The organism is Morganella morganii, assembly GCF_019242955.1.
In the GTDB taxonomy this organism is placed as follows: Bacteria; Pseudomonadota; Gammaproteobacteria; order Enterobacterales; family Enterobacteriaceae; genus Morganella; species Morganella sibonii.
The window spans coordinates 1,326,442-1,384,112 of record NZ_CP066129.1 but is presented as its reverse complement, the minus strand read 5'-3'; the positions used below and the strand labels follow the sequence as shown (position 1 = coordinate 1,384,112).

The window sequence follows — 57,671 nt, the reverse complement described above, 5'->3', positions numbered from 1 at the left end:
ATGATAATCAGAGAAGTACATTCAGACAGCAAAATCTGGGGTTTATTTTTCAGAATTTTAACCTAATTCCTGTATTAACAGCGTATGAAAATATTGAAATTCCGTTGATCCTCCGCCGTATGCCACCGGCACAACGCCGCCGTGAAGTAACACATATGCTGGAATGTATCGGAATGGACAGTAAATTAAATTCATTGCCCAACCAGCTTTCCGGCGGTCAGCGCCAGCGCGTGGCAATTGCGCGGGCACTGATTCATCAGCCGAAACTGGTTCTTGCCGATGAACCGACAGCAAACCTGGACAGTAAAACAAGCGAGTCAGTTTTGCAGTTACTGAGAACATTACAGACAGAATATAAAACATCCGTTGTTTTTTCCTCTCACGACCCGATGGTCATTGAGCAGGCCGATGATATTTTTCTGATCAGTGACGGAATAGTCACCTGCAAGCCGGGAGTCAGCGGCTGATGCAAACATTCAAACTTGCTTTGCGTAATCTTCTCCGTAACCGGCGGCGAACCTGTTCCACATTGTGTGCCATTATTATTGGTGCAATCAGTATTCTGTTATTCGGGGGCTATAATCATTCTATTGAATATAGCCTGAGAACGACCTTTGTCCGTGATATCGGTCATCTTCAGATTCAGCACAGAGATTATTTCAGTGAGGGAATGGCGAATCCTCAAAAATACAGTATTCATAATTATCAGGAAATTATTGATGCCATTTCCGCTGATCCTGAGTTAAGCAAAATGATTAACATCAGTGCGCCCATTCTTCTGATAAATGGTATTGCCAGTAATTATTCTGCCGGAACATCAAGACCTGTTTTAATATACGGAACAGAGTCTGACAGCCAGAAAATATTAGGTCAGTGGGATGAGTACCAATTAGGTAAAGGTATCAATATCCGTAATATTCCGGATAAATCAGTGCCGGATGCAGGATTAACAGGAAAGGGACTAAGCCGCCTGCTGAAACTGAATGAACCGGAAGATACCGTATCCGCAGATAACAGCCGGGAGAATAACGAAGCGGAATCACTGCCGGATGACCTCGCTCAGCTGGTACAGGATACCCGGTCAGAACGTAAACCGGATTCCGGAAAATATATCGAGTTACTGGCGGCATCCGCAGGCGGAGCCCCGAATATCGTGAGGATGAAAGTCACCGGTATTCAGCCGCAGGCAGCCCGTGAACTGGACGATAATTATGTGAATGTGCATTTAAATCAGGCACAGCAGCTTTTATACGGTAACGGCGACCACGGTGTGACAGCCATTGTTCTGCAACTGAACCATTCTGATCAGATGGATGAAGCCAGGGAACGATTACAGCAATTACCGGCACTCACATCTGCGGATGTACCGCTGGCCATACTCGACTTCATGCAGTTACAGCCGCTGTATAACCAGATTCTGGCTATGTTCGGAAAGTTATTCAATTTTCTGCTCGTCATTATTCTCTGTATTACGTTATTTACTATCGGAAATACCATGAGTATGGCGGTACTCGAAAGAACAACTGAAATCGGCACTCTGAGAGCCGTCGGGTTAAAACAGCGTGATATCCGGAATCTTTTTCTTAATGAAGGAATATTGCTGGGGGTTATCGGCTCAGTGGCGGGTGTGGCTTCTGCACTGCTCGTGGCTGCTGTTATCAATATTTCCGGCCTGACATGGCAGCCGCCGGGGGTTATAGCGCCTATTCCTGTCCGGATAAAAATATGGGGAGAATTCGTCATGATAGCCAGTGTGGTGGGAACACTGATGGTGGCCGCCGTCGTATCTTCCTGGTGGCCGTCACGGAGAGCCGCCAATGTCTCAATTGTTGAGGCATTACGATACATATAACCGCCATCATAAATCAGCTAACAGGACGTAACTAAAAATGACAGTTAAAAAAACATGGTTAATATCGCTGTGTGCGTTATGCATATTATCAGTGACAGCCCCGGCAATGGCTGAAATAAATGCTCAGGATATTTTGAAAAAAAGTGACGATGTCCGGAATCCGCCCCGCGCGTTCAGTCTGGTGACGACGCTGATCAGTTATAAAAACGGCCAGCAGCATGAAAAAAGTGAGCTGAAACTGTATTCACGTCCGGATGAAAACGGCGGACAGTATCACAGCTTATTACGTTTTATCAGCCCGCAGCGTGATGCCGGAAAATTAACATTAAAAAGCGGACGTGACCTGTGGATGTATGATCCTAACAGTAAGGCCAGTGTTCCTATTTCCCCGCAGCAGAGATTATTGGGTCAGGCCTCTAACGGTGATGTGGTGACGGCAAACTGGGCTGCGGATTATAGTGCGTCTCTGGTTGCGGAGGAAACCATCAAAGATGGTGATAAACAGGATCGTGACTGCTACCGTCTTCATTTAACGGCAACAAACCCGGACGCTGCTTATCCTGCCATGGAATTATGGGTAGATAAAACCAGCTTTAAAAGCCATAAAGCCGAATTTTACGCCTTAAACGGAAGTCTGCTGAAAACCACATATTATCGCCGTTATGATGCGGTATTAGACGGGGAAAGACCGACTGAAGCGGTGATTATTGACGGTATTAATTCACAGCTGGTGACCGTGATCCGCAACCAGCAATTTGAATGGAGTGATGTTCCTGCATCCTGGTTCCAGCGTGATTTTTTACCTCATATCCGGGATAACTGATTCATGCTGAACCGCTCTGCTTGCAGAATTGCCGGTATATTCTGCCTGGCCGGATATAGTCTGTTACGGACCAGTCCGGCCGCCGCCATGGAAGACTCCGTCCTTCAGGCACTGGAAATCGCTGACAATACGGTATTTGAGGAAGTCAAAAGCCATACACTGTCCATGGCGGCTGAAATAGCCGGAACCATCAATGAAGCAGGTAAAAATATTCAGCGCCTGTCACTGGATATGCGTCTGGATACCCCGGTCTTTTCAGATAAGGCCAGGGTTGTCGTATCCAACCGGACTGATGCCCGCTTTTATGGTGCACTGGGCCATAGCGGTAATGTAAATACGCTTCGTGAAGCCTATATCAGCTACAAAGCAGCCTCAGATACCATTGTGGAAACCGGTCGTATCAATACCCGCTACGGGGTTGCTCTGGGGTATAACCCGACTGATTTTCTGGGTAAAAACACCGTACGTTCTGTCGTTTCCGCTGATCCTGAAAGTCTGCGGACAAACAGACTGGGTAACGTCATGATACGCCTCCAGCAAGGCTGGGATAAAGCATCTGTCACCGCTATCATTGCCCCGAAACTGGGAGATAAGCCAAATAATGCCGCTTTCAGCCCGGACTGGGCCGCCGGTAACCCGCGGGATCGCTTGCTGTTATCCGCAAGCTACAAATTCGGGGAAAATTTTAATCCGCAGATTTTATATTTTCAGGAATCCGGACGCTCACCACAGTTCGGCCTGAATATTTCCCGCGTCCTCAGCCGCTCAACACTGGTATACGCCGAGTGGGCCGGCGGGCGGCAGCCGCTGACATGGCAAAATGCATTACCGGACGGTCAGCAGGAAGATAAATGGCGTAATCGCACAGCCGCCGGTATAACCTGGAGTTCTGACAGTAATCTGACACTGCGTCTGGAAGGACATTATGACGGCAGCGCAGATAATGAAAAGGCATCTCAAAAGCTCTCCCGCCTGCCTCCGGCGGCGATCGCACAATCCGGCCTGAGCGGTAATATGCAGGATGTGATGGCATCAAAACGATCGGTATTATTTCAGGCTTATCATAAAGATATCATTGACCAATATGATCTTAATCTGATCCTGCAACGGGATTTGCAGAAAAGTAAAAATATAGGTTTCGCTGAAGTCCGCCATCATATGGGACCGGCAGATGTCGCTTTGCAGTGGCAGAAAACCTATTCACTGAATGAAAAAAAAGGGTATGAAATCACGCCGGAACAGCGCTGGCAGTTATCACTCAACTATTATTTTTAACCCCCGGAACGGGTTCCGGGGCTTTAATCTGATAAGCCTTCATAAATCATCAATATTTTATCGCGGAAATTACAGAGATTCAGAAAGATGACAGCAGACTTCGGCAGAAGGATATTTTGCTGTAAGGCTTGATTTATCAGGGATTAAAAGACTCAGGGGGGATTACAGAAAGTGAAGATGGCGGAGGAGGAGAGATTCGAACTCTCGGACGGTTTCCCGTCGGCGGTTTTCAAGACCGCTGCCTTAAGCCGCTCGGCCACCCCTCCGCAATGACGAGCACTATAGTCTCCTCCCGGCGCCTTGTAAAGTCCCGGATAGTCCGAATGACGGAAATTTAGTCATTTCTCAATGTGTTAGCTGATTTTATCATCACAACCGCCGGTTTCTTTCTTCTGATGCTTGGGATACCCGCAGATTTTTGCTACATTTTCATTCTCATTTTCAGCAGGTTCAGATTATGTTTGTGTTTGAAGGGCGTGAAATCGCCACTGATCCCCACGGCTATTTACTCAATGTGCAGGACTGGCAGGAGTCGATGGTGCCGCTGCTGGCTGAACAGGAAGAGATTATCCTGACAGAACAGCACTGGGAAGTTATCCGCTTTGTGCGGGATTTTTATCTGGAATTTAATACCTCACCGGCTATCCGTATGCTGGTAAAAGCGATTACACAGAAGTATGGCGAGGAGCGCGGGAACAGCCGTTATCTGTACCGTCTGTTTCCGAAAGGCCCCGCCAAACAGGCAACAAAACTGGCCGGACTGCCGAAACCGGTGAAGTGTATCTGACAGCCGTTTATTCGTGGCGGACACGAAATACCGCAACTTCCCTGTAATCACAGGGGGTTGCGATAATATCCGTAACTTTCGCCCCCGGCGGCCCGCCTGCTTCCAGCCACGCGGTCATCGCGTCAAGCACACTTTCATCGCCATATGCTTCAATTTCCACGCTGCCGTCCTGACGGTTACGGACAAAACCGGTCACATCGTGGCGTTTTGCCCAATAAAACGTTTGATAGCGAAAACCCACGCCCTGAACGCGTCCGTATACGGCAAAATGTCGTCCTGTCTTCATGATATCGCTCCTTTTTCTGAAAATAGCACTATTTTAATCTGTATCGCTGTCCGCCGGTTGTAATTTTCCCTGCACCCCGATAACCTGAAATTGTCAGCTGTTGCTGATTGCAGTGATAGGAAACAACAATCTGTTAAGGGATTGAATCTGTCATCAGTACCCCCCATATTAGTAACAGAGCAAGTTTCTTCGGAGGTGATTATGATGATTTCAAGTAAGTTCGGTATCGGACAACAAGTCCGCCATAAGCTGCTTGGCTACCTGGGCGTGATTGTTGATATTGATGCTGAATACTCACTGGATCAGCCGGAAGAGGACGATATCGCATCCAATATGAACCTGCGCTCTGCGCCCTGGTACCACGTCGTGATGGAAGACGATAACGGTGAACCTATCCATAGCTATCTGGCAGAAGCCCAGATCACTTATGAGATGGATGAAGACCACCCTGATAACATCACTATGGATGAGCTGGCTGAGTCCATCCGCAACCAGTTACAGTCTCCCCGGTTGCGCAATTAATACACGAAGAGCCCCGCCACTCACATGCCGGGGCTTTATTTTTGCTTATTTTTCCAGCCCCAGACGCGGGATCTCAATTTTCGGACAACGATCCTCAACGAACAGCAGCCCGGCGTTTTCCGCCAGTGTTTTCGCCTCACTGCTGACGATTCCCTGCTGCAGCCACAGCACTTTTGCTTTCACCGCGATCGCTTCCTCTGCAATACCCGGCGCCGCATCTGCGTTACGGAAAACATCCACCATATCCACCGGTTCAGGAATATCAGCCAGCGTGGCATAGACCAGCTGACCAATCAGCGTTTTTCCCGCCAGTTTCGGATTCACCGGAATCACCCGGTATCCCTGTCCCAGCAGATATTCCATCACATGATAAACAGGGCGATCCGGTTTATCACTCGCACCGGCCACGGCAATTGTTTTTACCTGCTGAAGAATACCGGTCAGAAATGCGTCATTCATATAAGCCTCTTTTGTCATCCTGCACAACAATCTGAGTTATAGCATACTGAATTGAAAATCACCTGTTGGCGGAACCTTTTTTTTTCGCTTATGTTATTGAATAACATTTTATTCGCCGGAAAAGAGAGCGTTATGGAATCAACCACCCGAGTACTGACCAGGCATAAAAAAATCGCCCTTGTGGCACATGATCACTATAAATCCAAATTACTGGACTGGGTTAAGCGCAATCAGGCTAAATTAGAGAGCCACGAACTGTTCGCCACCGGAACGACCGGCAAGCTTATCAGCCGTGAAACGGGGCTTGAAATCACCGGTATGCTGAGCGGCCCGATGGGCGGGGATCAGCAGATAGGGTCAATGATTGCGGAAGGGAAAATTGATGTGCTGATTTTCTTCTGGGACCCGCTCAATGCGGTGCCGCATGATCCGGATGTAAAAGCCCTGCTGCGCCTGGCGACCGTCTGGAATATCCCGGTGGCGACCAATATGTCCACTGCCGATTTTATTATTCACTCGCCGGATTTCGATAATGATGTGGATATTGTTATTCCGGATTACAACCGCTATTTAAGTGAGCGGACTCAGTAACCGCGTGCTGCGGCGGTGAACCTTCCCCGCCGCATTTTCCCCGTTCAGGGCTTTTTCACCCGGCTGACACCCATATCCGCCAGTTCTTCTGCAAAACAGGACGGCGAGTCCTTGTCATACAGCAGCCAGACCTGTTTTTTCGCCCTCGTCAGTGCCACATACATCAGGCGGCGCTCCTCGGCGTGCATAAATTCCTCTTCCCGCGGCAGCAATCCCTGTTCAATCACCGATTCCCGGGCAGCTGCGGGGAAACCGTCCCGCTCATCCGTCAGCCCGGTAATAATGACATAATCCGCCTGCTGCCCTTTTGAAGCATGCATGGTCATAAAGCGGATAGTCAGATGCGGCCAGCGGGTTGCAGCCAGCGACAGAATGTCCGGTTTCAGATGGTGATAACGCGCCAGAATCAGGATCGTTTCCGCTTCTGTCACATAGCCGCTCATTTTATTCAGCAGTGCTTCCAGCTGGTTGTCCGGCAGTAACAAAACGGCTTTCTTGTCCCCTTTCATCAGGCTGTTGAGCGGTTTATTCAGCTGTTGCGGATTGCGCTGAATAAAGCCGTTGGCGATTTCACCGATACGGCTGTTAAACCGGTATGTGGTATCCAGCGCACACTGACCGCCATCACCGAAAACAGCACTGAAATCGGTGGTCAGCGTCAGTTCCGCACCACTGAAACGGTAAATTGCCTGCCAGTCATCACCGACAGCAAATAATGTGGTTTGCGGGTTCTGGGCCCGCAACGCGTGGATCAGTTTTGCCCGCAGCGGAGAGATATCCTGGAATTCATCCACCAGCACCGCTTTCCACGGCGAAATAAACCGCCCTTTCTCAATCAGATTCACCGCCTGATGAATAAGCCCGGAGAAGTCTGTCGCCCCCTCTTCTTTCAGAGCCGTTTTCCAGGCTTTTAAAAACGGAGCCATCAGTTTGATTTGTTTTGTGAATTCTGCAGCGATATCCGGCGGTGCGGATTCAATCATCACTTTCTGGCTGCCGCCGTTCATGCGCATCAGGCTCAGCCAGCGATCAATTCTCGGCACTATGCGGCGGCACAGAGTATCATCTTCCCAGTATTCGCCCTCATCCACCCGCCAGTTCATACTGCCGGTGATAAGTTCACGCCAGCCTTTTGCCTGCGCTTTTTTCTCACGGCACTGAGTCTGCCAGACCGATTTAATCAGTTCATGACGGGCAGCCGTATCGCTTTCCAGCTCACTGATCACCGGCGATTTATTGGATGCCTCGCGGATAATATGCAGCGCGAGAGCATGAAACGTTTTGCTGCGGATATCTTCCGTATGCAGACAGCGCTGAATACGCTCATTCATTTCATCCGCCGCCTGCCGCCCGAAAGCCAGCATCAGGATCTGTTCCGGCAACGCCTGCTGACGGCGCAGCAGCCAGCCCGCCCGCGCCACCAGCACCGATGTTTTGCCGCTCCCTGCTCCGGCCAGCACCAGCACGGACGGTTCACCGTTGACTACCGCCTCACTCTGCGAGGTATTCAGCGGGGAGGATTCAATATTGGCAAAGAAATCCGCATAGGTTTCGAGGCATTGTTCTGTCCATTCACGGTTGCGCTGACGGCGCTTTTCATCTGTATGAGTGAGCCAGTCCAGACAAAACTGATATGACGGCGCGCAGTTATCAAAACCGGTCAGACGGGCACGGGGCAGCGGCAGTGCCGCAAAGGTACGCAGAATACTGTCATGCAGTTTCTGACTTTCCGGCTGTGTCAGCCAGCGATCAGCCTGAATAACCGCGTTAATTTCACTGACCTGTTTATCCAGCACACCTGCGCTGACCACACTCATTTCGTCACTCCAGCGTGACCAGATATCAGTAACATACTGATAAAACGCCTGAGTTTCCTGCCATTGAGTACCATGCAGACGCACAACCTGCTCATCCGGCAGCTCAAACTCCAGTTCGCCCCAGACAATGCCGCGTTTACATTGGATATTGATTAACTCATTGAAAGGAATAACATACCGGTGTTTTGCCCCGCTGACTTCGATACCTGCGTTGAGTAACCGCACGCGGTTGTAAGGATGCCGGGCCAGTGTCTGCCCCATTTGTGTTGATTTTAATTCCATGTGTTCCGCACCGTTACAAGATTGAAATCAATATGTGATAAAACCAGATGTGGTAAAACGTATGCCAGCGCCATACCATTGCCATATTACAGTAAAGATGTCATTAGTTTACTGCCAAATTCCCGTTAAGGGTATTCTGACTCATTGAGGTTATTGTGCTTGCAGCGTTTTCCGGCTTCAGCCGGTATATTTATAACAGTAATTTTCTTTACTATTTCCGCATTCTGATTGCGCTGACCGGTACCACTCTGGTGCCGTGGCTGCTGCACATGCCGCCGAAAGTCACTATCGCCCTGACGCTCGGGATGGTGGCAGCCGCACTGACAGACCTCGATGACCGGCTTGCCGGACGCCTGCGTAATCTGTTTATCACGCTGATCTCTTTCTTTGTCGCCTCTGCGTCAATTGAACTGCTGTATGACCACCATCTCCTGTTTATGGCCGGGCTGGCCGTATCAACCAGCGGATTTATTCTGCTGGGAGCGCTCGGTCAGCGTTACGCCACCATTGCTTTCGGGGCACTGCTGATCGCCATTTACACGATGCTGGGTAAAAACCTGTTTGATGACTGGTATCAGCAACCGCTGTTACTGCTGACAGGGGCGGTCTGGTACAACCTGCTGACCCTGACCGGACATCTGTTTTTTCCTGTCCGCCCCCTTCAGGATAACCTTGCCCGCTATTATATGCAGCTCTCCGGTTATCTGGAGGCAAAAGCCAACCTGTTTGATCCGGATATCGAAGAGGATTACCAGCAATCTGTTTTTGAACTGGCTATGGCAAACAGTGCGCTGACCGACGCCATGCATCAGGCGAAAACCACGCTGTTCTCCCGCCTCAAAGGCGATCGTGGTCAGCGCAGTACCCGCCATGCACTTCATTATTACTTTGTCGCCCAGGATATTCATGAGCGGGCCAGTTCGTCCCATATTCAGTATCAGAATTTAAGTAACGAACTGCGCTACAGCGATATCATGTTCCGTTTCCAGCGGCTGATGACAATGCAGGGCCACGCCTGCGCTGCGGTGGCGCAGGCCATTTTACAGCGCCGGAAATATCATCATAATCCCCGCTTTGAACGGACATTCTCTTATCTGGAAAACTCCCTGAATTTGCTGGAACAGCAAAAACCCGGCAACAGCAGTGTCATGGCACTGCGCCATCTGCTGACCAACCTGCGCGGGGTCGATTCCCAGCTGAAAGGCCTGACTGCGGAGCAGACTCAGCTGCCGGCTGAAAAGATGCAGGAAGATGCGCGGCTGTCCAACGAAAACTTACAGGGGCTGCGTGATATCTGGGCACGTGTCCGGCAGAACCTGACACCGCGATCGGCCCTGTTCCGCCATGCCATCCGGATGTCACTGCTGCTGTGTGCCGGTTACGCTATCATTCTGACCTTTGATTTAACCCGCGGTTACTGGATTATGCTGACCAGTCTGTTTGTCTGCCAGCCTAACTACAGCGCCACACGACGCCGCCTGATGCTGCGTATCACCGGGACACTGGCAGGGATACTGATCGGCCTGCCGGTCATGTATTTTGTACCTTCTTATGAGGGACAGCTTATTCTGATGGTACTGTCCGGACTGATGTTCTTTGTGTTCCGTACCAGTCAGTATGCCCAGGCAACAATATTTATCACCCTGCTGGTGCTGTTCAGTTTCAACCTGCTGGGCGAGGGGTTTGATATCGCGATTCACCGCATTATTGATACCATAATCGGTTGCGGGCTCGCCTGGTTTGCGGTCAGTTATATCTGGCCGGACTGGAAATATCGTCAGCTCCCGCTGGTCATTGACCGTACCATGCAGGCAAACGGCCGCTATCTGGAACAAATACTGCAACAGTATTACAACGGCAAAAGTGACAGCCTGGAATACCGGGTTGCCCGCCGCGATGCGCATATCAGCGACGGGGAATTTGCCTCTGTTGTGGCCAATATATCCTCAGAGCCGAGCAGTTACCGCACATCACAGGATGAAGCATTCCGCCTGCTCTGCCTGAACCACACGCTGCTCAGTTATATTTCCGCTCTCGGTGCCCACCGGACCAAACTCACGGATGACACTATTCTGCGTCTGCTGAACGACGCCATCCGTTATATCGAGACTGCTCTGCAAAAAGGACACAGGGAAGAGTTGCAGGTTCAGGCGATTGCGGATGCACTGGCACAGCGTCTGGATAAATGTACCTGTGATAATCACAGTACCGAGCAACTGGTACTGGAGCAAATCCGTCTGTTACTCGGTCTGACACCGGACATTACCGGGCTTATCCGGCAGATAAATGACAAAGAACGTCCCCTGCCGCCGGCCGCCGGACGGTTCCGCCGCAAAAAAACCATTGCGGCGGATGATGCGCAAAACGGATAATCCCGGCCCGGGGACGGTAACATTCCCCGGGATGGCCATACCGGTTAATTCAGCCTGCCGTGCCAGTGGATAAGATCCTCACGCAGTGCCTTCGGCAATACCGCACTGTGACACCCCTCAATCGCCCCCGCGATAGCGAACAGTAATTTCAGCTCATTCTGCGGCCGGGCTTTGACCTTCAGGAAACTGGCTTTGGCCCCCAGCAGATAGAGGTCATCCACCCGGCGGATACCCGCCTGCCACAAGCGGCGTTCCAGGGCCCTGTCCACATTAGGCAGATCTTTAATCCGTGACGGCAACTGCTGCCGTGACTGTGCATGCGCCCTCGCATGCAGGTAGGTCTGGTAAAAAAGAAACTCACACTGCTGGGGGCGCTGCCATACCGCATCCGGTACACGGTAATAATTAATCCGCATCGGCAGGATCCGCTTGGGATAAGTGAACCGGTCACTCAGCTCCAGCCGGCAGAATAATTCCCGGGTGGCTTCTGTACTTTTCAGCCAGAGCTGACTGTTGGCTATCAGCGCGAAAGTGACCCGGTCGATGGATAATCCCATACACCCGAATTGTGATTTCAGACGTATCCGGCCGAACGGTTGTGTGCTGTGTTGAAGACGATCAAACTGAACATCTGACAATTTCAAATAATCCTTCATATTATCAGTCCTTTGAAAGCAGGTTAAACGTATCGTTGTGTCATTCCCTGACTGAGCTCAGCTGTCGCCACAAAATAAGGAATGTTTCCCCGATTGCCAACGATAAATTCGTATTTGTATCCGGCAAACCTGAATTTTGCGAGTTGTATGGAAAAAATTTACTTGATCTGAGCGAAATTGAATTATACTGTATACATATACAGTATCACTATGTGAGGTTAACTATGCGCCAGCAGGCAACCCGGGAATACTTCCCTGTAACACCGGCATCTGTGTCACCCGCTCCTGCGGGGGAAAGCCGTCAGGACGGAATGGTCAGCGAACTGGTTTATCGCAATAATGATATCGTTCTGACTCATATTCTGCTTCCTTTATTACGTCAGCTTGCCGGGGAGTCCCGCTGGCTGTTATGGCTCTCACCGGGGGCAAAACTTAACCGCAGCTGGTTATCGCAGAACCATCTGCCGGGTGATAAAGTAATGCAGCTGTCCCGTATTCCTGAAATCAACAGTGTTGCCGCGATGGAGAAAGCACTGGCCAGCGGTAATTACAGTGTGGTTCTGGGCTGGCTGCCGGTGCTGACTGAGCAGGAAAATATCCGGTTACAGCGCGCTGCGGAACAGGGCAGTTGTCTCGGTTTTATTATGCGTCCCCGGGAATGGCATCATGCGAATACCCCTGTCGCACGACAACTGAATACCTTACAAATTCATTCTTTCCCTTATCATTGAGGAAAATTAAGAATATTCTCAGACTTTTTTACAAGCCCGTATCATTTGCTCTGCTTCATTAATAAAATTGCACTATTTCAACGCGTTAAGCCAAATATCCAAAGAAATTGACTATTTTGTATGTTTATGAATCAGTACAGTTTTTTACATTTTTTTAGTCGAATTCTACCGGACAGGCTTGTAACTTTTAAAGTTCGCTGTAGACTTTACACCGTTAAGGTAGTGCTTAAAATTCCCTGTTGGGAGCTATTTACTAAATAGTGCACATAATCCCTGACTATTTTTAAAAACCAAAGGCAAAAATAAGGCTATTTAAGCCAGAGCCAATTTGGATGATAACGAGGCGTAAAATGAAAAAGACAGCTATCGCAGTAGCAGTGGCAGTGGCAGCTTTCGCAAGCGTTGCGCAGGCAGCTCCAAAAGACAATACCTGGTATACCGGTGGTAAATTAGGTTGGTCTCAGTATCAGAACACCGGTAGTGTTCTGGAAAACACCGGTCCTACTCATAAAGATCAGCTCGGCGCTGGTGCTTATGTTGGTTTTCAGCACAACCAGTACATGGGCTTTGAATTAGGTTATGACTGGTTAGGTCGTATGCCTTACAAAGGTGACGGCGACAACGGTGCATTCAAAGCACAGGGTGTTCAGCTGACTACCAAACTGAGCTATCCGGTAATGGATGACTTAGACGTTTATACCCGTCTGGGTGCAATGGTATGGCGTGCAGACGCTACCGCATCTATCGATGGTAAGCGTTACAAAGAGAACGACACTGGTGTTTCCCCGCTGTTCGCACTGGGTACTGAGTATGCAATCACCCGTGATATCGCAGCTCGTTTAGAGTATCAGTGGATCAACAACATCGGCGATAAAGACACCGTTGGCGCACGTCCGGATAACGGCATGCTGAGCGTTGGTGTTGCTTACCGTTTCGGCCAGGATGAAGTTGCTGCACCAGTTGCAGAACCAGCTCCGGTTGTTGCACCAGTTGTTGAGAACAAACGTTTCACCCTGCGTTCAGACGTTCTGTTCAACTTCAACAAATCTACTCTGAAAGCTGAAGGTCAGGAAGCTCTGAACCAGCTGTTCAACGAACTGGCATCAATCGATCCGACTCAGGGCAACGTCCTGGTTATCGGTTACACTGACCGCATCGGTTCACAGAACTACAACCTGCCACTGTCTCAGAAACGTGCACAGAGCGTTGTAGATTACCTGGTAGCTAAAGGCATCCCTGCCGGCAGCATCCGTGCAGAAGGCCGCGGTAAAGAAGATCCTGTCACTGGCAACAAATGTGACAACATCAAACAGCGCGCTGCTCTGATCGAATGTCTGGCACCAGACCGTCGTGTTGAAATCGAAATCCAGGGTGTAACTGAACAAGTTTCTCAGCCTGCTCAGTAAGTTCTGATTCGGTTGCATGATGCGATTCGGTTGCACAATGCAATGAATTATATAAACCCCATCTCCGGATGGGGTTTATTTTTTGTCCGTTCCCAGCAGGCTTTGCAAATCTTCTTTCAGCGATGTCATCTTCGTCGCGTACTTTTCTTTGCGCTCCGCATCTTCCAGTAACTGCACAATCGTTTCCGACAGCGTACTGCCCCGCCGCTGTGATAAGGCAGACAACCGCTGCCAGACCAGAAATTCCAGATCAACCGATTTTTTACGGGTATGCTGCTGTTCAGCATTAAAATGACGCTTGCGCCGCGCGCGGATAGTCTGGCTCATTCTGTTCACCAGTGCCGGAGACATATGCTTTTGTATCCAGCCGGTGACTTTCGCCGGATGTGATTCCAGTTTCAGTAACTGCGCCACCACCTCTTCTTCCCGGCTTTTTTCCGTATAACGGGTAATCGCCTCACCTTCACGGTGTTTTTTGACCAGATAAGCCCACTTCCAGCCACATTCAAGATTCTCTAGTTGCTGATATTTCATGATTTTTCTCAGTGACAGGGTAACACTGACATAAGCATAGCAATATTCCCTGTAAAAAACCGCCCCCCTGCACAATTCTTTCCTGTCAGCACGGGTAAAAATAAACGCCGCGAGGATAGCTATCCGGCCTGCTTACGCGCTACAATGTCCCGCTATTTTCGTTACTATTCAAAGGCGGTGCTGATAACCGCACACTGCGGAGAGCACCAGATCCTGCCGCAACAATTAAATCCGACATTATCAAAAAGCAGACAATACCGAGTGAATATTAAACAGTTGACCTGGCAGGCATTACTGCCTGATGAAAACAGTTACCGCACCCTCCTGGAAACCGCATCTGAACTGCCTGCCCGGCAGGCGGATATCGTGCAGCCGCGCTTACAGGAAAGTTTGTCACTTTTCAGTCATCCGGCGGCAAAACGCCGTTTTATGCTGGTGAAAAGTGACGAAAGTGAGTGCTATCTGGATACGATAGCGCAGTTACTGCCGCCGGAAGTCAAAGTCCGGCAGAAACACACCATGGGCGGTGAATACCACTTTGATAATCACAGGTTTGTCTTTACCCCTGCGGATAACGGCCATTTCAGTGCCGTACAGCCGTTCGCTGTCTGTGACTGGACAGAGCCTGAGCAATTGTTCGGCCAGGTTTATACTCATCACCAGCACGTTCAGTTGCAGCCCGGTATTATTCACCAGGTCAATGGCGGCTTTCTGATCATGTCACTGCGCAGTCTGCTCGCACAGCCGCTGATGTGGCTGCGCTTAAAGCAGATGGTCTGCGCACAGCGTTTTGACTGGCTTGCACACTCAGAACAACATCCGCTGCCGTTCCCGGCTGACAGTATGCCCCTCGACCTGCGTGTCATCGTGGTTGGTGACCGCCTGAGCCTGGATGAGTTTATGCTGTCCGAACCGGAACTGAGCGAAGAAGCCCTGTACGGCGAATATGAATTTGATTATCAGCTGGAAGAAACGGATCAGCTGACCACCTGGTGTCAGTTTATCAACGGCCTGCTGAAACAGAATCAGCTGCCGCCGCTCAGTGCTGACGGCTGGTATGAGCTGCTCTGTCAGGGCATGCGTTTTCAGGAAGATAAAAAAGCCCTGCCGCTCGACCTGACATGGCTGACGACTCTGCTGCGCGATGCCGCTACTCTGCTGCCCGCAGAGACCATCACCGCGGAAGCGCTGCGCAAAATTAAAGATAACCGCAGCTGGCGGCACGGCTATCTTGCCGACCGCGGGCTGGATGAAATTCTTCAGGGTCAGGTTTATATCCAGACCCAGGGCAGTACTGTCGGCCAGATCAACGGTTTATCCGTTCTCCAGTATCCGGGACACCCGGACGCGACCGGTGAACCTTCGCGTATCACTTGTGTGGCACATATCGGTGATGGTGAGTTTGTTGATGTCGAACGCAAATCAGAACTTGGCGGCAATATTCACGCCAAAGGCATGATGATTATGCAGGCTTATCTGATTGCCGAACTCAAACTGGAGCAGCCGTTCCCGTTCTCCACCTCCGTGGTGTTTGAACAATCCTACGGCGAAGTGGATGGTGACAGCGCCTCACTGGCGGAACTGTGTGCATTGATCAGTGCCCTCTCCTGGCAGCCGGTTGACCAGCAGATTGCAGTAACCGGCTCTGTCGATCAGTTCGGGTTTGTGCAGGCTATCGGCGGCGTGAATGAGAAAATCGAAGGCTTCTTCCGTCTGTGTCAGGCCAGAGGGCTGACCGGTAAGCAGGGTGTGATTATCCCGTCCTCAAATGAGCGTCATCTGGTGCTGGCAGATGATGTGGTTAATGCGGTACGTCAGGGTGAATTCCACATATGGACGGCAGCGCATGTCTCACAGGCAGCCTCACACCTGATGAATATGCCGTATTATGAAGAAGAAAGTAATCCGTCCGGAGAACACTTGTTAGCTATAATTCAGGATCGGATTTTCCTGGCAAATAATCAGGATAAACCGAGAAGTTCGTGGTTTTCCCGCTGGTGGAAATAGCATATTTTTTATCTGATCGGACTTGTTCAGCGTACAAGTGTAAGCTATTGTGTAGCCTATCTGTTAAACAAGGCAAAGATTGAGTTATGGTCGCAAAACAAGAATCCTACACAAAGCAAGAACTTGAAGCCTCAGGACGGGGTGAACTCTTTGGTGAAAACGGACCACCACTGCCGTCCGGCAATATGCTGATGATGGATCGCGTCATTAAAATGAGCGAAACCGGTGGTCATTTTGATAAAGGCTATATCGAAGCTGAGCTGGATATCAAACCTGAGCTGTGGTTTTTCGGTTGCCATTTCGTCAACGACCCGGTAATGCCGGGCTGTCTGGGTCTCGATGCCATGTGGCAGTTAGTCGGTTTCTATCTCGGCTGGCTGGGCGGTGAAGGCAAAGGCCGTGCACTGGGCGTGGGTGAAGTGAAATTTACCGGCCAGGTTCTGCCGACCTCGAAAAAGGTCACCTACCGCATCCACCTCAAGCGTGTGATCAACCGTAAGCTGATCATGGGTATCGGTGACGGTGAAGTCTTTGTTGATGATAAACTGATTTACACCGCATCAGAATTGAAAGTGGGTCTTTTCAAAGACACCAGCGCGTTTTAATCTTTCTTTCCGTGGTGTTATCCGTAAAAAACCTCCGCATGCGGAGGTTTGAGATTGCTGACAAAGCAGGATAAAACGTGGTTTTTCCTGCTTTGTGTTATCAGCCGAAAATCAATAAATTGATTTTCCTGGTTTATTTTTACAACCTCTGTCGGTCGTCACCAACCCATGCGGGTTTGTCAACGACCTGAAACTGCATCGTAACCGATGCAGTTTTTTATCCTTCAAACCGGGTTACGCAATGACCGCCCTTTTATCGATGGCCTCGCGCCAGCCTCCCAACCAATGAGAACGTTCGTCAATTTTAAGATACGGGCAACTCTCTTTAGAACGTCCTAAAATACCCGCCTGATAACCTTTGGTTAATGCTCTGGCTAAACGATCACGCTTTTGTCTTTTCATGCCGTTACTTCCCTCATGTTATTCAGTGCTGTAAACAGGTTGATTTTCATTCAACCCATAATAGGAATACGCTTTCGGGGCAGAGTTTGCAAGTAAAGAAGATTCAGGGCATGTCAGTCCCGCTTTGCATAAAAATACACAATAAAAACAGGGCTGTTATTTTACCTGCGTAATCAGATTATTAGTTTTCTGCGGACAGTAAAGGCGGTCAGAAGGATATATCAGGCGGGAGAAAAATCATTTTTGCGATCAGCAGATTAACCGGAGTAATGTGGCCTGTTTCACAAATTTGTCATTTTGATGATAATTCACTCTCTGCACGCCCTGTGCAGAGAGTGAATGACAAATTACTTACGCAGTTCGTCAGCCACAGACTGTGACACCTGTGCCCAGCCCTCACCCAGCGTACGTACCAGCGCCGGATAGCCGTTTTCGGCCTGTTCCAGTACCAGATTAAACGGATGGCGGATCACCGCATCCCCGTGGGTATAAATCCAGCTGCCCGCCACAATCACTTTGCCGTCATAACGGCCGTGGAACCCGGTCACCGTAACGGTCAGGGTATCCGGTTTGGTTTCCAGCGGCTGTACGGAGACCAGCCGGTCCGGCAGTGCCTGACTGAGCTGCGCTGTCATCGCCTCCAGCAACTGCTGTTCCAGCGGCCCGGCCCACAGGTTGGTGCTGCCGATGTTGTATTCCACATCACTGGTCTGATAGACAATTCCTGCATTCCCCAGAACGTCCCCGAGCGTGATGCGCTGAATCCATAACTGCGGATGGCGGTTGTCACTGCCGGTGCTGCGGAAGCCCGTCTGCGTACTGCTGCTGTCAGCAGCCGCCGCCACCGGCAACTGATAATACTGTTTTACCGGGGTGCTGCTGCACCCCGCCAGTACAAAAACGCCCAGAAATGCCAGTGCTTTTGTCAGTTTTTTCATCTTAATTCTTCGCCTTCTTAGGTTGCGGGTCCGCCTGCGGCGCGGCTTCAAAGACCAGTGCGTTGCTCTTATTATTCAGGGTACGCAATACCGGCTGCAACTCACGCAGAACCTGATCCAGGCGCTGCATATCATCCACCAGTTTATTGTACGCCGGTGAGCCCGGCTGGATGCCCTGCATGCTGCGGTTCAGTTCACGCAGTGTTGCCTGCATATCTTTCGGCAGCGCTTTGAACTCTTTACTGCCGAGCAGCACATTCAGCTCAGACAGCGTTTTCTGTGCTTCCGCGATGGTTTTTTCGCTGGCGCGCAGTGTTTCCGTCGCCTGTTTCATCATCGGTTCAATCGGCATACCGTTGATTTTATCCAGCGCTGCCAGCACTTTCTGCTGCAACTGCACCAGACCGCCGCTGGTGGTCGGCAGGACTTCATAATCCGCAACCGTCATCGGCGCTTTCCAGGCTGGTTGATCAGGATAGAAATCCAGGTCGACATACAGTGCCCCGGTCAGTAAATTGCCGGATTTCAGTGAAGCACGCAGACCCTGCTGTAATGCTGTTTCCAGTTCCTGTGCCAGTTTGAAGTTTTTACCCACGTCTTTCTCGAAACGCTCAGGTTCGATATGGATCAGTACAGGGATACGGAAATCCTGATCAAATGACTGTCCCAGCCCTTTGGCATAAAACGGCACCTGTGCCACTGTCCCGAGACGGATTCCCCGGAACTCTACCGGCGCGCCCGGAGACAGGCCGCGTACGGAGTCAGAGAAGAACAGCAGATAACTTTTATACTGGGTATACAGTGAGTTTTGTGTGCTCTTCTGATTATCAAACAGCTTAAACAGGGTTTTCGGATTCACTTCCTCACCCGGCTGCCAGCCTTCCGGTACGTCAAAACTGACACCGCCGCTGAACAGCGTGGAGAGCGAGCCGACCTGGACACTCACGCCCTGTGAGGACATATCAAAGGCAATGCCGCTGTCTTTCCAGAAGCGGGCGTTAGTGGTCACCAGTTTGTCATAAGGCGCGTTGATAAAGAGTTCATACTGCATCTCGCGTTCATCAAGATTAAACTCTGCCGTTTCCACGGAACCGACACGGTAGCCGCGGAACAGCACCGCATCACCCGGATTCAGCTGCCCGGCCTGCTGACTGGTTAATATCACGCGGATACCTTTGGCATCCGGAGAGGCCAGCGGCGGTGAGTCGAGCAATTCAAATTCATGACGTTCGCCGCCGGTATTAGCAGGCTGTACCTGAATATAAGCCCCTGACAGCAGTGTGCCCAGTCCGGAAACACCTTCACGGCCGACTGTCGGTTTCACCACCCAGAAAACCGTATCTTTACGCAGAACATCTTTCATTTCGGCATTCAGACGGGCCTTAATAATCACGCGGCTGTAGCTCTGATCCAGCATAACGCTTTCGACCACACCGACATCCACGCTGCGGCTTTTAATTTTGGTTTTACCGGCTTCGACCCCTTCGGCGTTATAGGTGATCAGGGTAATTTCCGGTCCCTGTCCGCGAAAGTGGCTGATAAGAATCCAGGCACCAATCAGTACCGTGACGATGGGAATTATCCAGACCGGTGACCAGCTTTTCAGTTTGCTGACCTTCGCTTCTGTCAAATCATCAGTTTTATCGTTCAACCTGAGGCTCCTTAGCACTCTCCGCCCGTTTTTTTTCAAGCCGATCCCACGTCAGACGCGGGTCGAACATTTCGGCGGCAATCATTGTCAGAATGACCACCATCGCAAATAAAATCACACCAATATCCGGATAGATGCTCATCAGACGCCCCATCCGCACCAGTGCTGCCAGTACGGCTATCACAAACACATCAATCATGGACCAGCGTCCGACAAATTCCACGATTTCATAAATAAAGTGCATCCGGCCGGGATCACGCCAGCCGTGACCTTTGGCATCCAGACACAGCCAGCCGATGGCCAGCATTTTCAGGCTCGGCACCATAATACTGGCGATAAAAATCACCATCGCCACCGGATAAGAACCATCCCCCCACAGGAGAATCACCCCGGCCATAATGGTTGAGCCGAAATCACTGCCGAGCGATTCGGTGATCATGATAGGCAGCAGATTTGCCGGGATATATAAAATCACGGAGGTAAACAGCAGCGCCAGGGTCAATTGTAAGCTGTTTGGCCGCCGGGCATGACCCCGGCTGCTGCAGCGCGGGCACTGATGCATATCTGCCGGCAGAATCGCCTGGCAGGTGCCGCACAACCGCACGCCCTGGCACAATCCGCCTTTTCCGGCTTCCAGCGCAACCGGCAGCGGCGGACGCGGTGCAATGCGCTGCCAGACCCAGTGTTTATCCAGGCACTGGAATGCCCGCACCTGCATCACACAGAACAGACAGTATGGTAAGAAACTGACACCCAGCCCGATATCCCCGTAAGCCATCAGTTTGACAAAACTGACCAGCACACCGGCAAGAAAAATCTCCGCCATACACCAGGCCCGCAGCCGGAACAGCAACCGTGTGACCGGAATGGCCAGCTGGCGCGGCAGGCGGATACCACTGCACAGTAATGTAATGGCAAACAGGCAGAATGCCGGAACCGCCAGCACAAACCCCATAAAAAACAGTGCCAGTTCGCCGTAGTTATCCCCGAACATCACCGACGGTATCTGATAAAGCGTGATTTCGCTTTCGATACCCGCCACTTTCATCGAGACAAACGGAAACATCCCGGCGAGCACAAACATCACCAGGCCGCTGAGTGCATACATCAGCGGCTGGCGGCGCGGTTCACGCCAGCGGGCGGCCAGGTGTGTATGACAGCGCGGACACTCCGCTTTGGTTCCCCGTTCCAGCTCAGGAATTTCCACTACGAGGTCGCACTGCGGACACAGCACCGTGACTGAATCATGTGAATGATGAGCGCACACTGTTTCGTTATTTCTCCAAAATCACAGGCGGGATCAGTTCCCGCTCTGCATTGCTTCCAGCGTCTGCCAGCGCTCAAACGCCTCTTCCAGCGCATGCTCTTTTTCTGCCAGCTGTTTCAGTACGCGGTCTGTTTCATCATGCGGCTGATTAAAGAAATCAGGCGCACTGACCTGACTTTGCAGTTGCTGAATGTCCTCATCGAGGGATTCCAGCAATGACGGTAATTGTTCAAGTTCCCGCTGTAATTTATAACTTAATTTTGCAGATGTATTTGCTTTTTTAATGTTATCTTTACGTTTTTCTTCCGCCGCCTGCGGTTTTACCGCTTTTTCCGCCGGCGCTTTCAGCGACTGAACCTGTGCGCGCTGCTGCTGTGCATCAAAGTAGCCGCCGACATAACGTCCGATGTTACCGTCGCCTTCAAAAATCCAGCATTCGGTCACACAGTTATCAACAAACTGACGGTCATGGCTGACCAGCAGAACAGTGCCCTGATAGTTATCCACCAGCTCTTCCAGCAGTTCCAGTGTTTCGACATCAAGGTCGTTGGTCGGTTCATCGAGGATCAGCAGGTTGCTCGGTTTCAGGAACAATCTGGCCAGCAGCAGACGGTTACGCTCCCCGCCGGACAGTGCCCGCACCGGGGTTCTCGCGCGTTTCGGGTGGAACAGGAACTCCTGCAGATAGCCGAGTACATGGCGCGGTTTGCCGTTGACCAGCACTTCCTGTTTACCTTCCGCCAGGTTATCCATCACCGTTTTGTCCGGATCCAGCGCCGCACGGTGCTGATCGAAATAGGCAACTTCCAGTTTGGTACCGATATGCACACTGCCGTCGTCCGGCTGTAAATCGCCGAGCATCAGTTTCAGCAGTGTGGTTTTACCGCAGCCGTTCGGGCCGACGAGAGCAATTTTGTCTCCCCGGTTCACCTGAGCACTGAAATGGCTGACCAGATTTTTGCCGTCAATACCATAGCTGATATCATCAATTTCAAAGACGATTTTGCCGGAGCGGGTCGCCTCTTCCACCTGCATTTTCGCTTTGCCCATCACTTCGCGGCGTTCCGCACGTTCATTGCGCAGTGCTTTCAGGGCGCGGACACGTCCTTCGTTGCGGGTACGGCGGGCTTTGATACCCTGACGTATCCATACTTCTTCCTGTGCCAGTTTACGGTCGAATTCCGCGTTCTGCATCTCTTCGACGCGCAGCGCTTCCTCTTTGGCCACCAGATAATCATCATAGCTGCCCGGCCAGGAGGCTAATTTTCCGCGATCCAGATCGATAATCCGTGTCGCCATATTGCGGATGAATGAACGGTCATGGGAAATAAAGACGATACTGCCGCTGAAATTTTTCAGAAAGCCTTCCAGCCACTGGATAGTTTCGATATCCAGGTGGTTGGTCGGTTCATCCAGAAACAGCACTTTCGGCCCGCTGACCAGTGCGCGTCCGAGTGCAGCCTTACGCAGCCAGCCGCCGGAAAGTGCGGACAGTTTTTCATCCGCCGGTAATTCCAGATGGGCAATCACATCGGCGATCCGGCTGTCGAGCAGCCATAAGTTTTGTGTGTCCAGGATCTCCTGTAATTCTGCCATTTTTGACAGATTTTTATCACTCGGATCACTTTCCACCAGTTTTGAGATCTGATGATATGCTTTGATATGCTGAGCCTGCTCTGCCACCCCTTCGGCGACAAAGTCAAACACGGTGCCTTCCACGTCACGCGGCGGGTCCTGCTGCAGACGGGCAACAATCAGATCCTGCTCATAAATAACCGTACCATCATCCAGCGGCTGTTCTTTGGTCAGTACCCGCATCAGCGTGGATTTCCCCGCACCGTTGCGGCCGACCAGACAGACACGCTCATTTTCTTCGATATGCATCTCCGCATTTTCCAGCAGCGGAGCATCACTGAATGCGAGCCAGGCGCCCGCCATATTAATCAACGACATAATTTCTGTTATTCCTCGCCTGCATGGCGGATAAGCCAGCAGTTATGGATCTGACGGTTACGGGCAAAATCCTGTGACTGTGTTTTGGCAGTGATTTCCTGAGCAACCAGCCCCAGTGCATCCATACCGTCCTGATCTAATTTAAAGCCGCGTTTGTTGTTGGAGAACATCAGGGTGCCGCCGCGGCGCAGCATACGTTTCAGATGTTTCATCAGGTCGATGTGATCACGCTGGACATCAAAGGTGTCCTCCATCCGTTTGGAGTTGGAGAACGTCGGCGGATCGATAAAGATCAGATCAAACTGTTCCGGTGTCTGTGCCAGCCAGCTCAGGCAATCTGCCTGAATTAAGCGGTGCTGTCTGCCGCTCAGGCCGTTGCTCTGAAGATTGCGTTCCGCCCACTCCAGATAGGTGCGTGACATATCCACGGATGTGGTGCTGCGTGCGCCGCCGAGACCGGCGTGAACCGTTGCCGAGCCGGTGTAGGCAAACAGATTGAGGAAGTCTTTGCCTTTGCTCATCTGCCCCAGCATTTTGCGGGCAATACGGTGATCAAGAAACAGACCGGTATCCAGGTAATCAGTCAGGTTAACCCATAACTGTGCGTTATACTCTTTCACCAGGAAGCTGTTCTGTTTCTCCGCCAGTTTTTCGTACTGCTGTTTGCCTTTCTGGCGCTGACGGGTTTTCAGGATCAGCTTGTGCGTCGGTAACTCCAGCACAGCCAGTGTCGCGCTGATCACATCAAACAGGCGCTGGCGTGCTTTGTTCGGATCAACCGTTTTCGGCGGAGCATATTCCTGCACCACCACATAATCCGCATAACGGTCAACCGCGACATTATACTCAGGCAGGTCCGCATCATACAGGCGATAACAGTCAACGCCTTCCTGCTTCGCCCATTTTGCTAATTTCTTTTCGTTCTTGCGCAGACGGTTAGCGAAATCCGCCCCGATATCCTGCGCTGTTGCCGGTGGTGTTTCACTTAACTGATAGTTTTTCTGCACACAGTCCAGCGGGCCGTTTTTCGCCTTAAATTCACGTTCCGCACGCAATTGCAGGCTGCTGAGAAGCTCCGGTGATGCACTGAATAATGACAGGCGCCAGCCCGGGAAACGGGTTTTTACCACACGACCGAACACGCTGTGCAGGGCAATCAGAGCCGGTTCGCTTTCCAGCCGCTCGCCGTACGGCGGGTTGGAGATAATGGTGCCTTTCGGGCCGTCCGGCAGCGGATTTTCCAGTTTGGTGGCATCTTTCTGCTGGAAAGTGATCAGTTTATCGACACCGGCGCGTCGGGCGTTGGCGCGGGCCATATCCAGCACACGTTTATCAGTATCAGAGCCGAAGAAACGGGCGGTTGCACTGACCAGGCCGGCATTAGCGCGTTCACGCGCTTCGGCACGGACAGATTCCCAGACCGCTCTGTCATGGCTGCCCCAGGCTTCAAAGCCCCAGTGGTGACGGTTCAGGCCCGGCGCACAATCGGAGGCAATCATTGCCGCCTCAATCAGCAGGGTTCCTGAGCCGCACATCGGATCAACCATCGGCGTCTCTTTCTGCCAGCCGGAGCGCAGAATAATCGCTGCCGCCAGATTCTCTTTCAGCGGCGCCTGACCGGCGAGTTCGCGGTAACCGCGGATATGCAGGGAATCCCCGCTCAGGTCGATCGCCAGCGAGGCTTTTTCCTTATTGAGATAGACATTGATGCGGATATCCGGCTGCTGTTTTGCCACATCCGGACGTGTGCCGGTCTTGCGGGTAAAGCTGTCAACGATAGCATCTTTGACTTTCAGTGCGCCGTACTGGCTGTTACGGATCTCATCATTAGTCCCGTTGAAATGCACGGCAAATGTCTTGTCAGCAGAGAACACCGACGGCCAGTCAATGGATTGCACCGCGAGATAAAGATCCATGTCACTATAGACATTAAACTCATTCAGCGGTAATAAAATACGGGATGCCAGACGACTCCACATCAGACACGTATACATTGTACGCGGCTGCGCCCGGAAGTGAACGCCACCCTGCGTAATACTGAGATCCTCAGCGCCCAGTGTCGCTAATTCATTTTTTAAGAGTTCTTCGAGCCCGCGGGCGGTGCTGGCAAAATACGCGTTCATCATGGTTTACCGTTGAAATAAAAAATTGGAGCGCATTATAGCGGATCCGGGCGGTAAATCATAAAATTGACGCTCACCTTTTTCCGGATAAACCGGGATGCCATTGTGGTATTACTGATAATAACGAAAAGAACGGATAACAATGACGACAACACCTATCACACTTTCCCGTTTATATACCTTTCCTGTGAAGTCAATGAAGGGCATCCGCCAGTCACAAAGCCATGCCGGGGAAACCGGTCTGAGCTTTGACCGCAATTTTATGGTAACGGATGAGACCGGAAAATTTATCACCGCCCGCCGTTATCCGCAGATGGTACTGTTTACCCCGGTACTGCTGAGTAACGGGATTTGCCTGCGCAGCCCTGACGGCAGCAGTGCCACTATTTTGTTTGAGGATTTCCGTCCCGATCACCTGCCGTGCGAAGTCTGGGGAAACCATTTCACTTCGCTGCTTGCGCCGGAAAAAATCAATCAGTGGCTGTGTCAGTTCTTTGATATCCCGGTACAGCTGCGCTGGCTCAGTCCGCAGTCCACCCGCCGGGTGAAAAAATTCCCGGATACGGCGGTGTCGTTTGCCGACGGTTATCCTTACCTGGTGGTTAACGAAGCCTCTTTCCGCGAGGTACAGCGCCGCTGCGGTGCCGGTATTAAAATTGAGCAGTTCCGCGGCAACATTATTGTCACCGGCGCAGAAGCGTTTGCGGAAGATCGCTGGAAAACCATTCAGGTCGGCGATGTGGTATTTGATCTGAAAAAACCGTGCAGCCGCTGCATTCTCACTACCGTCAGTACCGATAAAGGGATTAAACATCCGGAAATGGAACCGTTCCATACCCTGCAAACCTTCCGGAAGGCCGCAGATAATGATGATGTCGATTTCGGTATGAATGCCATTGCCCGCAATACCGGGGTGATTCAGACAGGTGATACGGTAACCATCCTGGAAACACGGGAACCGCGGCAGTATCAGGAACAGGACGTTGAGAAAGTACAGGCCGCTCCCGCACAGCCTGAAGCTGAGCTTGAACTGACGTTTAACGGAAAATTATATCCGGTGAATAATCAGCATGTCCTGCTGGAACAGCTCGAAGGTCATCAGGTCAGTATCCCTTATTCCTGCCGTGCCGGTGTCTGCGGCTGCTGCAGGGTCACGCTGGTCTCCGGTGAGGTTACGCCGCTGAAAGCAGGAGCGGTAAAAGAGAACGGGGATATTCTGGCGTGCAGTTGTATTCCGAAAACCAATATTACTATTCGTCATGGATAACCGACCGTCACGGATAACCGGCCGTCACAGATAACCGGTAAAAAATACCCCCGGCAGATAAACCACCGGGGGTATTTTTTTGGCGTAATCTGTTTATAACGTCCGGTGACTGAATCGATCACGTATTAATAATAAGGATCATCCGGGAGTTATATAACGTTAACCGATCCTGATAAGGATCATTTAACGTGGCAGGATCAAACTGCTCTGCCCATTAATAAACTCCGTGTTACCGGGGTTCTCGGTAATAAACGATCATTCATGATCTTTATCGGATCACAAAAACACATGTTCCGATCGTGTAATTCAAGTACCGGATCAACCAGCAGACATAAACTGGCACTGTCCCCTGCTTCCGCCACAATAAAGTTACTGCGCTGACGGTTGTTATCCGCCACCACTTCAACCAGCTGCCCCTGCTCCGGTTTCGTCATTGCGCAGAACAATGAAAAATACCAGCTCTTCGGCATTTGCGGCTTTAAAAAACGCGACGCAATTAACGCATTCAGTGTTAATTCAGCACACTGCTGTGCCGGAATATTTAATTTTTTAATCTGTTCTTCAAAGATAAAAAATAACGCGGCATCATCAACAGAAAACGGGCTGTGACACCGGGCATACGGTGCCAGCAGGCGTGGTGCAAAATGGGAGCGGAATACCATTCCGTTGGCAAGATCCAGCATAATACGCTCATGCGTATCATCGTAATACCACTGCCATTGATCGTCAGGTTTTATTTTCATCTGATCACATTCCCGGCTAATACCTGATTAGCGATTCATATTTTCACTACACATTAAATAAAATAATTAAAAATGATTGTTTGCTTTAACGTGCATTGCCTGCCGGTGACAATTTCTCAGGCAACATCTGAAAATATAGAAGAAACAGGGGGAAAAATAAACCCCCTGACAGGAATAATAGTGAAAATTACAGGTAATTTACAATATTTTTAATTAATTTGGGCCCGTGGTAGATAAATCCTGAATAGATTTGGATTAATGATGCACCCGCTTCCATTTTTTCCCGGGCAGCAACGAGGGAATCAATTCCGCCGACACCGATAACCGGTAATTTACCGTTAAGCTCTTTCGATAATAAACGAATAATTTCGGTGCTCTTATTCTGTACCGGACGACCGCTTAATCCGCCGGTTTCATTACAGTGATTTAATCCCTGCACTAATGAGCGATCCAATGTGGTATTCGTGGCAATCACACCATCAATATTATGACGAACCAGGCTGTCAGCAACCTGAATTAATTCTTCTTCTGTTAAATCAGGGGCAATTTTTACCGCGACCGGCACATATTTTCCGTGCTTCTGATGCAACTCCTGCTGCTTTATTTTTATTGCTGACAACAGATCATCCAGCATATCGCCGTATTGCAGTGTCCGTAATCCCGGTGTATTCGGTGATGAGATATTAACAGCGATATACCCGGCGTGGGTATATACTTTATCCATACAAATCAGATAGTCATCTTTACCCTGCTCAACCGGCGTATCTTTATTTTTGCCGATATTAATGCCCAGGATGCCCCCGAAACGGGCCTGTTTAATATTCTCAACCAGGTTATCAACCCCGAGATTATTAAATCCCATCCGGTTAATTAACCCCTCTGCTTCCACAATACGGAACAGACGTGGTTTATCATTCCCCGGCTGTGGTTTTGGTGTGACCGTACCGACCTCAACAAAACCAAAACCCATTGCATCAAACGCTTCGATACATTCACCGTCTTTATCAAGACCGGCGGCTAATCCGAGCGGGTTTTTAAATGAGAGTCCCATGCACTGAACGGGTTTGGTGGCGACATGCTGCTGAATAAGAAAACGGAAAGGAGAGCGGGAAAGACGTTTAAGCTGATGAAAGGTGAATTCGTGGGCGCGTTCCGGATCAAGGCGGAACAGGGCCTTCCTGACTAGCGGATAATACATCTTAAATACCTTTTGCTATAGATATGTGTTTTCGGCACAACACGCCGTACCGGGCAATTTCTCTGTAACAAAATAGGTCGTGAATCATAGCTGAAACAGCGGGAGCCTATCTCAGGCGGCTATAATAGGTGAAATGCGTCCGTTCTGCACGGCTTTTTTACGCAGTAAATGACGCACATTTTCTGTGCGTCATTGATTCTCAGATTACCAGCGGCCGGATGCCCCGCCGCCGCCGCTGCGTCCGCCGCCACCGGATGAGGATCGGCTGCTGCTCCGGCTGCCGCCGCTGTAACCGCCGCCGCTGCTTCCCCCGCCGCGACCACCACGACCACCTCCGCCACCGCCACCGGATTTAACAATGCCGAGATAGTTGCCGATGCCCATAAACAGACCTAATCCGCCCCCGCACAACAGCGCAAAAATCAGGCTTCCGCCGAACGACAAACCGAAAATAAACCCGAAAAGCGTCCCAAAAGCACCGAAGCCGATGGCCATACGCATTTTCGGTGTTTTCACCACTTTTCCGATCAGCCAGATTGCCCCGCCCAGACAGAGCAGAAACAGGAAAACGACTGCGATAAACATCGTAAAGGTGAGGACGATAACCAGCCAGAACGGTAGAATTTTCAGGAACAGGAACTGACTCCAGCGCGGTAATTCCGTGTAGAGAAAATCTTCCCCGAAATGGATACCGTTTCCGGCCGGGTTATTAAAACCGCCGGCGTACCAGGTCAGATAAAGAATAATAGCGATCGGGATCGCCGCTTTCAGTTTAAAACGCTTCACCATGCCATACAGAAAAGCCACCCACAAATACGCACTCGCCGCCAGTACCACACCGAGGACAATATCAATCCAGCCGATGGGCTCTGCCTGTTTGGCGATAAAGAATGCCGGAGTGGTGACTGGTGGCAGCGGTTCATTACGGACTTTGGCAATCAGGGCATCGACGGTATCATTAATACCACCGGCATAATTTCCCATTTTAAAATTCGGAATGAAATAATCATTAAGGATACGGTTTGCCGCCGCATCACTGACCGCCCCTTCCAGCCCGTACCCGACCTCAATCCGCATCGCGCGATCATCCGCAGCCACCAGCAATAAAATACCATCATCAATACTGATACGCCCCAGCCGCCACTGGTTAAAGACTTTCTCTGCGTAGCTTTCAATATCACGTGATCCGGTCGTCTTCACGGTCAGTACTGCAATCTGAGCACCGGTCCGTTCCCGCAGGGAATTCAGTTTCTGTTCAATGCCGCTGCGTTCACCGGCAGTAAGCAACCCGGCGGTATCAGTGACCGCGCCCTGCATACGGGGAAATGTCTCCGTCTGAGCAACCGCTGTTACCGCAAAAAGCAACAAAAACAGGGAGAATACTCCCTGCAACCAGCCACTGAACCGGTTTATGTTATTTCTCATCCCGAAATCCTTTCTTTTATATACAGGTCGTCAATTAATCTGAGTTTACCGTATATGGTTAAAAATAACGCTCTGTTACTGTGACAATGTATTGCAGTGCAAAAAAAACACCTCCGGAGAGGTGTTCAGGCCGTTGACAAACCCGCAGGGATTGGCGACGACCGACAGAGGTTGTAAAAATAAACCAGGAAAATCAATTTATTGATTTTCGGCTGATAACACAAAGCAGGAAAAACCACGTTTTATCCTGCTTTGTCAGCAATCTCAACACCTCCTGAGAGGTGTTTTGTCTGTATCAGCTTCAGAGAAGTCGCTGACAGCGGGCAAAACGAAAAGTCGCTGTAAATACATCCCTGTACGCTCAGGCGCGTCATCCATGACGCGCATGCTTTTCGTTTTTCTGCCCGCTATCGCTCCTTTATCCGCAAAAAATGATCAGTTCTCACCCAGTGCTTTGGTGATTTTCTCAAACAGATCACCGGACAGATTGTCCAGTCCTTTCAGACGCAGCAGTGCATCACGCATTTTGCTCTGACGGTTATCGTCATAACGTTTCAGGCGGATCAGCGGCTCGATCAGACGTGATGCCACCTGCGGGTTACGGCTGTTCAGATCACAGAGGATCTCCGCCAGGAACTCATAGCCTTTACCGGACTTATCATGGAACGCTTTCGGGTTATTCATCACAAACGCACCGACCAGTGAACGCACCCGGTTCGGGTTCGCCATGGTAAAGGAACGGTGGCTGAGCAGTGATTTCACATTAGCCAGCACATCCGCATCCGGACGGGTGGCCTGAAGAATAAACCACTTATCCATCACCAGACCATCCCGGTGCCATTTGTTGTCATAATCCGCCAGCAGTTTATCGCGGCACGGCAGCGCCGCCTTCACCGCTGCCGTCAGTGCCGCCAGGGAATCGGTCATATTATCGGCCTGCGTATACTGCTGTGACACAAGCTTATCCGCCTGCGCGGTGTCTTCATCCAGCGCCAGATAGCCCAGGCAGACATTACGCAGATCGCGTTTTGCAATATCCGCATGATCGATTTTGTATGCCCCGGTTTTCATGCTGACATACACCGCATACAGCTCGTCTGCCAGTTCACGGGCAAATGTATCTGCGATAAAGGTCATGACGGCATTGACCGCATCCGGGTCCGCAACCGGGAACCACTCCGCAACCTCGGTTTCTGACGGCAGTGTCAGAATCTGAGCCGCCAGTGCCGGATCAATCTGTTCATCCAGCAGTACCGCGCGGAAAGCATCTGTCACCGCTTCCGGTAACTGTAAGTCTTCACCGGCCTGATAACGGCGGATGTTTTCCTTTATATGTAATGCCAGCAGAGACTGTGCGGCATCCCAGCGGGCAAATTCATTGCGGGCATGCTGCATCAGGAACGCCAGTTGTGCATCCGTATACGGATAATCCACTTTCACCGGCGCGGAGAATTCGCGGAACAGCGACGGCACCGGTTTTTCACTGACATCATCAAACGTGAAGGTTTGTTCATCACGGGTAATATTCAGTACTGAATGAACAGGCTCCCCTTCATGGCGAAGCGGGATCACATCACCGTTACTGCCGTACAGTTCAATATCAAACGGAATGTGCAGCGGCTGTTTGTCCTGCTGATCCGGTGTCGGCGGGGTCATCTGGGTCACATGCAGCTGATACTGTTTTTTATCCGCATCATAACTGTCACGTACAGTCACCAGAGGTGTGCCGGACTGGCTGTACCAGCGGCGGAACAGAGTGAGATCGACATTCGATGCATCTTCCATCGCCTGCACAAAATCATCGCAGGTCGCGGCGCTGCCGTCATGACGGTGGACATAAAGCTGCATCCCGGCCTGGAACTGCTCTTCGCCGAGCAGGGTGTGGATCATGCGGATCACTTCAGAACCCTTCTCATACACGGTCAGTGTATAGAAGTTATTCATCTCAATGACTTTATCCGGACGGATCGGGTGCGCCATCGGACCGGCATCCTCGGCAAACTGCGCCGCGCGCATAACACGGACATTATTGATCCGGTTAACCGGACGCGAGCCGAGGTCAGAACTGAACTCCTGATCACGGAAAACGGTCAGCCCCTCTTTCAGGCTGAGCTGGAACCAGTCACGGCAGGTGATACGGTTACCGGTCCAGTTATGGAAATATTCATGACCGATAACAGATTCAATCCCGAGATAGTCTTTGTCTGTCGCCGTTTCATTCTTCGCCAGCACATATTTGGAGTTAAAGACGTTCAGCCCTTTGTTCTCCATTGCGCCCATATTAAAGAAATCGACAGCCACAATCATATAGATATCGAGGTCATACTCGAAACCAAAGCGCTCCTCGTCCCATTTCATGGCATTTTTCAGGGAGGTCATCGCCCAGCCGGCGCGATCAAGGTTGCCTTTATCGACAAACAGTTCCAGCGCCACATCACGGCCGCTGCGGGTGATAAAGGTATCGCGCAGCACGTCAAAATCACCGGCCACCAGTGCGAACAGATAGCTTGGTTTCGGGAACGGATCTTCCCATTTTACCCAGTGTTTATCCCCGGATTCCCCGGCATCAATCCGGTTACCGTTGGATAACAGATACGGATAGCGGGCTTTATCCGCCGTGATACGGGTGGTGTAACGCGCCAGCACATCCGGACGGTCAAGGTAATACGTAATATGACGGAAACCTTCCGCCTCACACTGCGTGCAGAGTGCGTCACCGGATACATACAGCCCTTCAAGAGCGGTATTTTCCGCCGGGCTGATTTCATTAATGATTTGCAGAGTAAATTGTTCAGGCACATTCTGAATGTGCAGCGAACCGGACGCTTCGCGGTAATCTGACCAGACTTTGCCGTCAATGGTCAGCTGCTTCAGTGTCAGCCCCTCACCGGCAAGAACCAGCTCTGAGGCACTATCATTCAGGCGCTTCACCTGACTGACGGCAGTCACCACTGTCGTCTGCGGGTCGAGCGCAAAATCAAGATCAATATGGGTAATGGTATAGTCAGGAGCCTGATAGTCCTGACGATACTTCGCCTGCCGCTGTTGTGTCATGGTTTTCTCTTCACTGTTTTATTAAATGATTACAATTACGCTGTTCTTAGGCTCTCATAATTCTGGCGCCGTGGTAAACGAAATTTTAGCAGTTTGTGATACGCCCTTATTTCCCCGCGGTGTGGTACAACCTCAAATATGAATAAAATGTTAACAAATAATGTGATTCCCCGCTGAACATCGCGCACAGGGGAAATAACGTGTTACTATACGCAGATAATAGTAAGCTATAACCTGTTTAGGTTGATTGCTCCGTGAGGATGCTGAAAGCGCCATGAATTCAGAAGCAACCCCAATTATCACATCACTGCTGGATACCGATGCGTATAAGCTGCACATGCAGCAGGCAGTGTTCCATCATTACCGCTCAATTCCGGTCGTCGCGGAATTCCGCTGCCGGAGCAACAAACTGCTGGGACAGTACGCAGATGAACTGCGCCGGCGGGTGGCAATGATGGCAGAGCTGTCAGTCAGTGATGACGAGTACAACTATCTGGCCCGCCTGCCGTTCTTTTCGGCAGATTACCTCGCCTGGTTCCGTCAGTTCCGGTTTGATCCGTCACAGGTAAATATCCGCTGTGACAGCAACGGTCAGCTGGCTATCCGTATCAGCGGCCCGTGGGTGGAAGTTATCCTGTGGGAAGTCCCGCTGCTGGCGCTGATCAGTGAACTCGTTCACCGCCATGAATCACCGCAGGTAACGCCGGAAGATGCCGTTATCCGTCTGCGCGAACTGGTGACACGCTTTTATCAGGATGCGGAACAGGCAGGGATCGACCTCAGCCGCTTTAAACTGATGGACTTCGGCACCCGCCGCCGTTTCTCTTATGATGTCCAGAAAGCGATTGTCACGGAACTGAAGCAGCATTTCCCGTATCTGGTCGGCACCAGTAATTACCTGCTGGCAGAAAAACTCGATCTGGAGCCGGTCGGCACCCAGGCACACGAATGGTTCCAGGCACATCAGCAGATCAGTGCGGAACTGGCCAACAGCCAGCGCGCCGCTCTCCAGACCTGGCTTGATGAATATCCGGATCAGCTGGGTGTTGCGCTGACAGACTGCATCACCATGGATGCCTTCCTGCGCGATTTCGATGTCCCGTTTGCCCGTGCTTATCAGGGTCTGCGCCACGATTCCGGGGATCCGGTTGAATGGGGTGAAAAAGCGATTGCTCACTATGAAAAGCTGGGTATCGACCCGATGAGCAAAACGCTGGTCTTCTCCGATAACCTGGATTTCCGCAAAGCCCTCGCGCTCTATGCCCATTTCTGTGACCGGATCAACCTGGTGTTCGGTATCGGCACCCGCCTGACCTGCAACATCCCGGATGTCGAGCCGCTGAATATTGTTATCAAGCTGGTGGAATGTAACGGGAAACCGGTCGCCAAACTCTCCGACAGCCCCGGCAAAACCATCTGTGAAGATGATGAATTTGTCGATAAACTGCGCCGCGCTTTTGATATTCCCCACGTTCAGCGCGCCTGCTGATCCTCTCTTTTATACAGATACCCCCGGAGAACAGAAAAAGACGGTTATTTTTTCTGTTTTTCGGGCTGCTGACCCCCAATTTCTGCTTGTTTCCTGACAGTGAGCAAGTAACATAGTGAGATTGCCCGTTTGACGGCAACTGATGACTATTCTGTTACTCACATCTCAGAAGATGGCGGGTAACGCGTGTAACAGACCTATATATAAGAAGAGAGAGTTTCAACTATGAGCATAGCGCCTGTGGTCGATGTACTGCAAGGCCGTGTACCTGTTGACAGCGAAGTCACAGTACAGGGTTGGGTCCGTACAAGGAGAGATTCAAAAGCCGGGATCTCATTCCTCGCCGTCTACGACGGTTCCTGCTTTAATCCGGTACAGGCCGTCATCGAAAATAATTTACCTAATTATAATGATGAAGTGCTTCATTTAACGGCGGGCTGTTCTGTTGAAGTTACCGGGAAAGTGGTTGCTTCCCCGGGTCAGGGACAAAGTTTTGAAATCCATGCCACACAGGTTCGTGTTGTCGGTATGGTTGATGATCCGGATACCTACCCGATGGCGGCAAAACGCCACTCTGTCGAGTATCTGCGTGAAGTGGCGCACCTGCGTCCGCGCACCAACCTGATTGGCGCGGTTACCCGTGTCCGTCATACTTTATCCCAGGCATTACACCGTTTCTTCGACGAGCAGGGTTTCTTCTGGGTATCCACCCCGCTTATCACCACCTCTGACACCGAAGGTGCCGGTGAAATGTTCCGTGTCTCCACGCTGGATTTCCACAATCTGCCGCGCAACGATAAAGGCGAAGTGGATTTCAGTGAAGACTTTTTCGGCCAGGAAGCATTCCTGACCGTATCCGGTCAGCTGAACGGTGAAGCTTATGCCTCTGCGCTGAGCAAAATCTACACCTTCGGCCCGACGTTCCGTGCGGAAAATTCCAACACCAGCCGCCACCTGGCGGAATTCTGGATGGTTGAGCCGGAAGTGGCGTTTGCAAATCTGGATGACGTGGCCGGTCTGGCCGAAGCCATGCTGAAATTTGTCTTCAAAGCCGTTCTGGAAGAACGCCGCGATGATCTCGAATTCTTTGCTGAGCGTATTAATAAAGAAGCCATCGAACGCCTGGAGCGTTTTGTCACTTCCGATTTTGCACAGGTTGATTACACCGACGCGATCAAAATCCTGGAAAACTGCGGCAAAACCTTTGAAAACGACGTGTACTGGGGCGTGGATATGTCCTCTGAGCACGAGCGCTACCTGGCGGAAGAGCACTTCAAAGCGCCTGTGGTCGTTAAAAACTACCCTAAAGCGATCAAAGCATTCTATATGCGCGAAAACGAAGATGGCAAAACCGTGGCCGCGATGGACGTCCTGGCACCGGGAATCGGTGAAATTATCGGGGGTTCACAGCGTGAAGAGCGACTGGACAAACTCGATGCCCGCTTTGATGAACTGGGTATGAACAAAGAAGATTACTGGTGGTACCGTGATCTGCGCCGCTACGGCACTGTGCCGCACGCCGGTTTCGGTCTGGGTTTTGAGCGTCTGGTGTCATATGTGACGGGCGTCTCAAATATCCGTGAAACCATCCCGTTCCCGCGGACCCCGCGCAGCGCCACATTCTGATTTCCATCAAAAATATTGAATGTAAAAAGCCGGCCATCAGGTCGGCTTTTTTTATGCCTGTGGTTCTGACTGTTCAAAAAGCTCCCAATTATTTACATTTTGAAATACTTTTTTGCCATTTGTTACAGATTCTTCGTTTTTGTAGCACTTTCAGGGTAGATAAAATATTTTACCAATGGAACACTGGTCGCCGACACAGACGACACTAAACTCTCATAAATAGTTCCAAATTTTTTTCAGAACTATTTCTGGCAGTGGCAGGTGTCCGAATAACACCAATGAGGGTAATAATAATGAAACGCAATATTCTTGCAGTGGTTATCCCGGCTCTGTTAGTTGCTGGTGCAGCAAACGCAGCTGAAATCTACAACAAAGACGGCAACAAAGTAGACCTGTACGGTAAAGTTGACGTTCGTCACATGTTCGCTAAGTCTGATGACAACGGCTCTAAAGAAGATGGCGACGATTCACGCGTTCGTTTCGGCATCAAAGGTGAAACTCAGATCACTGACCAGCTGACCGGTTTCGGTCGTTTCGAAAATGAAATCAAAACCAACAACGTTGAAGGCGAGAACCCTAATAAAGTTCGTTTAGCTTACGCTGGTTTCAAATTCGCTGAATTCGGTTCAATCGACTACGGCCGTAACTACGGTGTGGTATATGACACTGCAGCATGGACCGACGTCCTGCCACTGTTCGGTGGCGACACCATGGCACAGACCGACGTATTCATGACCGGTCGTAACCACAACCTGCTGACTTACCGCAACAGCGATATGTTCGGTTACGTTGATGGCCTGAGCTTCGCTCTGCAGTACCAGGGTGCTAACGACGAAAACTCAATCGAAGCACAGAAAGGTGCTAAATCTAACGGCGACGGTTACGGTTTCTCTACCGCTTACGACCTGGGCTGGGGCGTGACTCTGGGTGGTGGTTACTCTAACTCTGCACGTACTATTCCACAGCAGCAAGGCCTGTTCGGTGCTGAAGGTAAACGTGCTGAAGCATGGGATTTCGGTGCTAAATACGACGCTAACAACGTATACCTGGCCGCTCTGTACGGTGAAACCCGTAACATGACCAAATACGGCGAAGCAAACACCATCGCTAACAAAACTCAGAACTTCGAATTAGTAGCACAGTACCAGTTCGACTTCGGTCTGCGTCCATCCATCGCTTACCTGCAGTCTAAAGGTAAAGACCTGGAAAACGGTTCAAAAGGCAGCGAAGACCTGGTTAAATACATCGACCTGGGTGCTTACTACTACTTCAACAAAAACATGTCTGCAGTCATTGATTATAAAATCAACCTGCTGGACAACGATGACTTCACCCGCAGCAACAAAATCAACACCGGTGATGTTGTTGGTTTAGGTCTGACTTACCAGTTCTGATTTAGCTTTACGCTGAATATGAATACCGAAACCCACGGCTTGCCGTGGGTTTTTTGTTATCTGTTTAACGCGTTTTGTGATGCATTTTCATGCAAACCTCAACAGGACGTCACCCACTTCACAAGATCTTCGTCTTTTTTCTGTAAACAGTTGGCAAATGATTTACAGGGAGTTAACCTGATAACCTTGTGACAGTCCTCTTATCCGCACTATCAGATACTATTGGGATCAACAACTATGTTTGAGAATATTACTGCCGCGCCTGCCGACCCGATCTTAGGTCTGGCTGACAGCTTCCGTCAGGACCCACGTGAAAACAAAATCAATTTAGGTATTGGTGTTTATAAAGATGAAACCGGTAAAACACCGGTACTGAGCTGTGTTAAAAAAGCGGAAAAGTATCTGCTGGATAATGAAACCACAAAAAACTACCTGCCTATCACCGGGATACCTGAATTCGGTACGGTGACTCAGGCACTGCTGTTTGGTGATAACAGTGACATTATCACCGCCAAACGCGCCCGTACCGCACAGGCACCGGGTGGTACAGGTGCACTGCGTATCGCGGCTGATTTTATTGCTAAGCAAACCAGCGCAAAACGTGTCTGGATCAGCAACCCGACCTGGCCTAACCACAACGGTATCTTTGCCGGTGCCGGTCTGGAAATCTGCAGTTACAATTACTATGACGCCGAAAATCATGCGCTTGATTTCGGTGGCATGCTGGCAAGCCTCGAAGCGGCACAGGCCGGTGATGTGATCCTGCTGCACGGCTGCTGCCATAACCCGACCGGTATTGACCCGACTGCTGAACAATGGGCTCAGTTATCTGTTCTGGTAAAAGAAAAAGGTCTGCTGCCGGTCTTCGACTTTGCTTATCAGGGCTTTGCGGCCGGTCTGGATGAAGATGCTCAGGGGCTGCGTATTTTCGCTGAATCCCACCCTGAGATGCTGGTCGCCAGCTCTTATTCTAAAAACTTCGGCATGTACAATGAGCGTGTCGGTGCCTGCACCCTGGTTGCGGCTGATCCGGATACCGCCGATCGCGCGTTCAGCCAGATCAAAATTGTGATCCGTACCAACTACTCTAACCCGCCGTCACACGGTGGTGCCGTTGTGACAACCGTGTTGTCTGATCCGGAGCTGAAAGAAGAGTGGATTCAGGAACTGACTACCATGCGCGAGCGTATCAAGCGTATGCGTCAGCTCTTTGTGAACACACTTCAGGAAAAAGGCGCGAAGCAGGACTTCAGCTTTATTATCCGCCAGAACGGTATGTTCTCTTTCAGCGGCCTGACCAAAGAACAGGTTGCGCGCCTGCGTGATGAATATGCGGTGTATGCCGTCAGCTCCGGTCGTATCAACGTTGCCGGTCTGACTCTGGAAAATATGGTTCCGCTGTGCGAAGCCATCGTCGCGGTACTGTAATTTCTCAGCAGACATTCTGCTTCTGATAAAGCCCCCGGCTTCCGGCCGGGGGCTTTGTTTTATCTGTTCCTGATAATATAAGGTTGCCTGTGCAGAAAATAATGCGGGTTTTACGCAAGCTGTATAAATATGACAATGGCCGTTATGACGGCAAACGACAGGTTTCTGTTTATGATACACAGACATTATCTGAAAAAGATCAGACACTTTTATCACAATCCGGCTGGCAGGCGAACAATATCGTCAGTTTCAGCAGCCATGATGACATTATCGCCCGTCTGCACAGCCTGAAAAACAACACGGCATTAACCCGGGAGCGGTGTATCTCCGCGTTTATTGCCGGTGTCGGCGGCAGTTATCTGCGGGGGCGCTCAGTATTAAGTGCTTTTCATAAGCTGCATACCCTGCCCGCACATGCTTACCTGGAAAAACCACAATATGCCTGTTGCTGGGTTTGCAGTGATCACGATACTGCCAAATACATTAATGACAGCTATTTCCAGTATTGCCTGTATTACGGAAACGCATACAGCAGTACCGCACTGTATGCTTATCTGAATCTGAGTCATCTGCTGACCACAGAGCCGGTCATGCCGACAGAGCAGGATAAAGCGGTATTCAGACAGTTACTGGATATGCTGCACAGCGCACCGGAGGATGAAACGCCCGGCCAGTTCGAAAAGCGGCTTAAAACATCGAAACTGATAGCCGGTGATCGCCATACCCTGCGGGGGATCTTACAGTCACTGGCATTAACAGGTGTGATCCCGAATCAGTTCCTGGCATTGTCTCTCAGTCAATGGACTGACTTCGGTGATATTACTATCGCAGAGAATCAGCTGAAGAATACAAAAGGCCGCTCGGATATGGAAATGCCCTGGGCGGGCTGGAAAGGTAATCTCAGCATTGATACTGAAAAAGCAGCCGCATATTTTGATGACTATCTGAAACCCGGATCATAAAAAATGCCTGACAACGTCAGGCACCTTTCACCATGGTGTAACTCACCAGATGTCACTCACCAGACCGGCGGTTCGTCCTGTAAGAACGGATTGGTACGACGCTCTTCCCCGAGTGTGGACATCGGCCCGTGACCGGGAATAAAGCGGTATTCATCGCCCAGCGGCAGAATTTTGTCTTTAATCGAACTGATCAGATCCTGATGGTTACCACGCGGGAAGTCACTGCGGCCGACACCGCCTCTGAACAGCACATCCCCCATTGAAATCAGTTTATCCTGCTTATCAACAAAGACCACGTGGCCGGGAGTATGGCCGGGACAATGCAGCACATCCAGTTCAATATTACCGACAGTGACTTTATCGCCCTCTTCCAGCCACTGATCCGGTGTAAATGCACGGCATGGTTCCACACCAAACATCTGACTCTGCTGAGTCAGCCCGTCGATCCAGAATGCATCTTCCTTTTGCGGGCCGACGATCGGCACATTAAAGTGCTCTGCCACATCTGCGGTTGCACCGACATGATCAAAATGACCGTGCGTCAGGAGAATTTTTTCCAGTTTAAGGCCGCGTTGTTCAATTTCACGGATAAGACGCGGTGCTTCACCGCCGGGATCGACAATGGCAGCGGCTTTTGTTTCATCGCACCAAATCAGGGTGCAATTCTGCATAAAGCCGGTGACAGGAATAATATGATATTGCATGACACAAAACTCCGGTTAATGCGGGTAATAACAACAGATTACCACGTTCTGACCGGTCCTGTATCCATATGAACAAAATTACTGGACGGATAATATCCCACACCGCCTGCCCGCATTTTCATAGCCGCTTTGCGGACCTGACTTAACTGAATACCGGGAATACGGAAATCCATCGCCTGGCCGCGGGTGTGATAGCTTTTCTTCGCCACACCGGAGGTGGTTTTACGCAACTGGTTATTGGTCACCAGTGAGCGATACCCGGAAACCAGCTGGATTGGTTTATTAATGTTCATCATGACCTGTAACAGATACATCTGGTCAAACAGGTGCGGATCAATGGTTTTGACTTTATTGCTGCGGTGATCGCGGAACAGTTTGTTCAGGCGGGCCAGTTCAGAGCGGTTATAACGTTTACCGTCAAAAAATTCTGCTTTTAAAAATTCACCGGTATTGAGGTTTTCAAAACGTAAAATCTTCGGCCGGGGTGTAGTCAGGGATGCAAAAGCGTGATTCGGTAATAAAGCCAGCCCCAGCGCCGCCGCACCAAATCCCAGCCATTTACGGCGGTCGTTATCAATTATATCCATTGACGGTAATCACTCTTTATCTGATTAAATATAACATGGCCGGACAGCGATAATTGTGTTCACCGTTCAGACCCGCAGCGGATCGGTTTTGTCTATTTCTGTAAATTTCCGTCAGGTTATTTCAATATTTATGTCGAAATGGGAAAAAACAGCAATAAACAAAACTGACCATCTATTTTTTACCGATTCATACCGCCGGAGTCAAATAAAAAAGCATATTTTTACTCAGAAAGTAAATCCGGACGACATTTATGAACATCAGAGGTGTACATCCGCCATGTCACACGCAGCAAGCCTTTGCCGGGCGATGCCCTGTCATCACTTTCAGTTAATTAATAGTATGGGAGGTACAACGTTATACATGAAATTATTTAAACCGAATAATCATTAATTTTTAATTATATTAATATAAGAAAAAAGCCGCTTATTGATAATAAACAAGCGGCTTAATATGTTCAGCTTTTTATCAGGAACGGTGTGATATCCGTTAATTTATCAATACCTTTCAGACTGCTGTCATCGTAGCGGTAAATATCCGCGCGATATTGCGGGATATTCTCCGCATTGACCCAGGCAGTCTGATAATAGAGATAAACCGGAATCCGGTTCGGGATAGAGACATAACGGGTACTGCCCGCTTTCAGTGCACCATCCACACGGGTTTCGTTCCATCCGGCATCACCAAGGAGGATCGCCGCGAGATCTTTGGCTTTATTCACCCGGACGCAACCGGAACTGATAGCCCGCATATTTTTATTAAACAGGCTGTGATTCGGTGTATCGTGCAGATAAATTGCCTCTGAGTTCGGCATATTGAATTTATAACGGCCCAGTGAGTTGGACGGCCCCGGTGCCTGAGTGATCCGGTACGGGAAGTTTGACGGTGTAATAACACTCCAGTCAATACTGTACGGGTCGATCACCGACGCATTATTACTCCATCCGTTATAAATAGTATAACCCCGGCTGCTGAAATAGCTTGGATCAGCCCTGCCGCGCGGCACAATATCCTGACGGCTCATGGTCGGCGGTACTGTCCACGGCGGGTTGATCACCACATTATTCAACGCGCTGGACATAATCGGCGTTTTGCGTTCCGAACGGCCGACAATCGTTCTGGATTCCAGAATCAGGTTATTATCCACATAGAAATACAGTGAGAAATCCGGAATATTCACCAGGATAGCTGTCGGCTGATTGTCAGGCGTGATACGCAGACGCTGAATATTCACCGCCATTATGGCCGCCCGCATCTGTGGTGTTTTATTCAGCCATTCGCGGGTCTGTTTACCGATGACACCATCGGCTTCCAGCCCGTGCTGTAACTGAAACTCCTTAACCGCCGCCACCAGCGTTTTATCATACGCTGCACCGGCGCTCATCATGTCATTGGCTGAGATCAGATTAAAACGGTGCAGGATTTCCCGCAGTGCGCCGACAGATTCATGACTTTCTCCCGGGCGCAGTGTCCGGTTAATCACCATTTCCGGCCACGGCGCGGTGTCGGCCAGTTGCGTCAGCATCGCTTTACGCATCGGCTGATACATCTTATTCGCCGGCAGCAGCGTATCGGTAAATGCGGCCAGCGTGCCGTTATGTGCCGCCGTATTCAGCCGCGCCAGTGATGGTTCACTGACAGCCGAAAATGTGAACGGACGGGCGCCGTACAGCCATTTATCGCCTTTGGTGCCGACATTGTCCAGGTAATAGAGATAACCCAGCGCAGCATCGGTTAAAATCATATCCCGTGCCAGCGGGGTCAGATCCGGCTGTGCCAGTGCATTCAGCCAGGCAGTAAACTGCGGCTGAAATCCGGCAAGTGCGGCTTCCGCCAGCTGATTTTCCAGAGACAGACGTGCTTTTTCATCGGTCCACAGCGGCTTCAGCTGATGTTCCGCATAAATGTTTGTCAGTGTATCGGTATAAAGTAATGGTGTTGCCGCCGGGACTTCACGGCGGATACTGTCAGCGACATCGTTCAGGGGCAGTGCAGTCACACCGGCCACCGGTTCTGCGGGCTGCGTTTCTGTATTTTCAGGCGATTGTGAAAATACTTTCAGGTTTTCCACTTTGGCATCTGCTTCTGTCAGATGCGTTACCGGAGCTGTTGAAGCCCACGAAACCGGCGTCAGTAACAGTGTTCCTATCATGGCGGAAATGGGAACAACTTTTTTAACTCCCGTCACCATAACATCCCTCTCTTATTTTTTTATTATGTCTGTTCCGGACAATTGTTAATACTTATGATCAGTATAGTAAATACATCGTGTAAATGACTTCCCTGCTGATTTTACCTGTCAGAGAATAATTGAAAATAGGATAACGAAAAAATCGTAGAAAAAAGGCGCAAATACGCCTTTTTAAGATGAATACACTGTACTATTTACATAAACAGCCGTTGCAGGATATCTGAAATACATCTCATTCGCTGTTTTTGCACAGATAAAAAGAGACAAACAACGCCGCACCCCGGCGGCGTTGTTAGATGACCGGCAGATGATAATTAATATTCGGAATTAATAACCACTTCTTCGCCGAACTGACCGGCTTTCGGCAGTGGCTGATAAGAGGAATTTGATGCACGTAATACCCGGATCCCCCGGATGTTCAGTTCACGGGCCGCGGCAATATCCGCATCCGCATCACCGTAATAAATTTTCAGTTTGTGATCACGCATCCAGCTGACTTTATTATTCTGCCCTTCCTCATCACCGGCAAAAATAACCGGATTCATTTTATCCGCCGGGATGCGCAGCCCTTCCTGCACGTATTTAGTCACTGTTTCTGTTTTGGTTTTGCTGCGTCCGGTGATGAAATACACGGTGTCGCCACGTTTCAGATGCATTTGCACCAGATCCATACCGGATTTTTTCGGCATGCTGAATTTATCCCACTCATTATTCATTTTTTCCCAGAATTCCGGGTTTTTCAGATAACTGAAATCGTTCGGGGAGTATTCCAGTTTACCGCGGTAAAAACCCGGGCTTGAAAATAAGACGGTGTCATCAATATCAAAGCCCACCGCCATCGGCGGCTGCCCTTTCAGACTCTCTTCAATTTGTTCAACCGAAATCCAGTGAATGGCATGCTGCTGTGCCAGCTGAGCCGCTGTCACGCCGTCACTGACTTTTTCCGGCATGTATACTTTGGCATCAGCCACACTGTTGAGGCTCAGAGCGAGTGCCAGAGCACTCAGGGTGAGGGTCAGTTTACGCATTGTGTATCCTTAATTTTCTGTGTCGATCACGCGGAGTGAAAATCTAACTATTCCTGTTTCATATTAACGTTATTCAGATCACACTGTGAGGAATACTGCCTCCTGATAGCATCAGATCCCCGCCTGATTGTTCTGAATTCAGAACATTGTTTATCAATATCCGCACTACTCAGACTTTCGCTTATGCATTAATTTTAATCCGCACAACAGAGTGTTTCTGATAAACACCCTGTTTAAACAAAAATAATGTTCAAATTATCATAAACGAGGGTCTTAAAATGAGTATTCCGGCAAACTTTAATGGTCAGCGTCCTGTTATTAATCCTGATGATGCACTGATGCTGTTAATCGATCATCAGAGCGGACTGTTCCAGACTGTCGGCGATATGCCGATGACGGAATTACGCGCCAGAGCCGCCGTACTGGCAAAAATGGCAACACTCGCCAATATCCCGGTGATCACCACCGCCTCCGTTCCGCAGGGTCCGAATGGCCCGCTGATCCCGGAAATTCATCAGAATGCGCCGCATGCTCAGTATATTGCGCGTAAAGGTGAAATTAATGCCTGGGATAACCCGGAATTTGTGGCCGCAGTGAAAGCATCGGGTAAAAAACAGTTAATTATTGCCGGTACAATCACCAGCGTTTGTATGGCATTCCCGGCTATCAGTGCCGTAGCCGACGGCTATCAGGTATTTGCGGTGATTGATGCTTCCGGCACCTATACCAAAATGGCGCAGGAAATTACGCTGGCACGCGTTGTCCAGGCGGGTGTTGTACCGATGGATACCGCCGCGGTCGCCTCTGAACTGCAAAAAACCTGGAACCGCGCCGATGCGGCAGAATGGGCACAGGCGTACACGCAGATTTTCCCGGCCTATCAGTTACTGATTGAGAGCTATACCAAAGCGCAGGATGTTGTGAATAACAACGAGATTTTAGATTCACAGCGCTGATATAAAAAAACGGATGAGCGCAGTAATACGCTCATCCGTTTCAGAGAAAACCCCGGAGGAAAGAATTAATCCTGCTCTTCTTCCCCGTTTTCCCCGTCGTTCTCATCTTCTGTCACCGGTTCAGGTAATGCCAGCGTTGGTTCCGGCTGGCCGAAGCCGCGCAGTCCCACCACATGCACATGTTCCTGATTGTTGAAGACTTTACGCACCAGTTTGTACGTCGTGCCTTTTTCCGGACTGATATTTTCCGGGGCCGCAATGATCAGCTGCATCTGTAAGCGATCACACAGTTCAAACAGCGTGGCGATAGATTTTGCATCCAGACGTGCTGCTTCATCCAGGAACAGCAGACGGCACGGTGAAATATCTTTGCTGCGCAGACGGCGGGATTCTTCTTCCCAGCTCTGCACCACCATCACCAGAATCGACATACCGGTACCAATCGCCTCACCGGTGGATAACGCCCCGCTCTCGGCTTTCAGCCAGCCATCTGAACCACGGTTGACTTCCACTTCCAGCTCAAGGTAGTTACGGTAATCCAGCAGTTCCTCACCGATGGTCTGCGGCAGACGCTGCCCCATATCCACCTGCGGGTTCAGGCGCTGATAGAGTTTCGCCATCGCTTCCGAGAAAGTCAGGCGCTGGCTGGCGAACAAGTCCTGATGCTGCTCGTGCTCTTCAGATAAGACATCCAGCAGTATTGCGTGACTTTCACGGATATTGACATTCAGACGCACACCTTTGACCTGACCGAATGCCACAGCCTGCAACCCCTGGTTGAGCATGCGGATACGGTTCTGTTCACGCTGAATGGTTTTGCGGATGATATTGGCCACACTTTTCGAGCTGATCGCCAGTTTCTGTTCACGGGCGGTCAGTTCGTCAGTCAGACGGGCCAGCTCGATTTCCATCTGTTCGATGGCGTCGATCGGATCATCCGTTTTGATAATATCCTGACGGATACGTTCGCGCAGGTGGCGGTACACTTCAATAAAGAACTGTACTTTGCGTTCCGGACGCTTCGGATCTTCGGACAGACGCAGCGCATCACGCAGATGCTCGTTATCCGCCACCGCCTGGCGCAGTGCCCCGAGCGCTTTATCCGACATAGAACGCAGTGTATCGGCATCTTCATAGGCCAGTTCACGGCGGTGGAGGCGGCGCTCAACACCACTCTCTTTCACCATCCGCATCACGGCACACCAGCCCGCTTTGGCGGTAACCACCTGTTCACGGATTTGCTGGTAATCACGTTCCGCTTTACGCAGGCGTTTTTGCAGGTTGTCCATTTCCGATTCCCCGATCCCCAGCTGTTTTTCCAGCTGATTGATACGGGCACGGTTATGGCTGACCTGATTGTACAGTTCATCACGACGTACGCGGGCACGCTCTTCCGCATTGGCATCCGCCTGAACACCAATCTCGCTCATTTCACGCTCAAGTTCGCGCAGCATGTCTGATTTAGTTTCATACGAACTGCGCAGTGAGGCCAGTACCTGGTTGAACTCCGCACATTTGGTCTGCTGCTGGCGCAGCATTTCACGGCTGCGGGTACGATCAGATTCCGCATGTTCCAGACGCTGACGCAGTTTGTCGTTGAGATCAGCATTTTCTGTCAGCATGCCGGCAGATTCGCCGTAATTAAAGTGCTGACGGCGCTGTGCGACCTCTTCCAGGGCAAACGCCTGCTGACGTGCCTGCTGCTGAACCTGTTTCGCGTTTTCATAATCGCGGATCAGCGCTTCGTGCTGCTCCGGATCACTCTGGAGAACAGCAACCATCGGTTCCAGCTTACGCAGTGCCGTGCCGTACTGCTGGATATGGCGGGCAGACTCCTGTGCATCGGTCAGTGCATCGCGGATCTCATCCGCACGATCCGCCAGTGTTTCATCAAGCAGCAGAGCCGTATTCGGGATCAGGCGGTTCAGGATGCTCAGATTTTCTTTGACCTGCGCGTACTGCTGACGGGCAACGGCAGTCTGATCCTCAAACTGCGCCAGTTCCCGCTCCAGCTCATTACGGCGCTGATTCAGTGTGCGGATTTCCGCTTCCGGATCAGCCTCAAAGGCCACAGAGATATTTTTACCGACGAAACGGCTGAATGCCTGGTGGGCACGCTGCATTTTCTGGACATCAAAGGAGAGCGTTGCCAGACGTTCTGCCAGCTCATCCCGTTCATGCTCCAGCACCGCCAGCTGATTTTCCCGCGCCGCACGGCCGAACAGCGGCACTGACGGGAAGCGGGAATAACGCCACTGGCGATCGGTGCTGCGTACCAGCACGGCACGTTCCAGCTCTTCGGTGGTGAAGACACTGTCATCAAAGGATTGCGGGTCCCCTTCAATCAGATAGAGATCTTCCGGGCAATCATCGAGCGCATCCAGCATCGGGCGCACAGCACTGAGGTCAGGTACCACAATCGCATGGCGTGCCGGACCGTACAGGGCCGAGAAATACGGTGCGTCATCAATGGTGATGTCATCATAGATTTCGGACAGTAATATACCGCCGAAACGCTCCGCCAGTCCCAGCATACGGCCGTCTTCCGCACCGCTCGGCTGACTGAGCCGCTCAATATCTTTTTCCAGCTGTGCTTTTTTCAGCGCGATTTCATCACGCTCAACAGTGACTTCGCGCTCACGCTCCAGCAACTGCTGCATATATTCGGTAACATCATTGGTGCTGGTGAACGTTTCATGTGACTGTTCACACAGTTGTGTCAGTGCTTCCTGTGCCGCCAGCCAGGCCGGCGCTTTGACGGTCAGCGACTGGATCTGCTGCTTCAGCTGTTCTGCCTGCTGGCGCATTTCCATGCGGCGCTCACCGCTTTCACTGACACTGACACTCAGGCTTTCCTGCTGCGCCTCAAGGGTCATCAGCATGTCATCCAGCCCGTCCGCCTCAATCTGCTGCCCGATGCGCTTGCAGAAATCATCCAGCGATTTCTGTGCATTGTGCTGACTGTGCAGGCGCTGTTCGAGTTCTGATAACTGCTGACGCAGCGGTTGTACACGGTCAGCCATCATCTGCTGTGACGGCAGGTCGCGCAGTAATTCACGGGCAGTCTGGTATGCTTCGCTGCGGCTGACTTCACCCACAACGGATTTCACCAGCTCATACGCCTGAGAGAACTGACTGTGTGCAGCCTGTGCCACACTCATTTTCTGCTCAAGCCCTAACAGGGATTCGGTTGCCTGCTCTTCGCGGGCGCGGAAGGTTTCCAGCCATTCATCCAGTGAATCAATATCCAGCTGCGGCAGCTGACACACGGCTTTGGCGCGTTCCAGTGCCTGTAATGCCTGCTGATACTGAATGGCGCGGGTCTGCTGAACGTCCAGTGCCTGCTGGTAATCGGCCAGCTGGCTTTTCAGTTCATCCACTTCCTCTTCCGCAACATGGTTGCGTTCTTCATATTCTGCCAGCTGTTCTGCCGCTTCTTCCGCCACTTCAGTCTGTTCTTCCAGACGGAATGTCAGCTCTTCCACATCGGCCTGATAGCGGTCAATTTTTTCCTGCTGACGCATCGCTGTCTGTACCAGAGACAGGTGATCACTCGCCGCCTGGTAATCGGTTTCCAGATCAGCCGATGACGCTGTCTGCTCTGCCAGTTCGCGGGACATTTCCACCTGGCGGAACTGTTCGCTGATCAGCTGTTTACGGCTGCCGAGCAGTTCACGGCGCACATTCAGTGCCTGATCGATATGCACACGGCGCTCATTGGCGTGACGCATATAGTCCGCGGAAACATACGCGGTCGCTTCGGTGATCAGGTGTTTGAACAGGTCGCGGTCAGACTGCGTAACGCGGATAGCTTCCAGTGTGATACGGTTTTCGCGCAGTGCCCCCTCCATATCCTGGAACGCTTTACGCACTCCGCTGTTCTCCGGCAGTAAATAGTCGCGCAGAGAACGGGTAATGGCACTGGAGATACCGCCGTACAGAGAGGCCTCAATCAGGCGGTAGAATTTGCTGCGGTCACCCGCAGAACGCAGGCGTTTCGGGATAACCCCCAGTTCAAACAGAACCGAGTGGTAATCCGTAATCGAGTTAAACTGTTTGAATTGCACACCTTCGATATCCTCAAGGCGTGCTTTCAGATCATTCAGCGGCAGTACCCGCACCTGACGTTCAGCCAGTTGTTCGCTGACAATCTGTGTCGGGGAGTATTGTGTCGGCAATCCCTGAATCATAAAGGATTTGATATCGACTTTTTTATCACGTCCGGCAATCTGCTGAAGTCGCACACCCACCAGCACACGCTGATGGCGGGAGTTCACCACATCCAGCATGGCATAACACACGCCCGGACGCAGTTTACCGTGCAGACCTTTATCACGGGAACCGGATGTTGCCCCGGCTTCGGTGGTGTTACGGAAGTGCAGCAGGGTTAAATCCGGGATCATAGCGGTAATAAACGCCGCCATGGTGGTGGATTTACCGGCACCGTTACCGCCGGATAAGGTGGTGACCAGCTCATCCAGATCAAAAGTGCGCGCAAAAAAGCCGTTCCAGTTGACTAACGTGAGCGAGCGGAATTTACCACGTTCAATCATTCTTCATCCTCCGCTTCATCCGTCGCGTTGTCATTTTCAGATTCTTCATTATCATCGTCCTGATCCTCAGGGCGCGGATGTTTTTCTTCTTCCGCAAGAGACTGAGCCTCACCGTCACGGATAAGACGCAGTTGTGCCTCACGCGGATCATCCCCGCTGCGGACATCCGCACCGAAGCGGAAAACCGACTCGGCAATCACAAACTGGCTGTTATCCGCAGCAACAAATGTGATCATACCCAGGCGGCGCAGACGGTTCAGCGCACCACGGGTTTTTTCCAGTAATTTTTGTTTGTCCAGGTCAGACCCGGTGGAGCGGTTATTCACCACTTTCAGCAATTTGGCTTCATCCGCCAGTGACAGCAGTTCCTCATAGAGTTCTGCTGTGGAGAAAATACCCTGGTTGGCCAGGCGCTCCGGGCTGAGATACAGATAGCACAACACTTTCCCGACCAGCATTTCCAGTTCGGATAAGACAGAGCGCGGGATCAGCGTAGTGGAACGCGGACGCAGATAGAAGAACCCTTCCGGTGCACGAACCAGTTCCACATTATAGCGGGCGTAAAAACCTTCCAGTTCATCCTGGAAATCCATCAGAAAGGCGTGATTATCCAGATCATCCACGCCGATATGGCGGCCGGCGCGTAACTGGCTGTCAAGTTCCGGAAAAAGGTTGTTGGCAAGTGCCTGAGCCAGCTTTGCTGACATAAATTGTTCAATATGTGTCGATGACATGTGCCTGCACCTTTGCTCCGTATTCATTAATTGCTGACCATTCCGCCGGAATGCCCGAGAAATCGGCATCGGCGACCCCGAGGCGGACGGCCTGATCCACGATAATCCGTGCCACATCAAACTGACGGCTCCGCGGATATTTCGCGAGGTAATCACGCAGAACCGCACCCAGATCCAGCGGTTTCGCCTGTGCTTTATACACCGCCAGCGCGCTTTCCATCATGGCCGCCAGTTCCTCGTTGACCTCGCTGAACTCTTCATATTCCAGATCCGGCGGTAATTCCCCGGTCACTTCGTCATCACGCAGTGCCATCTCCTCATCACGCATATCCAGCAGGCGATCCGCATTGGCGACATTCAGTGCCCACGGCGAATCAAAATAGTGCTGAACAGAGTGGCGCAGACGCTGCGAGAAAATACGGTTTTTATCCATATCGATGGCGGTACGGATAAATTTATGGACATGGCGGTCATAGCCGATCCATAAATCGATAGACTGCTGGCCCCAGCTGATAATACGGTCAAGCTTGGCCTGCAAATCAAAAATCAGTTTATCCACCAGCTCAGATCCGGTGGTGGTATTCATATTGGCGTCCTGGATGCGCAGCAGGTTTGCCTGCAATTTGTCACCGGCGGCTTCGAGGGTATCCTGCAATTCCCGCAGCGTCAGAGAGGTTTCGGATAACAGCTGCTCACAGTTGGCAATCGCGGCCTGCCAGTCCTGGTTCAGGAGTTTGGCGATATCGTCTTTCACGCCGTTTTGCTGTTCATCCATAATGCGCTGCGACATATCAATACTGTCAAAAATTTCCGCCACTGAATATTTCAGCGGGGCAAACACATTACGGTGCCAGTGATATTCATCCCCGCCCTCTTCGGCGGCATCTGCCGCGCGGCTCAGTTCACCGGCCACAATGGAAAGCTGCATGGATAAACGCAGTGAGGAAAACTCACGCTGACGGATATAATAATCACTGATGCCGATCCCGAGCGGGGTCAGACGGTAAATCGCATTACCTTCAAATAAATCGCTGGTAAAACGGTTAAATATTTTCTGGCGTACCATATCATTGATGGCATTGTTTGCACGCACCGCGACAGATTCGGTGGTCTGTTCAAAGCCTTTGCAGACTTCACGGAAGGCATCCACCAGTTCCCCTTCGCTCATTTCACCGTCGATGCGCTCACTGTTGAGCACGGCAACAGACAGTAAAAAAGCCAGCCGTTCCGGCGGCAGTGCGATAGAGAAATCATTCTTTCGCGCCCATGCCACGAGCTCCGGGACTGTTTGGGTAAACTCACTCATTGTCCATCCTTCTGATCGGTTTTCGTGCCATAACGTGAATATAACGGCCTAAGCTGATATAAGGCTCCTGACGGCAATAGCGTTGCTCCAGTGCCAGCAGCGCCGGGAAATCACGGTTTTGTAACTGGCGGCTCTGCAGATAATCATGGAAAACCCGCACACCGGTTTTTGCCTCAATAGTCAGACAGCAATCATCCAGCCACTGATAAACCTGTTCCGGCACAAGGGGATTCTGCGGCGATAACGAACGCTTGCGGCGGCGCTGAATTTCCGGAGTTGCCAGATGAAAATTGCCTAATATCGCATTTCGCATCACAAGTCCGTTCGCATTGTAAAACATTAACGATAATGCACCACCGCCCGCTATTATAGCGGTCAGTGCTTCAATTGCACCTTTTTGATCTGTGATCCACTCCAAAACGGCATGAAATAATACCAGATCAAACGCCCCCTCAGTGTGAAGTGCGATATCCTGTGCCGCACAATGAATAAAGGACATATTTTCTGCCACACCATCATCCTGCGCGGCCTGTTGTGCACGGGCAATCATCTCTTCTGACAGGTCGCACAATACCACCTGATGCCCCAGCGCAGCCAGACGGCGGGAGAAAAAGCCGTCACCGCCGCCTGCATCGAGAATGCGCAGCGGACCCGGCTTCAGCCGTGTCAGTAAGGCGTCCAGATCCTGCCAGACCACAGCTTCGCGGATTTGCCCTTTTGTTGTGCCATAGATATTGCGGGTGAATTTTTCCGCGATATCGTCAAAATTACGATCAACCATGAAAACCTGTATCAGTTCCGGGGGATATTTCGGGTCAGTTTGCGGCGGTTTCCCGCGCGATCCGGCTATCTTCAATTGTATTGCCGGGCAGAGCAGTGCAATATGCAAAGTCGGTAACTATTGTGTCACAGACGTGTTTAATGTCACCCGATTTGTGCAGGCTCCTGCCGTTAACCGGTGATAAATCAATCATATTTAAGGTACGCTCATGCTGTTTGCCCTGAAAAAATACCTCGGCGGTTTTTTGTTGCCGCTGCCGTTTATGCTCCTGCTGATGCTTGCCGGATTATTGCTGCTGTGGTTTTCCCGCCGGCAGAAAACCGGCAAAACCCTGATCACCGTGAGCTGGCTCGGGCTGGTGCTGCTCAGCCTGCAACCGGTGGCAGATGCTCTGCTGCTGACAGCAGAAAAACCGTATGATAAACGCTATGAGCTCATCACCCCGGCGGAGGTTCAGCAGCAGGATCTGCGCTATATCGTGGTACTCGGCGGCGGCTTTACCTATAACCCGGAATGGGCGCCATCCGCCAATCTGATCAGCAACAGCCTGCCGCGCGTGGCGGAAGGTGTGCGCCTTGCACTGCGCTACCCGCAGGCAACGCTGATTTTCACCGGCGGGCCGGGTGCAAACAGTATCAGCAGCGCGGAAGTCGCGGCAGAGGTTGCACAGTCACTGGGAATTCCGGCTGAACGTACACTGCCGCTGGTACTGCCGAAAGATACCGAAGAAGAAGCGGAAGAAGTGGAAAAAATCGTGGGTAACGCGCCGTTCCTGCTGGTGACTTCCGCCAGTCATATGACCCGCGCCAAAGCTTTCTTTGAGGCACGCGGCCTGCATCCGGTTCCGGCTCCGGCCAATCAGCTGGCTATCACCACACCGCTTCACAGCTGGGAAAAGACGATTCCATCCGCGTATTATTTATCACACAGCGAACGGGTCTGGTATGAGGGGCTCGGGCGTATCTGGCAGGCGGTGAAAACGTCAGATAATGACGAACAGGAATAGAAGACAACAAAAACGCGGGTTCAGTGAAGTGACCCGCGTTTTGTTTATAACTGATATCGCTCAGCGGGCGGCAAACAATCTGCGCACGGTTTCAAGATCTTCCGGGGTATCAACACCGGTGCCCGGCGCTTCTGATGCCTCCGCGACATGGATCTTTTCGCCGTACCAGAGCACACGCAGCTGCTCGAGCATCTCGATTTTCTCCAGCGGGCTGGTTTCCCACTGAATATAACGGCGGATAAACCCGGCACGGTAAGCGTAAATGCCGATATGACGCAGGAAATTATCACCTGCACTGTCACGGCTGTGCATAAAGCGCTCGCGATCCCACGGAATAGTGGCGCGGGAGAAATAGAGTGCATAACCCTGTTTATCCATCACCACTTTAACCGCATTCGGGTTAAACGCTTCTTCCGCGGTGGTGATTTTTACCGCCAGGGTAGCCATACCGGCTTCGCTGGCTGCCAGATTTTCAGCAACCTGCGCAATAATACTGTCAGGGATTAACGGTTCATCGCCCTGAACATTCACGATAATCTCATCATCAGCAAACTGATAGTGATCAATCACTTCCGCCAGGCGCTCTGTCCCGGACTGATGATCTTCGCGCGTCATACAGGCTTCGCCGCCCTCTGCGATTACGGCATCAAATACGGCCTGAGTATCTGTGGCGACAATGACTCTTGCGGCACCGGAACGTTTTGCCTGCTCCATCACACGGACAATCATCGGCTTGCCGCAGATATCGGCCAGCGGCTTACCGGGCAGACGCGTGGACGCATAGCGCGCGGGAATGATAACGGTAAACATGGAGATTATCCTTCTGAGGCCGGTAATTCGCGGGCTTCATTCTCTAATAAGACAGGGATATCGTCGCGGACGGGATAGGCCAGACGGCAGCCTTTGCAGATGAGTTCAAGATTTTGCTTGTCGTAGCTGAGTTTGCCGTGGCAAACCGGGCAGGCCACGATTTCGAGTAAACGGTGATCCATACGTCCCCCAATGAGATAAAAACGTTGGCTCAGAATAACATAAGCCCGGTCTCACCGTTAACTCTGTTGTTGCGATATCACTGAGATAATCGCGTTTTTTACTGCTTACAGCGCGATCACATCGTTCGCTGCAATACCATAACTGCCGCGGGTCAGTGAAAATTCCACTTCCTGCCCTTCGCACAGTAATTTGTTACGGGAATTGGCTATCCCGTTACGGGTTACCCAAATATCGTCGCCGCCGTTAACCGGGGAGATGAAACCGTAACCTTCTTTCGCGTCATACCATTTAACGCGGCCAAGTTGTAATTGTTTAGACATAGTATTAACTCCTTTTATATCACCGGTAATGGAATACACCCCATCACGGGTTATGTCTGCTCCGGCCGGGTAACACGGGTACTCTCTTTGCGAACAGCCACCCGGTAACGAGCAAAACATTATAGTTATTATTTTTTATCCTGATTTGCAGCCGGTCAGACACCTTCTGCAAAACATACCGTTTATCCGCGGGATCCGGTCATCCGCACCACAAGATTAACAAGGTGGTGTGAAAAAATTATGACAGCGGGATCAGAATTATGAGTGACACGCGGATTGGTTGCACAGTGAGATATGAAATACATCACAGAAATACAACTTTTTGATTAAGCCACATTCAGATAAAAAGCACAAGCCCCTTTATGCATTTTTTATGAGGAATATGACTTTATCCAGAATTAAATTGGCGGATTCTGCAGAAACCGCGGCGCTGACCGGTAAATACCACCAGTCAGTTTCAGAAAAGGCAAAACATTTCACTGCATCTTTCTCTGTCATCAGCAGCGACTGACCCGGCTTTATCAGTGCGGAAAGCTGCTCCGGGCTGTAAGACTGGTGATCAGGAAACGCAACACAGTGTACCGGCGTCACACCCAGTGAATTCAGAGTGGCAAAAAAGCGCGGCGGGTGTCCGATACCGGCCATTGCCACACACTCACCGAGCTCCGTCACCGGTTTGCGTCTGCCGTCTGACAGATTAACGGCCTCACCCGGCACCAGCTGCATCACGGTTTCACCGGGTTGTGCCGTACCACCGTTGACGATCACCGCATCCACCTGTTTCAGACGTCCGGCCCGTTCCCGCATCGGCCCGGCGGGCAGCCACCAGCCGTTACCGAAACGGCGTTCGCCGTCAATCACCACGATTTCCATATCGCGTTCCAGTGCGTAATGCTGCAAACCATCATCAGTGATAATCACATCCACCGGCGAGTGCTGCAAAATAGCGTCCACTGCGGCGGCACGATCCGGGGCAACCGCAACCGGCACACCGGTACGGCGGGCAATCAGCACCGGCTCATCACCGGCCTGTGCCGTCGTGGTTTCTCCGGTGATAAGCAGCGGATAATGATCCGATTTACCGCCGTAACCGCGGGAAACCACCCCGGGACGATAGCCCCGGGCCAGCAGTTGCTCTGTCAGCCAGATAACCACCGGGGTTTTGCCGTTACCACCGGCGGTCAGATTACCGACCACCACCACCGGTACCGGCATCCGGCGGGATTTTTTCAGCCCTGAGCGGAATAACCAGCGCCGCAGACCACTCACCGCGCCATACAGAAATGAGAGCGGTAAAAGCAGCAGATAAAGCTTTGAGCGGCCGGACCAAATCTTTTCAATCATCAGCAGAGCCGCTTAGTGACCAAACTGCATATTATAGAGCTGTGCATAGATCCCCGGCTGTTTCACCAGTTCATCATGCGTACCGCGCTCCTGTACTTCACCATCCTGCACCACGAGGATCTCATCGGCTTTCTCAATCGTGGATAAGCGGTGCGCGATCACCAGACAGGTACGGTTTTTTTGTAACTCATCCAGCGCGGCCTGAATCGCACGTTCAGATTCGGTATCCAGTGCCGACGTTGCTTCGTCGAGTATCAGGATCGGTGCATCGCGCAGCAGTGCGCGGGCAATCGCAATACGCTGACGCTGACCACCGGAAAGCAGAACGCCGTTTTCACCGATTTCAGTATCCAGCCCTTTGTCCATTTTGTTGATAAAGTCCATGGCGTACGCCATTTCAGCGGCTTTTTCAATCTGTTCGCGGGTGTACTTCCCTTCTGTGGCATACGCGATGTTGTTCGCAACCGTATCATTGAAGAGGTGTACATTCTGCGATACCAGCGCCACCTGACTGCGCAGCGATGCCAGTGTGTAGTCGCGGATATCATTGCCGTCGATCGTAATATGCCCGCTTTCGATTTCATAGAAACGGGTGATCAGATTAGCAATGGTGGACTTCCCGGAGCCGGAGCGGCCGACCAGTGCCACGGTTTTACCTGACGGGATAGTAAACGACACATTTTTCAGCGCCGGATTCTCTTTCCCCTGATAACGGAACGTTACATTCTCAAACGCCACATCACCTTTGGCATCTTTCAGTACTTTAGTACCGGTATCCTTTTCCTGCTCCATATCAAGCAGAACAAACAGTGTCTGACACGCAGCCATCCCGCGCTGAAACTGGGCATTCACGTTAGTGAGGGATTTCAGCGGACGCATCAGGGCAATCATTGAGGAGAAGACCAGCGTGATGGAACCGGGTGTCAGTGCATCTTTAATTTCAGGGAAACTGGCGGCAAACAGGACAAATGCCAGCGCAAATGAAGCGATAACCTGGATAATCGGATCAGCAACAGAAGAGGCGGTAACCAGTTTCATTCCCTGGCGGCGCATATGGTTGCTGACTTTATCAAAGCGATCATTTTCCACTTTCTGACCGCCGAAAATCAGGACTTCTTTATGGCCTTTCAGCATCTGCTCGGCACTGGCGGTAACCTGCCCCATACCGCTCTGCATGTTTTTGCTGATCTCACGGAAACGTACAGACACTCTGCGGATAACAAAGGCCACGATCGGGGCGATGAC

48 protein-coding genes and 1 tRNA gene (2 of these 49 only partly in view) are annotated in these 57,671 nt (G+C 51.0%); 20 read left to right on the top strand and 29 right to left on the bottom strand.

Annotated elements, in window-relative coordinates:
- The 4 genes from JC793_RS06275 to JC793_RS06260 form a co-directional block, all read left to right on the top strand.
- Nucleotides 1-467 carry the 3' portion of an ABC transporter ATP-binding protein gene (locus JC793_RS06275; protein ID WP_243846733.1) on the top strand. It extends 112 nt beyond the left edge of the window, so the window shows 467 of its 579 coding nt (coding positions 113-579); the start codon falls outside the window, past its left edge; its stop codon occupies nt 465-467.
- Complete coding sequence (locus tag JC793_RS06270) at nt 467-1,852, top strand: ABC transporter permease (protein WP_218427829.1); 1,386 nt, start codon at nt 467-469, stop codon at nt 1,850-1,852. The genes JC793_RS06275 and JC793_RS06270 overlap by 1 nt, the downstream gene beginning before the upstream one ends.
- A gap of 133 nt (nt 1,853-1,985) precedes the next feature.
- Nucleotides 1,986-2,675: an outer membrane lipoprotein-sorting protein gene (locus JC793_RS06265; RefSeq protein ID WP_243846731.1), complete on the top strand. Its 690-nt coding sequence runs from the start codon at nt 1,986-1,988 to the stop codon at nt 2,673-2,675.
- A gap of 87 nt (nt 2,676-2,762) precedes the next feature.
- The gene (locus JC793_RS06260) at nt 2,763-3,950 is read left to right on the top strand and encodes a hypothetical protein (RefSeq protein WP_247717329.1); all 1,188 of its coding nucleotides are present in this window, start codon (nt 2,763-2,765) and stop codon (nt 3,948-3,950) included.
- A gap of 178 nt (nt 3,951-4,128) precedes the next feature.
- On the opposite strand, the gene JC793_RS06255 is transcribed toward JC793_RS06260, so the two are convergent.
- Nucleotides 4,129-4,216 (bottom strand) — tRNA-Ser (locus tag JC793_RS06255).
- Between the two features lie 191 nt (nt 4,217-4,407).
- Between JC793_RS06255 and JC793_RS06250 the strand changes: the two genes are divergently transcribed.
- Nucleotides 4,408-4,737, top strand: coding sequence for a TusE/DsrC/DsvC family sulfur relay protein (locus tag JC793_RS06250; protein ID WP_046892641.1), 330 nt, complete (start codon nt 4,408-4,410; stop codon nt 4,735-4,737).
- A 7-nt stretch (nt 4,738-4,744) separates the two neighbouring features.
- Here the strand turns inward: JC793_RS06250 and JC793_RS06245 are convergent, their stop codons facing one another.
- Entirely contained in the window at nt 4,745-5,023 is a 279-nt protein-coding gene (locus JC793_RS06245; RefSeq protein ID WP_182104916.1) for an acylphosphatase, read from the bottom strand.
- A gap of 201 nt (nt 5,024-5,224) precedes the next feature.
- Here JC793_RS06245 and hspQ point away from each other — a divergent pair, with 201 nt between their 5' ends.
- Entirely contained in the window at nt 5,225-5,545 is a 321-nt protein-coding gene (gene hspQ, locus JC793_RS06240) for a heat shock protein HspQ (protein WP_004235876.1), read from the top strand.
- Between the two features lie 45 nt (nt 5,546-5,590).
- On the opposite strand, the gene JC793_RS06235 is transcribed toward hspQ, so the two are convergent.
- Nucleotides 5,591-6,004, bottom strand: a complete 414-nt coding sequence (locus JC793_RS06235; RefSeq protein WP_107678261.1) for a CoA-binding protein — start codon at nt 6,002-6,004, stop codon at nt 5,591-5,593.
- Between the two features lie 132 nt (nt 6,005-6,136).
- Between JC793_RS06235 and JC793_RS06230 the strand changes: the two genes are divergently transcribed.
- Nucleotides 6,137-6,595: a methylglyoxal synthase gene (locus JC793_RS06230; RefSeq protein ID WP_046892717.1), complete on the top strand. Its 459-nt coding sequence runs from the start codon at nt 6,137-6,139 to the stop codon at nt 6,593-6,595.
- Nucleotides 6,596-6,639: 44 nt separating this feature from the next.
- Here the strand turns inward: JC793_RS06230 and helD are convergent, their stop codons facing one another.
- Nucleotides 6,640-8,694 (bottom strand): DNA helicase IV, encoded by a 2,055-nt coding sequence (gene helD / locus JC793_RS06225; protein WP_218427827.1) that lies wholly within the window; start codon nt 8,692-8,694, stop codon nt 6,640-6,642.
- A 155-nt stretch (nt 8,695-8,849) separates the two neighbouring features.
- On the opposite strand from helD, the gene yccS reads away from it, so the two are divergent.
- A complete protein-coding gene (gene yccS, locus JC793_RS06220; RefSeq protein WP_218427825.1) occupies nt 8,850-11,066 on the top strand; it encodes a YccS family putative transporter in 2,217 nt (738 codons plus the stop codon).
- A 44-nt stretch (nt 11,067-11,110) separates the two neighbouring features.
- On the opposite strand, the gene JC793_RS06215 is transcribed toward yccS, so the two are convergent.
- Entirely contained in the window at nt 11,111-11,722 is a 612-nt protein-coding gene (locus JC793_RS06215) for a TfoX/Sxy family DNA transformation protein (RefSeq protein WP_218427823.1), read from the bottom strand.
- A gap of 224 nt (nt 11,723-11,946) precedes the next feature.
- Between JC793_RS06215 and sulA the strand changes: the two genes are divergently transcribed.
- Together sulA and ompA are read left to right on the top strand one after the other, a co-directional pair.
- A complete protein-coding gene (gene sulA / locus JC793_RS06210) occupies nt 11,947-12,453 on the top strand; it encodes an SOS-induced cell division inhibitor SulA (RefSeq protein WP_166708934.1) in 507 nt (168 codons plus the stop codon).
- A 350-nt stretch (nt 12,454-12,803) separates the two neighbouring features.
- Nucleotides 12,804-13,859 carry a porin OmpA gene (gene ompA / locus JC793_RS06205; RefSeq protein WP_166707348.1) on the top strand — a complete coding sequence of 352 codons (1,056 nt, stop codon included), beginning with the start codon at nt 12,804-12,806 and terminating at the stop codon, nt 13,857-13,859.
- Nucleotides 13,860-13,934: 75 nt separating this feature from the next.
- Here ompA and matP read toward each other — a convergent pair whose 3' ends face one another.
- Nucleotides 13,935-14,393, bottom strand: a complete 459-nt coding sequence (matP, locus tag JC793_RS06200) for a macrodomain Ter protein MatP (RefSeq protein ID WP_046893875.1) — start codon at nt 14,391-14,393, stop codon at nt 13,935-13,937.
- Nucleotides 14,394-14,654: 261 nt separating this feature from the next.
- Here matP and JC793_RS06195 point away from each other — a divergent pair, with 261 nt between their 5' ends.
- Nucleotides 14,655-16,400, top strand: coding sequence for an AAA family ATPase (locus JC793_RS06195; protein WP_046893907.1), 1,746 nt, complete (start codon nt 14,655-14,657; stop codon nt 16,398-16,400).
- A gap of 86 nt (nt 16,401-16,486) precedes the next feature.
- Complete coding sequence (gene fabA, locus JC793_RS06190; RefSeq protein ID WP_107678256.1) at nt 16,487-17,005, top strand: bifunctional 3-hydroxydecanoyl-ACP dehydratase/trans-2-decenoyl-ACP isomerase; 519 nt, start codon at nt 16,487-16,489, stop codon at nt 17,003-17,005.
- 234 nt (nt 17,006-17,239) lie between these two features.
- Here fabA and rmf read toward each other — a convergent pair whose 3' ends face one another.
- The 6 genes from rmf to rlmKL form a co-directional block, all read right to left on the bottom strand.
- Nucleotides 17,240-17,407, bottom strand: coding sequence for a ribosome modulation factor (rmf, locus tag JC793_RS06185; protein WP_015422581.1), 168 nt, complete (start codon nt 17,405-17,407; stop codon nt 17,240-17,242).
- A gap of 347 nt (nt 17,408-17,754) precedes the next feature.
- Nucleotides 17,755-18,345 (bottom strand): membrane integrity-associated transporter subunit PqiC, encoded by a 591-nt coding sequence (gene pqiC / locus JC793_RS06180; RefSeq protein WP_046893873.1) that lies wholly within the window; start codon nt 18,343-18,345, stop codon nt 17,755-17,757.
- Between the two features lies 1 nt (nt 18,346).
- Nucleotides 18,347-19,996 (bottom strand): intermembrane transport protein PqiB, encoded by a 1,650-nt coding sequence (pqiB, locus tag JC793_RS06175; RefSeq protein ID WP_046893872.1) that lies wholly within the window; start codon nt 19,994-19,996, stop codon nt 18,347-18,349.
- Entirely contained in the window at nt 19,986-21,263 is a 1,278-nt protein-coding gene (gene pqiA / locus JC793_RS06170; RefSeq protein WP_166707345.1) for a membrane integrity-associated transporter subunit PqiA, read from the bottom strand. The genes pqiB and pqiA overlap by 11 nt, the downstream gene beginning before the upstream one ends.
- A gap of 33 nt (nt 21,264-21,296) precedes the next feature.
- Nucleotides 21,297-23,216, bottom strand: a complete 1,920-nt coding sequence (locus JC793_RS06165) for an ABC transporter ATP-binding protein (protein WP_112550350.1) — start codon at nt 23,214-23,216, stop codon at nt 21,297-21,299.
- A gap of 8 nt (nt 23,217-23,224) precedes the next feature.
- Nucleotides 23,225-25,339, bottom strand: a complete 2,115-nt coding sequence (gene rlmKL / locus JC793_RS06160) for a bifunctional 23S rRNA (guanine(2069)-N(7))-methyltransferase RlmK/23S rRNA (guanine(2445)-N(2))-methyltransferase RlmL (protein ID WP_218428349.1) — start codon at nt 25,337-25,339, stop codon at nt 23,225-23,227.
- Nucleotides 25,340-25,535: 196 nt separating this feature from the next.
- On the opposite strand from rlmKL, the gene JC793_RS06155 reads away from it, so the two are divergent.
- Nucleotides 25,536-26,606 (top strand): MOSC domain-containing protein, encoded by a 1,071-nt coding sequence (locus JC793_RS06155; protein ID WP_371004876.1) that lies wholly within the window; start codon nt 25,536-25,538, stop codon nt 26,604-26,606.
- Nucleotides 26,607-26,803: 197 nt separating this feature from the next.
- On the opposite strand, the gene JC793_RS06150 is transcribed toward JC793_RS06155, so the two are convergent.
- The 4 genes from JC793_RS06150 to pepN form a co-directional block, all read right to left on the bottom strand.
- Entirely contained in the window at nt 26,804-27,349 is a 546-nt protein-coding gene (locus JC793_RS06150; RefSeq protein WP_046893867.1) for a cell division protein ZapC, read from the bottom strand.
- A 187-nt stretch (nt 27,350-27,536) separates the two neighbouring features.
- A complete protein-coding gene (gene pyrD / locus JC793_RS06145; protein WP_046893866.1) occupies nt 27,537-28,547 on the bottom strand; it encodes a quinone-dependent dihydroorotate dehydrogenase in 1,011 nt (336 codons plus the stop codon).
- Nucleotides 28,548-28,751: 204 nt separating this feature from the next.
- Nucleotides 28,752-29,972, bottom strand: a complete 1,221-nt coding sequence (locus tag JC793_RS06140) for a TPM domain-containing protein (protein ID WP_218427821.1) — start codon at nt 29,970-29,972, stop codon at nt 28,752-28,754.
- Nucleotides 29,973-30,407: 435 nt separating this feature from the next.
- The gene (pepN, locus tag JC793_RS06135) at nt 30,408-33,026 is read right to left on the bottom strand and encodes an aminopeptidase N (protein WP_218427818.1); all 2,619 of its coding nucleotides are present in this window, start codon (nt 33,024-33,026) and stop codon (nt 30,408-30,410) included.
- A gap of 274 nt (nt 33,027-33,300) precedes the next feature.
- On the opposite strand from pepN, the gene pncB reads away from it, so the two are divergent.
- The 5 genes from pncB (at nt 33,301) to JC793_RS06110 (ending at nt 39,925) form a co-directional block, all read left to right on the top strand.
- Nucleotides 33,301-34,515: a nicotinate phosphoribosyltransferase gene (gene pncB / locus JC793_RS06130; RefSeq protein WP_052926155.1), complete on the top strand. Its 1,215-nt coding sequence runs from the start codon at nt 33,301-33,303 to the stop codon at nt 34,513-34,515.
- A gap of 225 nt (nt 34,516-34,740) precedes the next feature.
- Complete coding sequence (gene asnS / locus JC793_RS06125; protein WP_046893862.1) at nt 34,741-36,141, top strand: asparagine--tRNA ligase; 1,401 nt, start codon at nt 34,741-34,743, stop codon at nt 36,139-36,141.
- 293 nt (nt 36,142-36,434) lie between these two features.
- Nucleotides 36,435-37,535, top strand: a complete 1,101-nt coding sequence (locus JC793_RS06120; RefSeq protein WP_166707339.1) for a porin — start codon at nt 36,435-36,437, stop codon at nt 37,533-37,535.
- Nucleotides 37,536-37,772: 237 nt separating this feature from the next.
- Nucleotides 37,773-38,963, top strand: a complete 1,191-nt coding sequence (locus JC793_RS06115) for an amino acid aminotransferase (RefSeq protein ID WP_046893860.1) — start codon at nt 37,773-37,775, stop codon at nt 38,961-38,963.
- 101 nt (nt 38,964-39,064) lie between these two features.
- Nucleotides 39,065-39,925 carry a hypothetical protein gene (locus JC793_RS06110; protein ID WP_166707337.1) on the top strand — a complete coding sequence of 287 codons (861 nt, stop codon included), beginning with the start codon at nt 39,065-39,067 and terminating at the stop codon, nt 39,923-39,925.
- 56 nt (nt 39,926-39,981) lie between these two features.
- On the opposite strand, the gene JC793_RS06105 is transcribed toward JC793_RS06110, so the two are convergent.
- The 4 genes from JC793_RS06105 to aphA form a co-directional block, all read right to left on the bottom strand.
- Nucleotides 39,982-40,629, bottom strand: coding sequence for an MBL fold metallo-hydrolase (locus tag JC793_RS06105; protein WP_166707336.1), 648 nt, complete (start codon nt 40,627-40,629; stop codon nt 39,982-39,984).
- Nucleotides 40,630-40,667: 38 nt separating this feature from the next.
- On the bottom strand, nt 40,668-41,216 hold the full coding sequence (gene mepK, locus JC793_RS06100) for a peptidoglycan L,D-endopeptidase MepK (RefSeq protein WP_046893857.1): 549 nt from the start codon (nt 41,214-41,216) through the stop codon (nt 40,668-40,670).
- 455 nt (nt 41,217-41,671) lie between these two features.
- Complete coding sequence (ldtD, locus tag JC793_RS06095; RefSeq protein ID WP_166707335.1) at nt 41,672-43,405, bottom strand: L,D-transpeptidase; 1,734 nt, start codon at nt 43,403-43,405, stop codon at nt 41,672-41,674.
- Nucleotides 43,406-43,719: 314 nt separating this feature from the next.
- Nucleotides 43,720-44,433, bottom strand: a complete 714-nt coding sequence (gene aphA, locus JC793_RS06090; RefSeq protein ID WP_046893856.1) for an acid phosphatase AphA — start codon at nt 44,431-44,433, stop codon at nt 43,720-43,722.
- Between the two features lie 278 nt (nt 44,434-44,711).
- Between aphA and JC793_RS06085 the strand changes: the two genes are divergently transcribed.
- Nucleotides 44,712-45,389, top strand: coding sequence for a hydrolase (locus tag JC793_RS06085; protein ID WP_218427816.1), 678 nt, complete (start codon nt 44,712-44,714; stop codon nt 45,387-45,389).
- A gap of 65 nt (nt 45,390-45,454) precedes the next feature.
- On the opposite strand, the gene mukB is transcribed toward JC793_RS06085, so the two are convergent.
- The 4 genes from mukB to cmoM are packed head-to-tail and all read right to left on the bottom strand — an operon-like array spanning nt 45,455 to nt 52,763.
- Nucleotides 45,455-49,942 (bottom strand): chromosome partition protein MukB, encoded by a 4,488-nt coding sequence (gene mukB, locus JC793_RS06080; protein ID WP_218427814.1) that lies wholly within the window; start codon nt 49,940-49,942, stop codon nt 45,455-45,457.
- Complete coding sequence (gene mukE / locus JC793_RS06075; protein WP_046893853.1) at nt 49,939-50,676, bottom strand: chromosome partition protein MukE; 738 nt, start codon at nt 50,674-50,676, stop codon at nt 49,939-49,941. The genes mukB and mukE overlap by 4 nt, the downstream gene beginning before the upstream one ends.
- Nucleotides 50,657-51,982, bottom strand: a complete 1,326-nt coding sequence (mukF, locus tag JC793_RS06070; RefSeq protein ID WP_046893852.1) for a chromosome partition protein MukF — start codon at nt 51,980-51,982, stop codon at nt 50,657-50,659. The genes mukE and mukF overlap by 20 nt, the downstream gene beginning before the upstream one ends.
- Entirely contained in the window at nt 51,975-52,763 is a 789-nt protein-coding gene (gene cmoM / locus JC793_RS06065; protein ID WP_107678443.1) for a tRNA uridine 5-oxyacetic acid(34) methyltransferase CmoM, read from the bottom strand. Before cmoM ends, mukF begins: the two co-directional genes overlap by 8 nt.
- A gap of 208 nt (nt 52,764-52,971) precedes the next feature.
- On the opposite strand from cmoM, the gene elyC reads away from it, so the two are divergent.
- Entirely contained in the window at nt 52,972-53,769 is a 798-nt protein-coding gene (gene elyC / locus JC793_RS06060; RefSeq protein WP_166707331.1) for an envelope biogenesis factor ElyC, read from the top strand.
- Between the two features lie 60 nt (nt 53,770-53,829).
- Here the strand turns inward: elyC and kdsB are convergent, their stop codons facing one another.
- From kdsB to msbA, 5 genes are all read right to left on the bottom strand, one after another.
- On the bottom strand, nt 53,830-54,579 hold the full coding sequence (gene kdsB, locus JC793_RS06055; RefSeq protein WP_046893848.1) for a 3-deoxy-manno-octulosonate cytidylyltransferase: 750 nt from the start codon (nt 54,577-54,579) through the stop codon (nt 53,830-53,832).
- Nucleotides 54,580-54,584: 5 nt separating this feature from the next.
- A complete protein-coding gene (locus JC793_RS06050; protein ID WP_072056875.1) occupies nt 54,585-54,761 on the bottom strand; it encodes a Trm112 family protein in 177 nt (58 codons plus the stop codon).
- Nucleotides 54,762-54,866: 105 nt separating this feature from the next.
- Entirely contained in the window at nt 54,867-55,082 is a 216-nt protein-coding gene (locus tag JC793_RS06045; RefSeq protein WP_004241772.1) for a cold-shock protein, read from the bottom strand.
- A 360-nt stretch (nt 55,083-55,442) separates the two neighbouring features.
- The gene (lpxK, locus tag JC793_RS06040) at nt 55,443-56,426 is read right to left on the bottom strand and encodes a tetraacyldisaccharide 4'-kinase (protein ID WP_166707330.1); all 984 of its coding nucleotides are present in this window, start codon (nt 56,424-56,426) and stop codon (nt 55,443-55,445) included.
- Between the two features lie 12 nt (nt 56,427-56,438).
- On the bottom strand, nt 56,439-57,671 hold the 3' portion of the coding sequence (msbA, locus tag JC793_RS06035; RefSeq protein ID WP_208323143.1) for a lipid A ABC transporter ATP-binding protein/permease MsbA. It continues 513 nt past the right edge of the window; only the last 1,233 of its 1,746 coding nucleotides appear in the window; its start codon lies off the right edge, out of view — the gene reads right to left on this strand; it ends in the stop codon at nt 56,439-56,441.

Excerpts from the sequence above, each read along its gene's own strand:
- mukB (WP_218427814.1), bottom strand. The coding sequence starts at position 49,942 with ATGATTGAACGTGGTAAATTCCGCTCGCTCACGTTAGTCAACTGGAAC.
- JC793_RS06150 (WP_046893867.1), bottom strand. The coding sequence starts at position 27,349 with ATGAAAATAAAACCTGACGATCAATGGCAGTGGTATTACGATGATACG.
- JC793_RS06045 (WP_004241772.1), bottom strand. The coding sequence starts at position 55,082 with ATGTCTAAACAATTACAACTTGGCCGCGTTAAATGGTATGACGCGAAA.
- hspQ (WP_004235876.1), top strand. The coding sequence starts at position 5,225 with ATGATGATTTCAAGTAAGTTCGGTATCGGACAACAAGTCCGCCATAAG.
- pqiC (WP_046893873.1), bottom strand. The coding sequence starts at position 18,345 with ATGAAAAAACTGACAAAAGCACTGGCATTTCTGGGCGTTTTTGTACTG.
- rmf (WP_015422581.1), bottom strand. The coding sequence starts at position 17,407 with ATGAAAAGACAAAAGCGTGATCGTTTAGCCAGAGCATTAACCAAAGGT.
- JC793_RS06110 (WP_166707337.1), top strand. The coding sequence starts at position 39,065 with ATGCGGGTTTTACGCAAGCTGTATAAATATGACAATGGCCGTTATGAC.
- sulA (WP_166708934.1), top strand. The coding sequence starts at position 11,947 with ATGCGCCAGCAGGCAACCCGGGAATACTTCCCTGTAACACCGGCATCT.
- ldtD (WP_166707335.1), bottom strand. The coding sequence starts at position 43,405 with ATGGTGACGGGAGTTAAAAAAGTTGTTCCCATTTCCGCCATGATAGGA.
- JC793_RS06115 (WP_046893860.1), top strand. The coding sequence starts at position 37,773 with ATGTTTGAGAATATTACTGCCGCGCCTGCCGACCCGATCTTAGGTCTG.
- JC793_RS06260 (WP_247717329.1), top strand. The coding sequence starts at position 2,763 with ATGGAAGACTCCGTCCTTCAGGCACTGGAAATCGCTGACAATACGGTA.
- kdsB (WP_046893848.1), bottom strand. The coding sequence starts at position 54,579 with ATGTTTACCGTTATCATTCCCGCGCGCTATGCGTCCACGCGTCTGCCC.
- JC793_RS06250 (WP_046892641.1), top strand. The coding sequence starts at position 4,408 with ATGTTTGTGTTTGAAGGGCGTGAAATCGCCACTGATCCCCACGGCTAT.
- aphA (WP_046893856.1), bottom strand. The coding sequence starts at position 44,433 with ATGCGTAAACTGACCCTCACCCTGAGTGCTCTGGCACTCGCTCTGAGC.
- mukE (WP_046893853.1), bottom strand. The coding sequence starts at position 50,676 with ATGTCATCGACACATATTGAACAATTTATGTCAGCAAAGCTGGCTCAG.
- asnS (WP_046893862.1), top strand. The coding sequence starts at position 34,741 with ATGAGCATAGCGCCTGTGGTCGATGTACTGCAAGGCCGTGTACCTGTT.
- JC793_RS06245 (WP_182104916.1), bottom strand. The coding sequence starts at position 5,023 with ATGAAGACAGGACGACATTTTGCCGTATACGGACGCGTTCAGGGCGTG.
- mepK (WP_046893857.1), bottom strand. The coding sequence starts at position 41,216 with ATGGATATAATTGATAACGACCGCCGTAAATGGCTGGGATTTGGTGCG.
- rlmKL (WP_218428349.1), bottom strand. The coding sequence starts at position 25,339 with ATGAACGCGTATTTTGCCAGCACCGCCCGCGGGCTCGAAGAACTCTTA.
- pncB (WP_052926155.1), top strand. The coding sequence starts at position 33,301 with ATGAATTCAGAAGCAACCCCAATTATCACATCACTGCTGGATACCGAT.
- matP (WP_046893875.1), bottom strand. The coding sequence starts at position 14,393 with ATGAAATATCAGCAACTAGAGAATCTTGAATGTGGCTGGAAGTGGGCT.
- JC793_RS06230 (WP_046892717.1), top strand. The coding sequence starts at position 6,137 with ATGGAATCAACCACCCGAGTACTGACCAGGCATAAAAAAATCGCCCTT.
- JC793_RS06120 (WP_166707339.1), top strand. The coding sequence starts at position 36,435 with ATGAAACGCAATATTCTTGCAGTGGTTATCCCGGCTCTGTTAGTTGCT.
- ompA (WP_166707348.1), top strand. The coding sequence starts at position 12,804 with ATGAAAAAGACAGCTATCGCAGTAGCAGTGGCAGTGGCAGCTTTCGCA.
- elyC (WP_166707331.1), top strand. The coding sequence starts at position 52,972 with ATGCTGTTTGCCCTGAAAAAATACCTCGGCGGTTTTTTGTTGCCGCTG.
- fabA (WP_107678256.1), top strand. The coding sequence starts at position 16,487 with ATGGTCGCAAAACAAGAATCCTACACAAAGCAAGAACTTGAAGCCTCA.
- JC793_RS06085 (WP_218427816.1), top strand. The coding sequence starts at position 44,712 with ATGAGTATTCCGGCAAACTTTAATGGTCAGCGTCCTGTTATTAATCCT.
- pepN (WP_218427818.1), bottom strand. The coding sequence starts at position 33,026 with ATGACACAACAGCGGCAGGCGAAGTATCGTCAGGACTATCAGGCTCCT.
- JC793_RS06215 (WP_218427823.1), bottom strand. The coding sequence starts at position 11,722 with ATGAAGGATTATTTGAAATTGTCAGATGTTCAGTTTGATCGTCTTCAA.
- JC793_RS06270 (WP_218427829.1), top strand. The coding sequence starts at position 467 with ATGCAAACATTCAAACTTGCTTTGCGTAATCTTCTCCGTAACCGGCGG.
- JC793_RS06050 (WP_072056875.1), bottom strand. The coding sequence starts at position 54,761 with ATGGATCACCGTTTACTCGAAATCGTGGCCTGCCCGGTTTGCCACGGC.
- helD (WP_218427827.1), bottom strand. The coding sequence starts at position 8,694 with ATGGAATTAAAATCAACACAAATGGGGCAGACACTGGCCCGGCATCCT.
- JC793_RS06235 (WP_107678261.1), bottom strand. The coding sequence starts at position 6,004 with ATGAATGACGCATTTCTGACCGGTATTCTTCAGCAGGTAAAAACAATT.
- JC793_RS06155 (WP_371004876.1), top strand. The coding sequence starts at position 25,536 with ATGAAGGGCATCCGCCAGTCACAAAGCCATGCCGGGGAAACCGGTCTG.
- JC793_RS06165 (WP_112550350.1), bottom strand. The coding sequence starts at position 23,216 with ATGTCGTTGATTAATATGGCGGGCGCCTGGCTCGCATTCAGTGATGCT.
- pyrD (WP_046893866.1), bottom strand. The coding sequence starts at position 28,547 with ATGTATTATCCGCTAGTCAGGAAGGCCCTGTTCCGCCTTGATCCGGAA.
- JC793_RS06140 (WP_218427821.1), bottom strand. The coding sequence starts at position 29,972 with ATGAGAAATAACATAAACCGGTTCAGTGGCTGGTTGCAGGGAGTATTC.
- cmoM (WP_107678443.1), bottom strand. The coding sequence starts at position 52,763 with ATGGTTGATCGTAATTTTGACGATATCGCGGAAAAATTCACCCGCAAT.
- lpxK (WP_166707330.1), bottom strand. The coding sequence starts at position 56,426 with ATGATTGAAAAGATTTGGTCCGGCCGCTCAAAGCTTTATCTGCTGCTT.
- JC793_RS06105 (WP_166707336.1), bottom strand. The coding sequence starts at position 40,629 with ATGCAATATCATATTATTCCTGTCACCGGCTTTATGCAGAATTGCACC.
- mukF (WP_046893852.1), bottom strand. The coding sequence starts at position 51,982 with ATGAGTGAGTTTACCCAAACAGTCCCGGAGCTCGTGGCATGGGCGCGA.